Origin of the sequence: Streptomyces sp. LX-29, from assembly GCF_029541745.1 — a bacterium.
GTDB lineage: Bacteria > Actinomycetota > Actinomycetes > Streptomycetales > Streptomycetaceae > Streptomyces.
In genome coordinates, this window is the sequence record NZ_CP089746.1 from 1 (window position 1) to 57,671 (window position 57,671).

Here is a 57,671-nt window from a genome sequence, read left to right on the forward strand (position 1 = left end):
CTAACAACCGCCCTACGGAAGAGGTGCTGCGGAGCATGGGCACCGGCCCGGTGCCCGTCGATCCCCAGTACACCGAGATGTATGTCAGCCGCTATGCGCGCGAACGGCTGGCCACCCTGGCCGGCCACACCGTCGCCGAGATGCAGGAGCGTCTGATCGGGCTGCGCGACGAATTCCTCATGCCCAAGAACGCCAAGGACGACTGGGAATGGCCCTGGGACGCGCGGGCCGGCTACATCGTGCAGGCCTGCTCCCTGTGTGCGGCGCGCCGCGGCACCCGCTCGCCCGCCTGGCTGATCCTTCCCGACCCTTGGCAGGTGTGCCTGCGCCACCAGCGCTGGACGGACAACTCCCGCAGCACCGACCCCCCCTACGTCGATCTGAGCGAGCTCGCGGAGGTCGTGCGCGCGCAGCAGCGCCTGAACCGGGTGCGCAAACGCCTGGGCCCTGCCGGACGGTGGGTGTTCGCGGACGCCTGTTCCATCCTCGTGCGCTCCGGGTATCTAGAGGACCCCGCGCAAACGAAGCAGTGGGGTGTCCTTGCGGCGCAGCTGGGCGAGCAGCGGGTGCGGCCCCTGGCGCAGTTCAGCCGGCTTTCGCTGCTGACCCGGGACCTGGCCTGGCTCGAGGTGCGCCGCCTGAACGGCGTACTGCGCAGCACCGAGTACCAGGACTGGCTGCCGCAGACAACGCACCGGCACGGCTACCGGTTTATCGAGCCACTGACCGTCTGGCACCGTCAGCACCGGCCTCTGCAGCGGGGCATTCCGCAGCTTTCCAGCGGGGAAGTGCCCGCAAGCGTCGACGTCCGAAGGGCGACAGGTCATGCCCTGCCCTCCCCTTTGGCGCCGGTGGAGGAACTGACATGCTTGCCGTGGGTGCGCATGCCCAACTCGATGGACCGGCTGTTTCTGTAGTCGTCCGCGCCGCGTACGCCTGCTGTGGCATTGCCTGATCAGCGCCCAGCGGCTATCCAGCAGCAGGCAAACGCCGTCAAGGAAGCAAGGGCATCTGCATCCTTTCGGGTGAACCACTGCGGCTGTGTCCCACGAGGCCGCAGGAGGCCCGGAGCCTGGTGGACATCTGCCGCGCAGCACGGCACGGCGCGGCAGGAGGGGAGCAGCTCGTGGACTTACAGGTGCGCTACCGCGACGACATGGGCCGCGAGCGCCTCGGCACTCCACGGGCGCTGCGCGGACTTCCGGTGGAGGAATGGCCGGTGCTGCACGAGCAGCGCGCCTACCGGGGACGGAAGTCGAAGGTGCGCCAATGGTGGTCGTCCACCACAAAGAAGGACGTCAGTTGCCGGTCCCGGGAACACGCGTATGCGGCCATGTTCCTCGACCGCGATCCGTGCGTCGTCTACCTGGCTGCACCGTCGCTGCAGGTCGAATGGCGCGAGGGTGAGCGTGCGGGGGTGGTGAACCCGGCGTTCATGGCACGCACCGTCGAGGGGCAGCAGATCATCTATCTGCACTCCCCCGACGGGAGGGAGCCGGACGATCAGGAATGGTCGGTGGCCCAGGCAGCCGCCGCGCAGGCGGGATGGCAGGTGGATGTCGCCCGCGCCCCGGGCGGCCAGCTGCGCCGCAATGTGTACATCGTCTCGCAGTTCCGTCACGACGAGTTCGCCGACGCCAGCGCCAGGGCCGTCCTGCTGGAGGCATTCGCCCGCCCTCTGCCGCTGAGCAGGGGCGCCGACGCGGTGGATCTTCCTCCGGGACAGGACCGTGCCAGCAGCTGAAACTTGCTGTGGACGCAGAACCTGACGACGCACTGGGATGAGCCCCTGACCCCCGACAGCCTGGTGTGGGCGGCCGGAGCGGCAGCATGAGCGCCGTCCTTTCCCTGCCGGTCGACGCCCCGGACGCGCCGGCCGGGACGCTCCGGCCGGGAATGACGGTCCAATGGAAGACAGGCCGCTATCTGGTGGGCGCCTTGCAGGGTTCCACCGTGCACCTGGCGGCGATGGACGACGGCGGCCAGGACGCGCTGGTGGTGGTCTGCGTCCTTGTATCCGCCCCGGACTTCGCCGTGTTGAAGGCCGATGGGATGGCGCAGGAGCCGGGAGCGGTGCCGGACCTGTCCGTACTGGAGCGGCTGGATGAAGAACAGCTGAAGGACGTGCGCCGCTGGGAGGAGCACGTCCGGGAGGTGCTGACCGGCCGCCCTGTCGGCGCCCGGGACGGCGCCTTCACTGCGCGGCGCGGCTACGATCTGGCGACCACCACCCGCACCGCCCGCTACGCCCGGAAGGCGGCCGAGCTGAAGGCGGCCGGCCTGACCGGGTCGGTCGCTACCGTGCAGCGCAAATGCCTGGCCTACGAAGCACACGGGCTGCTCGGTCTGGTCGACAAGCGGTGGCTGCGCACGAGCACCGTCCACGGCAACGTCGACGAGCGGGTGGTGGCGCTGATCCAGCAGGAGGACAAAGCCCAGCGCGGCGCGCCGGCGGGCACCTTCTCCCGGCTGTACAAACGGGTGCGCGCGGCGCTGCGACGCGCGCATCCGGATGAGTACCGCGACCTGATGCCGGCCCGTACCACCTTCTACGACCTGCTCAAGCGGCTGGGGATCTCGGCGGAGTCGCTGAAGGCGGCGCCTGGGCGGGGCAGTGATGCCACCGCCCCGCCCGAGCCTCCCTACCATCCGGCGCCGGTGTCGTTGCTGGGCGAGCGCGTGGAGATCGACGGCACCTGGCTGGACGTCCTGGCGCTCGGCGACGACGGGCGTCCCGTGGCAGTGGAGTTGACCTATGCCTTGGACGTTCTGAGCCGCAGCTTCATCGCCGGGATGATCGTTCCCAAGGCTTCGGGCCGGAAGAAGGGGCCGGGCAGCCGGCGCCGCGGCGGCCGCGGCACCAAGTCGCTGGATGCCGCGCTGCTGCTGAGTCAGGCGATGGCGCCGCTCGCGGCGCGCCCCGGCTGGTCGCCGCAGGCGCTGGCCGCCAACTCGGACCTGCCCTACGCCAAGATGCTGGCCGGCGATCCGCGGATGGCCGGCGCCGCGGCGCGGCCGGTGATCCGCCCGAAGACGGTGGTCGTCGACAACGCCAAGATCTTCAAGGCCCGGCACTTCAAGGACGTGTGCAGCATGCTGGGCATCGAGGTGGAGTCCGCCCGGGAGCGCACCCCCACCGACAAGGCGGTCATCGAACGCACCAACGCCTCGGTCAAGAGCATGTTCTCCCAGTTCGTCGCCGGCTACACCGGCAACAGCCTGGCCACGCGCGGCGACGACGTCGACAAGGAGCGGTTGTGGACGCTGAACGAGCTGCAGGATTTGTGGCACGAGTGGGTGGTCACCGAATGGCAGCGGCGGCCGCACGAAGGACTGCGCTCCCCCTTCCTTCCTTCTTTGGTCCTCACCCCGAACCAGATGTATGCGGCGGCGGTCGCCGTGGAAGGCGCCGTGCCGCGGCCGGTCACACCGGATGAGAGCCGCAAGCTGCTCCTCCAGGCGAAGCGGACCGTGACCCGCGACGGCATCAAGATCGGCAACCGTACGTATGTCAGCCATCGCATCCGGGAGTTCAAGAACCGACACAACGGCATTAAGGGACAGGGCCGGCGCTGGCCGGTCTACTACAACCCCTACGAGCCCAGCCGGGTGTGGCTGTACGACCACACGGTCGAGAAGGACCCCGCCCGCAGTCCGTGGGTGCCCTTCGATTTCAAGTGCCAGCACCTGATCCGCGACTCGTGGACCCAGTACCTGTGGGAGAAGGCCGCCGACCTCGTCGCCGGCCTCGTCGGCCGGGAAGGCGGCGAGGAAGAAATCGCCCGGGCCGTGGACGATCTCCTGGCCCGCGCACGGCGCGGCCCCTCCCCCACCTCCACCTCCGTCAAGCCGGTGGCCGCGTTCGTTCCGCAGCCCCTGGAGATCGCCGAAACACCGGCCAACCCGTATGCAGGGATCACCCGGGCCGAACCTGGCAGCGTGACGCCCGCACCGTCCCTCAACGTCGATGCCAAGGACCTCTTCCCGGGCCGCCGTGCCGCGCTGCCGGCCGCTGTGCCCGAACCCGCCGCCCCGCCGACGTCGCCGGGCCGGCCCCGGCCCCCGCGGCGCCGTCCCGCTCCGGCGGGAGCGCACAGCCTGGGCGGATCAGCCGGCGACATCTTCCGGGAACTGGCAGCGGATCCGTCCGAGCGGCCTGCGCCGCGGCCCCATCAGGACCCGCCCCCACCCAGCCAAGACCCGCAGGAGACGTGATGGACGCTGCGCGCACCGCCCCGAAACCAGCCGCCCCCGCAGCTCTCACTGCACGGTGGTCGCCGCTGGATCCCGAACTGCTCACAGTGCGGGAGGGGTTCATGGACTTCGTGCACCGCAAACTCGAGCCGCCGGACTTGCAGGACTGCGCCCCCAAAGGCACGAAGGTCACCGACACCGACCCGCGGATGATCTACCACGGAGAGATGATCCCCGTCTCCACCCCCGATGTGACCCAGGGGCTGAAGGACGCGCGGCGCACCCTGCGCACCAACCGGTTCCGCCCCACCGGAAAACGCATGAGCATGATCATCGATGGATGTGCCGGCAAGACCACGCTGCTGCTCCAGATCGGACGCGCCTACCAGGGACTACTGGAAACCGAGCGCAGGCCGGACAGCGAGTGGACCCCCGTCGTCTACATCAACGTCCCTCCGCGCCATGAAAGCAACATGGACTGGTCCCTGCCGCTCGCGGACTTCTTCGGCATGGACCACACCGTCAACATCGACAAGCGGACCTATCGCAGCACCGACATGACCGAACCGGTCATCCACGCCATGCGCGAAAGCCGTACCTCCCTGCTCCTCATCGACGGAATCGACCGCATCCACGACAGCGACCTGGCCGGTGCCTTCGACTACTTCGACTGCCTCCAGGCCCGCCTGCGCCTCTCGGTCATCTACAGCGGTCGCGGCGCCACCGACATCGTCAACGAGGGCCTGCACAACCGCCGCCGCACCGAACGGCCCCGCACCTCCGAGCAGTTCCGCAGCAGCCTGCCTGTCATACGGATCAACCCCATCCCCTTCCACGCGGGGCAGGAGGAGGGATGGCGCACCGTGCTGCGGGCCTACGACTCCAACCTCCGGCTCTACGGCCACGAGCCCGGCTCGCTCCTGGACCTCGAGGAAGAACTCCACGAGCGCACCGGCGGCTATATGGACACCCTCGACCAGCTCATCTGCCAGACCGCCCAGCAAGCCATCGAAGACGAGACCGAAGCCATCACCAAAGAAGCCCTCGACGACATGTTCGTCGGCCGCAATGACCCCGACGACGACTGACACCGCGCCGGTAAGGCGCGCCGTCCTGTGCAGCGTGCACGACCGGCCCGGCTGCTGCGGGCAGCCTGTTGCTTCGGCGTCGAACCATCGGGGCGTTCGGCGGCCCCGCATCCGTGGCGCCGCCCGACGGCCGGGACGCCGATGGTGAGAGCCCTGCCGCAGAGGCAGCCGTCGCCTGAGAGCTCTACGGTGCGGCTGGCCAGCCACCGGTGAACGGTGACGTGCTCTGGCGCCCCCGTTCTGAGCACCCGAGCTTCTTTCGGCGTCTCATCCGACAGAGCGGGAGAGCTGCAGTTGCACCGGCTCGATGCGGCCGAGGCGGCATGCCCAGGCTGCGCCCTCCCAACGGCCTGCCCGGGGAGCGAAGATCACCGCAATGACGCTGTGGAAGCCCAGTTCCGGATCGTTGAGAAGTTTCCTGTAGGTGGCGGCGTCGCGAGCGCTGGGGATGGGGCGGCTGGCGGGGTGGGTGTGCCATTCGCCGACCCAGACGCTGCCGTCGCTCGTGAATGCCTCGTCGGCCAGTGCCTGGGCGTGTGCCAGGTCGCGGAGGAAGTAGGTAGGGGTGCGCACGGCGGCAGGTCCGGGGGTTCCGGCGTGGTGGACGGTGACGATGTCGTGGGTGTGGTGGCCCAGCAGGATGCCTCCGGTTTCCGTGGTGTGGTCGGCCGTGCGCAGTTCGGTGGTGACGATTCGTGTGGCCGGGGCGGTGAGGTGCACGGCGGTGACGGGCTGCTGGGTCATGGGGCTTCGCAGGTGGGGCAGCCGGATCTCGGTGGTGTGGCGGGAAGCCAGCGCAGCTCGGCGGTGTGGCCGAGGTCGAAGGGTGGGGCCCAGTCGGGTTGGCGACGCAGGCCGAGCAGGGCATGCTCTCCCGGCAGTCGCTGGTCGGGGTGTCCGGCACGTTGGAGGACGGTGGCGACGGCGGTTTTGGCTGCGAGCTGGGCCACCAGATGCAGGTCGGAGCCGACGGCGGTCATCGGCCGGTGGCGGGTGCCGGTGCCGTACCCGGCGTCCAGGGCGAGCTCGGGGTCGAGGCCGCCTGCCTCGGCGAGGGTCCGGCGTCTGCAGGTGAGGCAGCCGTGCTGGGGCCAGGGGCGCAGTCGCAGGATTTCGCCGAGGGCGCCGTCCTGCAGGACGCACGCGAGCACTGCGGTGAGGCCGGCGCGGCGGGCCAAGTGGCCGGTGACGCGGCGCGGGGCTACTCCGTCTGCCGTGCATACGACGAGGTGGGTGTCCGCGAGGAGGGCCCGGATGTGGTCGGCGTGCTCGATGACGTCGAGGGCCAGAGCGCTGACGGTGGTGTCGGGGCGCAGTGCGGCGAGTTCCTCGGCGAGGGCGGTGACTTTGTGCCGGCCGATGTGTCGGCGGGCGCTGGTGTGCCGGACGAGGTTGTGCCAGTCGAGGCGGTCGGGGTCGACGAGGGTGAGATGGCCGACGCCGTAGCCGGCCAGAGCGTGGGCGGTGGCCGAGCCGATGCTCCCCGCTCCGACCAGCATGATGCGGGTGTTCTGCAGTTCCTTTACGGGCCAGTGACCGCCGAGCTGCCGAATCCCGGTGGTTTCGGGCTCAGCTGACGCCTCGATGGGCTGGAAGCCCGCGCGGGTGACGTGCCAGGCGACGAGGTCGGGCAGACCGCTTTCGGGGAAGGCGTCCTTCACGCCGGGGGCGTGGGTGATGGCCACATAGCCGCCGTCGCCCGGCGTCTTGAAACCGCTGGGCACCGCGTCCTTGAACGCGTCCAGCTTCATGGATGTGCCCCGCCGTGCCCGCAGGAGGTACCAGAGCGCGTGCAGTTCACTGTTGGCCTGGTACCAGTAGCCGGTGGGACGGGAGTCGCAGCCAGCGAGCAGGCGAGGGGCAGGGGGCGGCGGGTCGACCGAGATGATGGAGCCGCCGCCCTCGGAGATGCCGCCCACCACCGCTAGGTCGTCCGGATGGCTGATACGCAACGACAGTCGGCCCCACGCGCCCGAGGCGCGGAATGTGGTCGCGGCGTCCTGTGGGATGAGGATCAGCACGAGGGACCGTCCTGTCCGCCGGTGTCCAGCTCAGGGTGGTCAGTGGTGTCCTCGGGTGACGGGGGCTGGGCCAGGAAGTGGTCGAGGCGATCGTCGGTGACGATGCCGCTGCCGGTCATCTGCTCGATCGTCTGGTGTTTCATCAACGCGTACTCGATCCGCCAGCCGGCGGCCTTCAGCAACAGATCGACAACCGACTCGCGGCCCGTCCATACATCGTCCCGCAGAAGGCACAGGCTGGCGTCACCGTTGACGTGCCAGCGGTGCTGGGTCCATTCAAACGGTTCGGGCAGTGGATCCACGGGAACGAGCCGGGGCGCCACCATGGGGTAGGCCTGGCTGTACTCCAGACACACAAGGAGCCCTTCCTCGCCGATCCAGGCGGTGAGATGCTCGGGCTCGGGCCTCTCGAAAGGCCAGCGGGGCAGCCTGCCCTCCCAACTCCCTGCTCCGGCCTCGTTCCAGACGAGGCCGGGGAACTGAGCGGTGATCTCCGCATGGTCACGGTGCAGTCGGCGCGGTTCGCACGTCCACCAGGTGTGGTGCGTGCGGCCGTTGGGCGTGTGTGCGGTCGTCATCCCTGGGGTGCGTCCTTGATGGGCCGCGGAGTGATGAGCGCGGGTGTCCCGGTGATCAGTGAGGCTGGCTTGGCCGGAGCGGCAGGGGCCGGGAAGTCGTCGCCGAAGATCTTCTGCCACAGCCGCAGCGCGTTGTCGGTGTCTCCCTCGGCAGCAGCAACGCAGGCCCGCTCCGCGAGGTCTGCTGCGTCGGCGAAGGCATCGGACAGACCTGCATGGTCCAGGTCCGGCTGGATCTGACCACACAGCCCCGCCGGGTCCCACACGCCCTCGTGGACGCGGACCGCAGCGGCGGTGAAGAACGTCTTCAGTGCCTGGGAGCGGTTGCCGGACCTGGGCATGCAGTTGAGGGCGAGGACCTCCATGACGAGAGACTTGATGCCTCCCTGGACCGGGGCGGTGAGCCGCCACTGTTTGAGGACCCTGACCAGAGGCCGGAAGTGCGGCCAGTCCCGCTGGTGATCGGCGACTTGGCCGATGAGGTATTCCGGGTTGGCCGGCACCCACCGGGTGTTCAGCTTTTCGGGGATGAGCAGCGAGCCGTCCTCCTGGCGCAGGGCGGCCATGACGTCGACGGTGAAGGCCTCCGGGTCCTCGGGGTCGTCCAGGAAGCACTTGACTGCGTGATTGCGCACGAGAGTGTGCCGAACCTCGTTGGCGTGGGTGCCGTTGGTCTGGCTCAGCAGCCGGTTGACCTGGGTGCGGACGTACTCGAGAGCGTCCTGGGCGCTCGGGCCGTCGTTCCCCCACTCGGGGTGCTCGTCGGGGTCGTAGACGATCACGACATCGACGTCGTGGATGGGCTTGAGCTGCGTGCTGCGGCTCAGAGAACCCGAGCCGAACGTCTCCACGACGTCCGGCTCGCTCAACAGCGCGGTTTTGAACAGGTCCCTGCGCTCGCGGGCCAGTCTGGTTTTGCCTATGTCTTCGTTGACGGTCTTCTGGAACGCGTCGAATGCGTCGTCGATCCCCATGCGGTGTGCCTCCTCGGGCGCGTCGTCCAGCCCGGGTGCACGCCGCGGCCGCCGACCCGGGCTGGGGCGCGGCGGCCACAAACAGGCATCTATGGCTGCTCGTTCACCACAGTAAGACCCACCACTGACAAACCCTCCTGCATCAGGACTAGTTGATCATTTACGGCAGCGGCCATCCGCATCGGAGCCGCGTGCTTGATGCAGGTCAGAGAGACCGTCTGAGCTGCTGCCTCGCATCGAGGACCCGCCGGGCCGGGCCCAGGACCGATGCAAACCTCGGCTAACGGCAGGGGGACGAGACAGCCGGCCAGGGAAGACACACTCCTCGCATCTCCGGCGGGCATACCCCGAAGGGACAGCCCGGGGAGCGGGCTCAGCGTCTGGGCGGGACCGCTGCGGTGGTGGGGCTGTTGTTCTTCCACGGCCCGCTGCCGGTCGCCGTCGCGCTGGGCTGGCTCACGGCCCGCGACCGCCTCGCCCGGCTCCACCATGACATGCGCTTGGCACGCGGCACCACGACGCCTCCGGCGGCGGGACCGTAGGGGCTTAGCGAGCCCTCATGCGTCGATGACGAAGGCCTTCTCATATACCTGCTGTGCGTTGACGTCCTCGTACACGGTGGTGGGGCGCAGCCGGTTCCACCGGTTGCCCAGCAGCAGGGCCAGGCCCATGGGGCCGGCCTGGAAGAGGTGGATCGCGGGATGTGCGCGGCAGGCACGGCGCAGCAGGTCCCGGATACCGATGGCCAACGCGCTGGCCATCGCGGCATCCGGGATGGAGTTGTCCTTCGCCCCTCCGGGCGGGCGCAAGACCAGCAGCCGGGAGACGGGCACCCGATGCTCGCGCAAAAAGTCCAGCACGTCCTGCGTGGGGTCCGTGGCGACCGCGACGGCCACGGCGAGATCCGTTCCAAGGTCAAGGGTGTGCTCATCGACGGCTGGCGTCAGCGGAGAGTCGTACGCTGCGGTGGATGACCACAGCTGTTCACGCTGAGCCACGGCAAGGTCGGAGCCGGCCACCATGCGGAAGGCGGCACCGACCACGAAAGCGGGTGCCAGACGCAGGCTGCCGGTGACAGCGACCGTGGTGGTGCCCGGCGGCATCCGGTACGGCGCGGCCTCAATGTCCGCCTGCAACTGCGCCCAGGTGGCCGGGGCCAGCGGACGCCGCTTCACATACGGTGAGGCTCCCTCGAAGCGATCCACCCAGTCCAATGCGTAATCGGCGTCCTCCGCCATGGGATCCGGCTTCAGGGTGGCGATGGACAGCACCGGACGCGATGAGCCGGCTTCCAGGCCCAGGGCCCGGATCGCCTCCCTGATATCCGCCAGGGACAGGCGGCGCTGCCCGTCGGCGACTTGACGGGCCACCCAGTCCGCGCCGGAGTGCATGGCCTCCTCGCTGAACCGCAGCCCTGCGGCGAACATCAGCATCTGCAAGTGCTCATGCAGGTGCATCACGTCTCGTGCCAGGTCGAAGCGCAGCACCTTCAGCAAGTCCAGCAGCCTGTCCTCACTCAGCCCGGCACCGTCGGCCCAACGCCTGTGTGCCTGACCCTTCTTGGAGCCCGTGCCCTGCTGCGCCGCCTTCGGAACCAGAAGCTGAGTGCGGGAGTCCCTCAGCGAGATCAGCGGGTCTTCCGCATCCGGGGACCGGTTGCTCAGCAACGCGAGATCGACCGGAGTGCCGCCCTCGGTGAGCTTCTCCCAGGCTTGCGCCATCTTCCGCAGGATCGACGGGCCGCCGCGATCGCTGAGCTTGAGCAGGTAGTCACCGTTGACCGGGGTAGAGCTGTCCGCGGCGTACTTGACCTGCATGTAGGTGTGCGGCGGCACCTGCCGGTACAAGACGACATCGTCCAAGTTCCCCGCGTCGTCGACCTCGACGCCCACCGCCACCACCGGGTTGGACGCACGCAGCGCCGCATCCCGGACAGCGGCGACACACCCCTGCCACGCAGCCAGCCACTGATAGCGGTCACCAGCAATACGGACACCCGTCGAGCTCGGGGCAGGCAGGTCTCGCACTGAAACGATCTCCCAGGCGTCGGGCCGCCGCGCTTACGGCCATCGGCATGCTCAGCCGAGCATCGCCGCAAGCAAGGCCAAGTGGGAAGCCCTCGCACCCACCGGCAGTCGGGCGGGGCCACAGACTCTCGCCCGCCCACCGGCATACCGCCCAGGACCCCGAAAGCCTTCTCGGTCGCTGCTTCATACCGCGTCCGAGAGCAGTTGATGTGTGTCCGGATCAAGTCGCGGCGTGCCAGGTCAGAGGACCTCGAATCAGAGAAGCAGCAGGTCAGACGTTTCAGAGAGTCGTCCGGCCCTAGTCGAGATCCTGCAGGCCAGAGGCTCTCAAGTCGTCGACGCAGGCCTCACCTCTGGCTGGTCGTGACAGCCCTGCGCAAGCAGAGGTGCTCCGGACACCCACTCCGCGACCATGACCGGGTTACGGTACGCCCCGCGAAGCGGGGGTGCTCCGCACTCCAGCGCGCTCACGGCGGCCGTGATCGTCTACGCCCTGCGCCAGCAGGGAGCTCCGCCGGCAGGCTCGACCACGGTCCTGTAGACCCCCCTCAGCCCCGCGCGCAGCGAGGGTTTCCACCCTCGCGGTCAAGACCTGCCTACGCGAACGCTCGGACCCGCGCCAGCGGGGGTCGACCGTGGTTGGTTCAGCTCCAGTCATCCTGAGCCGCGCGCTAGCGAGGGTGTTCCGTTCTCTTACATCCGGCGCGTCTTGATGCGGTCCTCAGCCCTGCGTCAGCGGGGGTCGACACGCGTGAGCTGGAAAGGGGCGTCACCGTCCCCGCCCTGCACAACAGGGGTGACTCGCGTCGGCTGGGTTTCACCCTCGTCCCGCTGGCCTGAACCCCGCGCAAGTAGGGGTGACTCCACCCTGGCGGTCAACAGCTGCCTCCGTGATCTCTTCCTTGCGCTAGCGAGGGTGACTCAAGGGGCACGATCCGAGCGATGCTGCCCGCCTTGCACTCCGACGGGCCGAACCACACGGCCCATGCGTGCGGGAGTGACCATGAGATCCTCGCCCTGTCAGGGCACGCACTCCAGGAAGGCCAAGCAGGCAAGGCGTGCCCCACCAGCGCAGGACGGATCGTGTGAGGACCCTGTCGCGCCTGGGAGGGAGCGGGGCATGGGTTCATTCGGCGCAACTGCGGTCTGAGGTCGGCTGGCGGCGGGCTGGGCTCAGGCAGCGCCTTCGTGCTGCTGTGCCCGGGCAAGCTCAAGTGCAGAGCGCGAAAGTTCAGTGCCGGGTTGGTGTGGGCGGTTGAGGAGCTTCGTCAGTCCTTTGGGGGCTTGGCTCCAGTGGTCGGCGAGCGATACCTCTGCGCTGAGGTCGTCCAGGAGCTGGGTGATGACCCAGGCGGCTTCTGTGGGGCGGTCACCGTAGCCGTGCCCCCACCACAGGTGATCGTGGGGGGCACACGGCGCCGGGTAGATCCTGCGATCCGTCGTGGTCACCCATACCTTGTCGTCCAGGATCAAGGACTTGAGTTGGGCCCCTCGGCCGGGGAGCTGGAGCGGGGCGAGGAAGATCCAGGCGCGCCTGCCCGTTGATCGGATTCGGACGGCTGGGGTGCCGGTGCTGACGTCCATATGGAAGGTGACGTCCTGGGCATCATCGGCGAGGACCGCGTGCAGTGCGGACGGAGCACATGGGCGCAGTTGTGTCGCCCACTGGCGAGCGGCGGGGCTATGGTCGCTCACTTCCATGCGGGCGCCGAACGGCAGGAGGGTAGGGTCTCGGCGCATCACGATGCTCAGGGGCTCATAGGCTTCGAAAAGCTGGCTGGACGCGAGAGCCTGCAGCCTCGGGTGAGCAGGTCGCGGTCATCCGTGCGAGGCAGGGGGTAGCCCTCGGTTGGATGGTGCGCTGCGATGAGGAGTGGTGCGCCGTCTGGGCTGGTGCCGTACTCGCCGAAGATACGAGTGTCGCTGTTGACGCTGTCGACGCGTTGATTGTGTAGTGAGTTGGCCAGGTCCGTGAGGGCTGTCTGTACCTCGGGGAAGCTGCGCCAGGGGCCAGCCGCTTCGCGCAGGGATGTCTCCTCCTCTTCGGGCAGGAGTTCGGCGATGGTGACCGGTGCTCCTGGCGACCATTGGCTGATTACGTCGGCGCGCCGTAGGAGGCCCGGCCACCAGGGCAAGCGTTGTCCGACGAGTTTTGTGACGGTACCCCACTGGGCCTCATATTCCAGTTGGGGCTGTGCGGTGTCGGCGGCGATCAGGGCTGGTCCGGTGGCTCCGATGTCGCCGAACAGGGAACACACCGTGACAACGCCCTGGGCGTCGGCGACCTCGGACAGCTCTTCGGCCATGGCCGCGGCTGCGGCTCTGCGGGTCGTATGAAGGATCCGTATGACGCCGAGGTCCGTCTCCCAGTCCGTCGCCGGCCCCTGGGAGGTTGGCTGGAATCCGATCCACTTGCCAGGGGCGAAAGTTCGCGCTTTCAGGGCGGGGTTGAGCAGCACAGCGCCGTGGTCGCAGAACCGGTGATGAGTGGCGGCCCAGACGTAGACTGCGCTCCCGTCCCACCGCCAGTGGGCCTTCTCCCCACGGGCTCGCTGGAACGCGTCGAGGTGCTCTCGTTCTCCTGGAGGGAAGTCGTCGGCTTCCTCCAGGAGGTGGTCCAGTTCGCCCTGGGCCAGATGAAGGAGTGCCTCCACCTCGTGCTTGCGCAAGTCCACTGAGTGCAGCACGCCCACTGCGCCGCCCTCCTCAGTGAAGTTTCCTGGTCCATGCCGTATGCGGGTCTGACCGGGTTGCACGATCAGGCCCTCGTCATGGCGGCAGCGTATAGCGGTGTGACCGGCGGCGTATGCCTGATCGCCTCCGTCGGGCCTGCCCGAGATGGTGAGCAGGGCTTCAGCGGGCGACATTGCGTCAACTTCTGCCGCATCGTGCGCTGCTGTGCCGCGGGACCTCCTACGATGCTGGCTCGACCCCTCGGCTGTCCACTGCGGCCGGTCAGCGGCGCGGTCCTTTCGGTTCCCGGGGGCAAGGGATCCTCGTTCGTCGTTTCCTGGGAAGGTATGGATGACCAGCGGAATCTGGCACCTGGAACCCCGGCAGGTCCGGCCCTGGTACGAGCGCGCCGTCGTGGCGTCGTTTCATCAGCCCGGGATCCGTGCGTACCTGGACCTGCAGCGCCCGCAGGTCACCAGAGAGCGGCTGCGGGAAGCTTTCGATCAGCCTCGCATCATCACTGAGGTGCTGCAGGCGAGCACGATGTATTTCAGCGTGCGGCGGAGAGCGGCCCGTGCGGACGCGCTGCGCGGCCGACTCGCGCAGGCGCGTGATCGATGCCGGGTGACGCTGTTCTTGCCGCTGATCCTGGTGAGCCTTCTGTCCTGGTGGGTCGCCTACGTCGCGATCGGGTTGCCCTGGTGGTTGGGGCTTGCCGCCCTCCTCGCGGCCGTGGGATGCGGTGGTGTCCGGGAGCTGCGGGACGCGGGAGGACGGGACAACCTCCTTGCCCAGGTCCAGACGGTCGTGCTGTTCGTGGAGTGGGCGGTGTGTGCGGTCGACGCAGAAGTGCGCCTTATGCGGTGGTCGACACGCCAACTGAGGCCGGTGATCGCTCCGGTCATGCAGCGTGAGATGACGAGGTTGCTCGGTCCTGATTACGAGTCGCTGTTCGTGGCCCGCAGCCACGAAGGTCTCGTTGATGCCGCCAATGCGCGCTACTGGATCTCGACACGCACCGAAGTGGCGCTCCAGCAGAAGCTGGACCAGATGAGCGGTGGAGCGATCGCGATCTGCGGTCCACGCGGTGCCGGCAAGAGCACCCTGCTGAAGAAGGCCTGCCAAGGCATCCTCAACGGGCGTCCCTATCCGCATTTCCACGTGATTGTCCAGACGCCGGCCAACTATCGGCCGGAGGAGTTCCTGCTATCCCTGTTCCAGTCCGTCTGCCGCAACTACCTTGCCTTGTACGGGCGCCGGCCGCGGGCACCGTTCCTGTTCCGTTCGCGGGCCCGAACCGTGTCGGCGACGCGTGAATCGTGACCCACATCCGACGGGTGAAAAGTGACCCCCCACTGCTCAGTTGATGTTGGTCATTCCCCGCTGTTGGCCGCGGGAACCCGTCCGAGGTCTCGGCCGCGCATGCGGTAGCTGTCGCCCTTCAGCGAGATCACTTCAGCGTGGTGGACGAGGCGGTCGATCATCGCGGCGGCGACGGTGTCGTCACCGAAGACCTCGCCCCAGCGTCCGAAGGGCTTGTTGCTGGTCACGATCACCGAGGCGCGTTCGTAGCGGCCCGAGATGAACTGGAAGAACAAGTTCGCTGCCTCGGGTTCGAAGGGGATGTAGCCCACTTCGTCGACCACGATCAGCGGGATCCGGCCCAGGCGGGTCAGCTCGTCGCTGAGCCGGCCTGCTTGGTGGGCTTCGGCGAGGCGGGTGACCCACTGGGCGGCGGTGGCGAAGGCGACCCGGTGGCCGGCCTGGCAGGCCCGGATGCCGAGGCCGGTGGCGAGGTGGGTCTTGCCGGTGCCAGGCGGCCCCAGGAAGATCACGTTCTCCTTCCCGACGACAAAGTCCAGCGTCCCCAGATGGGCGATGACCTCGCGTTTCACCGACCGCTGATGGTCGAAGTCGAAGTCCTCCAGCGACTTGCGAGAGGGGAAACGGGCCGCGCGGATGCGTCCCTCGGCGCCGTGGGAGTCGCGGGCGGCGACCTCCCGCTGCAGGCATGCGGCCAGATACTCCTCGTGGCTCCAGCTCTCGTCGCGGGCCCGTTCGGCGAGCCGTGCTGCCGCATCCCGCAGGGCCGGGGCTTTCAACGCCTTGGTCAGATAAATCAGTTCGGAGCCGACGTCGCGGCTGGTCCGGGCCTGGTTCGTGCCGTTCTTCGTGCTCATCACGCTGCCCCTTCGCCCGTGCTCAGCCCGCCGTCGATGACACCGAAGATCCGGTCGTAGGTCTCCAGCGACCGTTCCTCGACCTCCGTCACGTCCACTGGCGCCGCCTTCGTGCTGGCAGCCTTCTTCCGTGCGGCTGCGGCAGCGGCCGCGTGGTCCGGGTCGGTGATGGTCTGGTGGCGAGCCCAGCTGCGGGCATGCCGGGCGACCTCGACGCCGTCGCAGGTCACCAGGACCTGGTCCAGGTCCGCGGTGACTTCGATGCGGCGGCCGACGGCCAGTGGATGCACCGAGTAGTCGCAGGTGTCCAGGCGGACGTAGTGGTCCCGGGGCAGCCGCAGCGATGCCTTCCACCAGCCCGGCGGGGCGACCGGCGGCAGGGCCAGCATCCGGGAGCGGTCCGCTTCCAGCCGGTCCGCCGGACGAGCCTGCAGGCTGCGGTGAATGCGCCGGTTGGCCTTGGTCAGCCAGTCGGCGAGCTGAATGTTGAAATCGGCCGGCGAGGTGAACACCCGCCCGGGCAGGAACGACGTCTCCAGATAGCCGTTGGCCCGTTCGACCAGCCCCTTGGCCTCCGGATCCCGGGGCTTGCAGAGCAGGAACTTGATGCCCAGCAGCCCGGCGAACGCGGCAAACTCGTCGGTCAGTTGAGGTCCCCCGGACCGCCAGGAGCCCACAGCACCCTCGTTGTCCCAGACCAGCACCCGTGGGACGGCGCCCAGCTCGGTCAGCAGCCGCCAGTGCCCGGCGATCAAGTCGGCCGCCGACCTGGAGGGCAGCATCCGGGCGGTGATCCACCGCGAGTAGCCCGCGACCATGACCAGCACCGGCGGCCGCCCGACCTGCCCGAAGCCGAGCGGGATGTCGGCGGGCGGGAACCACAGGTCGCACTGGCCGATCTCGCCCGGCTCATAGACCGTCCGCGAGGCTGGATCCGCGGGCCGATAGGCCGGCCGCAGGTCTCGGACCCGGTCCTTGAGCACCGTCAGCCCGCGGTCCCAGCCGATCCGCTCGGCGATCACCGTCGCGGGCATCTCCGGCCACTGCTCGAGCAGTTCGCGGATCTGCGGCTCGACCGCGTCCACGATGGAGCCCTTCGGCGCCCGCTGGTACTTCGGCGGCGCGTCGTCCGCGATCGCCCTGCGGACGGTGTTCCTCGAGATCCCCAGCTTCCTTGCGATCGCCCGCACCGGCATCTGCTCGGCCCGGTGAAGCCGACGGATCTCCGCCCAGTCCTCCACGCTGATCACCACTCCTCCCGGCCTGGCTCAACGAGCCAGACCCCTGGAGGGGGTCAACTTTCAAGCGTCGCTACTGGTCCACTTTTCAGCCGTCGCCGACAGAACCGCACACTGGCCACGCCGTCTGTACTGGTCGGCTCGCCGATGGGTCCAGCTGGTGGCCGGGGTCGGTCTGGTGGTGCTGGCAATCCAGGACGCAGTCCGCGACCTTGCCGACGGCGCCTACCGGTCTGCTCGCCCTGCGGTGTCGGGCTGGGCAGCGAGCGTGTGGGAGTGGGCTGTGACTGCGTGGCACGACAGCCCTTCGCTCACCCGCATGGTGCTGTGTGCGGTGGGGCTGGCGTTGGTGTGGCGCGCGGACGTGAAGAGCTGGCTCAGCGGACGGCCGGTACGGCGCCTGGTCCACGACTGCCACAATTACCTCAACCTTCTGCAGCGCATCCAGACCGTCGGCACGTTAACGTCGCTGGGAGCGTCGGGCGGCGGCCTCACGTTGGGTTTCGGCCGCAACAGCGGCAGTACCTCGCGGACCTTCACCTACCCGGAGCTGGTCTGGGAGTTCCGCAGCCTGCTCACGCGCATTAGCGCCGTCGAGCGGCAGGACAACTGGAAGGTCTTCATCGGGATCGACGAACTCGACCGTCTCGGATCGACGGAGCAGGCACGCGCGTTCCTCGCCGAGATCAAGGCCATCTTCGACGTGCCACGCGTGTACTTCATCCTGTCGGTATCGGAGGACGTGGGCGCGGCCTTCATCCGGCGCGGCCTTCCCACACGCGACGTCATCGACAGTTCCCTTGAAGACGTCATGGTCATCGAGCCGCGGACACTGCCCGAGTCGGGCGTACTGCTGCAGACCCGGGTTCCTGGATTCACGGACCCGTTCGTGGCGCTCGTCCACGCACTGTCCGGAGGGATCCCACGCGACCTCATTCGCTACACCCGCAAAGTGACCGAGATCCACCGGAGGACCGGACAAGCCGGCCTGGCGGCCCTGGCACGCGAACTGCTGTGGGAAGAAGCCGCCCAGGCGCTGTCAGGGTTCCGCGTGCTGCTCGCCCACCAGGAGGGGTCCGCCCGCTCGGCGCAGACGGTGCACGACCTGCACACTCTGATCTCCCTGATCCGCAGCGCGGATCCCACCAGAGCGAACCCAGAAGTCGAGCAGCGCATCCTCCACCTGGCCCACATGGCACACCCGCCTCATGCAGACAGCGTGAACCCCGCCGACGAGCTCGCCCAACGCTGGGAAGAATTCTCCTGCTACCTCCACTTCATCGGCACCCTGCTCGAGGTCTTCGCACGCCGCAACTACGCCGCGCGCAAAGCCGCCTACACCGGCCCCACAAAGCCCCACGGCGACCCCCAGCGACTCGCCGAAGCACGCCTGGAAATGACCGTGTCCCCACACAGCGCCCGCAAGATCCTGGAACAGTTCCGAACGCGCTGGGCACTCCGCCCCGCCGCCATCCCACCGGCCACGCAGCGCTCCACTCCCCCGCTCTCCGGGCTTCGGCCCGAAAGTCACGTCACCCTCCCCGGCAGCAGGACACCATGACCGGCATCCTCTCCGCGTCAGAGCCCGGATAGGAGAGTGTGGCCCACGCTGACAGCCGGTAAGCACTCCGCCGGGGCAGGAACCTGATGAAAGCCCCGACGGAGTCGGTCCCGTGTCGGGCGTTGATGCCGTCGCCGGCATCCCAGTGCCAGTCAGGGTGTACCGCCGACACTCCGGCGGGCGACCGGGTCCCGTCTTGGCCCCGCGCAAGCTGGGATGTTCCGGCATGGATAAGGTGGTCGCACGACCACCGAAGATACGCCCTGCGTAGGCAGGGGTGTTCCGACCGTTGCCCACAGACCCGGGATCTCGGCCAGCTACGCCCTGCGCAAGCAGGGGTGCTCCGGCGCACGAGTGCTGGCACGACGGCGAGGCGTGCTACGCCCTGCGAAGCAGGGGTGTTCCGAGGGCCAGGACATCCAGGCGGGTGGTGTCGACCTCAACCCCGCGCAAGCAGGGGTGTTGACGTCCTGCGGGCCTCATCGACCACCGCAAAGTCCCTGCGCACCCTGCGTGAGCGGGGTGTTCCGCGACGGACCTGACGTCGAGCCAGCTCTCGCCCTGGTCCCCCGCACAGGGGCACGTCACGGTTGGCGCGTTAGCCCGCTTAGGGGATAACGCGGCACGAAAGCCCAGCTCACGGAGCATTTCGTATACCGAATCTCACTACAGTGAACAGGGCTTTCTCATGAGCCGGCCACATCAATTCTCACCTGATGTCTCACCTCATGCCTGCCATCGAACGGTGATTCACGCCAGGATCAGGTTCCTCACTCAGACATCTCACTGAGAATTTCTGTAGGCAACGGCGTGAGAGTCAGCACCCTGTGCACCCGCCACCACAGCCACGACGCCACCGACACCGCCTGGGCTCATCGGCCGCCGCACCGACTGGTGTGCCCACGCCACCACCAAGCCGCCCCCGACCCACGACTCACGACCACCGTCCGCACCTGGGCCGCGCCCGGACTCGCCACTGGCGCACCACGCACACCAGCGACTCCTACGGCACCCACGCGCCGCCACCGCCTGGACCACAGCGCGCGCCATCACCACCCGCTGATACGACCACCAGCAACACCTCACCCACCGCTGGCACACCCGCCTCAACCAGCTCTGCGCGACCAACCCCTACCTGACCACCACGGGCAGCGCCTCCCCCACACTCCTGGCGCGCGACCTGATCACCTACCCCGAAACCGTTGCTCTCGCCCGCGCACTCGCAGCCCTCCCGAACCGGCCGCATCGCACCACCGACGACGCCCTCAGCCTCATCGCCCAGCGACTCGGACTGCCCCGCCTGACCAGCAACGCGAACGATCCCCTCCGGGCCTTCCTCACCCACACACGCCGCTGACCAGCATCATCCAGAACCCCAAGCCCTCAGAGAGCACAACCGCCCATAGACGCACCACCACACCTACGAGAAAACCAAGATCAATCCCACATAACTACTGAACCGCAGACCAAGCCCCCGAACAACCAAACCGAACACAGCACCAGGCCACGCCCATCACGCCCGAACGCAGCCGCTCCAGCCGTCCCGATTCCCACCCCAAACACGGAACACCAGACCCGAACGACCAAGCCCCCTGAAAATCAATGCTCCGTCACAGACCAGCAGGAACGACTGTCCACGCTGGGCGTCAAGCCGCTTGAGGCGCCCCCGGCCCCGTTATCTTCTCCACGGCCCCGCAATGGGGCTCCCGGCCTCCGGGCTCGGCATGACTTCTCCCCCCCCTGTTGGAACCACATGATCCGGGGGGTGGTGTCACCGGTCCCGGAGGCACTGGTAGACCGCTGATAAGGGCAGGACCGCCGCAGTTTCGGCAGGCTCTTCATAACGTGGATGCCGGAGACCGGTGCCGCAGGTGAGGCCGGGTGGGCAAGACCTCTTCGTGGAGGATGCACGTGACCGAGCTCGACCAGGTGAACGTCTTCGTGGGCCTGGACGTCGGCAAGGGTGAACACCACGCCACCGCCCTGACGCCCGCCGGGAAGAAAGCGTTCGACAAGCGGCTGCCCAACAGCGAACCCAAGCACCGCGAGCTGTTCACCAAGCTCCAGGCCAAGCACGGGACCGTGCTCGTCGTGGTCGACCAGCCCGCTTCCATCGGGGCTCTGCCGCTGGCCGTGGCCCGCGAGACCGGATGCCGCGTCGCCTACCTGCCCGGCCTGACGATGCGGCGGATCGCCGACCTCTACCCCGGCGAGGCCAAGACCGACGCCCGCGACGCCGCGATCATCGCTGATGCCGCCCGCACCATGCCCCACACCCTGCGCGACCTCGCACCCACCGACGAGGCCCTCGCCGAACTGGAGATGATCGTTGGCTTCGACGACGACCTCGCAGGCGAGGCAACCCGCATCAGCAACCGGCTCCGCGGCCTTCTGACCCAGATCCACCCCTCACTGGAACGGGTCCTGGGCCCAAGGCTGGACCATCCCGCGGTCCTGACCATGCTGGAACGCTTCGGATCTCCAGCCGCGTTGCGCAAGGCCGGACGTCGCCAGCTGATCAGCCTCGCCCGCCCGAAGGCTCCGCGCATGGCCGAGCGACTGGTCGGCGACGTCTTCACCGCCCTGGACGAGCAGACCGTGATCGTTCCCGGCACCGACGCGGCCGCCCTGATCGTCCCCAGCCTGGCCGGCTCCCTGCGGGCCGTCCTCGACCAGCGCAAACTCATCGAGAAGCGGATCGAGGACCTGCTGGAGGCCCACCCTAATGGGCAGTGATGCGGGGCACCGCCAGGCCCACCCCGGCCCATCGAGGCCCTGAAAGAGACTGCGGGCCCCGCATCACTTTCTCGTGACGGTGGTCGGTTCCGGAGAAGCCGTACACACCCCCTGGGACTGGATCCCTTGGTCAAGAGCCGGCCTCCGGGACCGTCCACTGTCACGAGTTCACGCCTCCACCGCATCCGGTCCGATGATCGGATCGTTGAGGTTTGTGGTCCGAGCCGCCCACAGGGGTCACCTCTCATCACGCCTGGAGTCACCGAGCTCTGGAGCAGACCGAGGGCCCTGATGGCCGCTGGGGTCACGAACGGCTGATCGGATGCAGGGCCATCGAGCCCTTCCATTAGGGAGACGCGTGCCCCCGCACGGCTGCGACCAGCAGCACGCCCCCCGACCGAGAGGACGAACACGACACGATGACCGTCACCTGCGGAATCGACTGGGCCAGCGACCACCACGACGTCGCCCTGGTCGACCACGAGGGAACCCTGTTGGCAAGGGCCCGGATCACCGACGACTTCGACGGCCTGCACCAGCTCCTCGAACTCCTCACCACCCACGGCGACACCGCCAACGCCCCAGTCCCCGTCGCGATCGAGACCTCCCGCGGCCTCCTCGTCGCCTGCCTCCGCGCGACCGGCCGGCCCATCTACGCGATCAACCCGATGGCCGCCGCCCGCTACAGAGACCGCCATGCGGTCACCCGCAAGAAGTCCGACCACCTCGACGCCATGGTGCTCGGGAACATCCTGCGCACGGACAGGGCCGCCCACCGGCCTCTGCCCGACGACAGCGAGCTCGCCCAAGCGATCGCCGTCCTGGCCCGCGCCCAGCAGGACGCGGTCTGGGACCGCACCCAGGCGGGCAACAAACTTCGCTCCCACCTGCGTGAATACTTCCCCGGCTTCCTCGCGGCCTTCCAGCACAACCGCGAAGGGATCAGCAGCAGCGTCGCCCGCGCCGTGCTGGCCGCGGCCCCCACTCCCGACCAGGCAGCCAAGCTCACCCGCGCCCAGCTGCGCGCGCTGCTGAAGAAGGCCGGCCGCCAGCGCGGCATCGAGGCAGAAGCCGAACGACTGCGAGACGCCCTGCGCATCACGCAGATGCGCCAGCCCCACCAGGTCGAGCAAGCCATGGGACGCCAGGCCATCGCCCTGCTCAGACAGCTTGATGCCGCCTGCATCAGCGTCGACGACCTTGCCGAAGCGACGGTGGAGTCTTTTGATGCGCACCCGGACGCCGAGATCATCACCAGCTTTCCAGGGCTCGGGTCACTCACCGGCGCCCGGGTGCTCGCCGAGATCGGCGACGACCGATCCCGATTCACCGACGCGAAAGGCCTGAAAGCCTTCGCCGGAGCCGCACCGGTCACCCGGGCGTCCGGCAGAAGCCTCGCGGTCATGGCCCGCAGGGTCAAGAACCAGCGTCTGGCCTCGGTCGGCTACGTCTGGGCGTTCGCCAGCCTGACTGCCTCCCCAGGCGCCCGCGCCCACTACGACCGGCGACGAGCCGACGGAGACCGCCACACAGCCGCCCAGCGCAACCTCTTCAACCGCATGCTCGGCTGCCTCCACCACTGCCTCACCAAGCGCACCCCCTACGACGAACTCACCGCGTTCCCCACCCCGCCGACCCCACAACTCACCATCGCTGCTTGACAGATCAACTGCATCGGATGTCTCTTTCCAAGGTCCTGATCTCGATGCCCGGCATCGGGGTCAGGACCGGAGCCCGCATCCTGATCGACGTCGGCGACGGCAGCACCTTCCCCACCGCCGCCCACCTCGCCGCGGTCTCGCCCCGGTGACCAGGAGTTCCGGCTCCTCGATCCGTGGTGAACACCCGGCCCGGCGAGGCAACAAACAGCTCAAGAGAGCGTTCTTCCTCGCCGCGTTCGCGTCCCTGGCCGACCCCGCATCACGGGCCTACTACAACAAGAAAATCGCGCAGGGAAAGCACCACACCCAGGCCATCCTCTGCCTCGCCAGACGACGCGTCGACGTCCTCTTCGCCATGCTCAGAGACGGCACCTTCTACGAGTCACGACCAGCCATCCCGGCTTGACCAAACCCATAAGGGCACCCCCCCGGCGGCCGATCGTGCGGCGAAGGGCCCGGTCAAGGCGCAACAAGCGTTCCAGCGCGGCGAGGTGGCCCTCGCCCAGTGGGTCGAACGGGAAGGCCACCGGCCAGTGCCAAGGGGCCACGGCGAAACGATCACCATCGACGGGAAAATCGAACCTGCGTCCGCGCGTCTCGGGGTATGGGTCTCCAACACCCGCGCTAGACGCGACAAACTCACCGTGGAGCAGCGGGATACGCTCGCTGCGCTGGGGGTCGAGTGGTGATCGGGACCCGGCCCCTGCTGCAGGTGGCACCGCTTGCCCAGGAGACGGTGTCCTCGTTCCTCGGTCGGATAGCAGCCTCCCATGCGATTGACGCGGGCGAACTGCGCTCCTGCTGGCAATGGTCCAACCAGGCCCCACGCATCCCAGGAGTCGCCAGCCCCGCCCCGACGCCGAGATCCTCCTCAACCACGCCGGACGCCGCGTCCTGGCCGAACTGTGCCGCACCAACCCGCAGAACCTGGATCTTCGACCTCGGGCTGGCGGAGGCAGTGGAACGATCGATCCTCGCGGGCTTCGAGATCCGCGACCCGGACCCCATCCTCGGCCTGTCCGAAGTCGCCCTGCGCGGCCGGCGCCTCGCACTCCTCGCCATATTCTCAGAACTGACTGCACATCAGGGTCACTTATGGTGTCACCTTGAGATCGACAGGTCAGCGCCCTCACCGTTTCGGGTGAGGGCCAGTCATCCCACACGCGAGGGCGGGCCCGGCAACGCCGGGCCCGCCCTCGCGTGTGCGGCTGTGTAGTGGTCATCACTGGTGGGCAGACTGCTCGGTCTGCGTCTGCTTGGGGCTGTCCGAGAGCTTGAGCCAGACGACACCGCCGATGATCACGGTGAGCCAGAGGACCTTGACCGGGGTGAGGGTCTCATCGAAGAAGACCGGGCCGAGCAGTGCCGCTCCCACGGCGCCGATGCCGGCCCAGACGGCGTAGCCGATGCCTACGTCGATGGTGCGCAGGGCCAGGCTCAGGGAGAAGAGCGTCAGCAGGAAGAAGACGACCGCGATCAGTGACCAGGAGAGCACGGTGAAGCCCTGGCTGCCTCCCACGGCCAAGGCGTAGGCGATCTCGAAGGCTCCGGCGAGAAGGAGGACCGGCCATGCGCGGGCTCGGTCGCTGTGGGCTGTGACGTTCTCGGTGGCGGTGGCGGTGGCGGTGGCGGTGGGGGCGGCGGTGGTGGACATGTGAGTTCCTTCCTCAGGGACGATCTCGGCAGGGGGGGTGGGGTTGGATTCCGGAGGCGTCAGGCTGCTCCGCTGAGCTGGAGGCCGACGACTCCGGCGATGACGGCGGCAATGCCGAGGAACTTGCGCCAGTCCAGACGCTGCCCGAAGACGAGGGCTCCGAGCACGACGATTCCGACGCCGGAGACGGCGGTCCAGATCGCGTAGCCGACGCCGACCTCGAAGGTCAGCAGCGCCTGGCTGAGGAGGTAGGTGGCGATGCCACCGCTGACCAGCGTGGCGACGGTCCAGCCGGGCCGGGTGAAGCCCTGCGCCCTGCCGGCGGTGATGGCGACGGTGATCTCGAAGACGACGGCGAGGGCGAGGTAGAGCCAGTGCATGACGGGTGTCCTTACGTGGTGGTGGGTTACGAGTGGATGGTGAAGTCGTGGCGGTGCAGGTCGAGGTAGCGGATGAAGGGGGCCAGGCCCCGGTCCACGGCAAGGTGCCGGGCCGCTGCCGCCAGGGGCAGTCGATCGGTTGCGTCGGCGTCGTATCCGGCCCGGTAGTCGAAGCCCCACGCGGCGGCGGTGTCGCGATCGACGGCGAAGTGGACGGCGACGATGCCGTGAGCGGCGGCGACGCGGTAGCACAGGGCACACGGCTCTCCCGTCGCCAGCAGGGTGGCTCCTTGCAGAGCGGAGCGGCCGCGGGCCCGGACGGCCTGGCGCAAGGCGACGATCTCCGCGTGGGCGGTGGGGTCGCCGGTCTCGTGGACGAGGTTCACACCAGGGTCGGAGATCCACCCGTCGGCGGCGACGAGCAGTCCGACGAAGGGAACCCCGCCGGACTCGACCTGGCGGACGCAGGTCTCCACGGCGTCGGCCATCAAAGCGGTGAGCCGGGTCGTGTCGGCGGTCATGCGGCGGCCGCTTCCTGCAGCGCCCGGCGGATCACGCCTTCGGTGGCGACGCCGTCGATGCGCCGGGTGCCGATGATGACCGTGGGGACGACAGTGATGTTCATCCGCGCCGCCCCGGCCAGCGCCTGCCGGTGCCGCTCGGCGTACTCCTGCTCGTCGAGGGCTGCGGCGTAGGCGGCCGGGTCGAGTCCGACCTCCTCGGCCAGGCGGGCCAGGACCGCGCGGTCCCCGATGTCGAGGTCCTCGCGGAAGAAGGCCGTCATCACGCGACGGTGGTAGGCGTGGGCCCGCCCCTGCTCCGTGGCGTACTGGGCACCCAGGAACGCCAACTCGGTGTAGGGCTGCGGCGAGACGGTCGGCAACCGCATCGGCACCTGATGGTGGCGTGCCATCGGGTAGACGGCACGCTCCCATATATCGGGCAGGTACGGGTCCTCCGGTCGCAGCGTGGGTGTCGGATGGGGACGCAGCTCGTGAGCGTGGTGGACGACTTCGACATCGGGCCGGTCGGTGATCGCGCGCTCGATCATCTCGTCGGCGATCAGGCAGAACGGGCAGACGTAGTCCGACCACAGATGGATCTGAACAGTCACGGCGAGCTCCGGTTCCCCGAGACACCCCCGGTGGGTGCGACACCTAGATCGTGTAACTTCACACCGGCGTCAACTTCAAGGAACGGAAGTCGGCAAACGGTTCAGGAGGTCTCATGCGCATCGGTGAGTTGGCGGCTGCCAGCGGCGTCAGCACCCGAGCCCTGCGGTACTACGAGCAGCACGGGCTCATCCGATCCGAGCGCACCCCCGGCGGGTGGCGCGACTTCGACAGCTCCATGGTCGAGCGGGTCGTCATGATCCAGCACCTGTTCGCGGCCGGCCTGGGCAGCTCCACCATCGACGAAGTGCTCCCCTGCATGGAGGCCCCACTCGAAGAACGCAACGGCGCCATGGAGCAGCTGTTCGCCCAGGAGGCCGAGCGCCTGGAGGCCAAGCGACGCGACATCGACCGCGAACTCGACACCCTGCAAGCGCTCCGTGCCGAAACGGCCTTGCCCGGCCAAGCCCCGTGATCAACCCACGAGCCCGAGCAGCGCGTGCCCCTGCCAGCCGAGCGACGCTGCGAGGGCAGCCGTAGCCTGACCCGACCCTCTGAACCTACGCGGCCACAGCATTGGCTCTACTGACGGTCGGCTAGGTGTATTGCCCTGTGAGGTTGGGGACGCGGCTGGCGGGTGGTTGGCCTTTCAGCGCGGTGTGTCCGCGGTGGTGATTGTAGGTGTGTAGCCATTCGCCGAAGGCCGCGCGTCGTTCCCGCTCTGAGCGGTAAGTGCGGGCGTAGGCCCACTCCTCCAACAGGGTGCGGTTGAAGCGTTCGACCTTGCCGTTGGTCTGCGGCCGGTAGGGCCGGGTGCGCTTGTGGACGATCCCAGCCGTGGCCAGGGCAGCGCGCCAGTCGTGAGAGCGGTAGCAGGAGCCGTTGTCGGTCAGCACCCGCTCGACGGTGATCCCGGCCTGGGCGAAGAAGGCGTGGGCCCGCTGCCAGAAACTGGTGGCGGTCTCTTTCTTCTCGTCCGAGTGGATCTCGCTGTAGGCCAGGCGGGAGTGGTCGTCGACGGCTGTGTGCAGGTAGCTGTAGCCGAGGTTGGGGCGGCCGTGACGGGTGCGGGGCCGTGCGGGGTCGCGGTGTGCGGAGCTGTTGCGACCGCCCTGGGCTCTGCCGTGGACCTTGTGTCCGCCGCCGTCGGGGATGTTGCCCAGCTTCTTGATGTCGACGTGGACCAGTTCTCCAGGCCGGTCGCGCTCGTAGCGCCGCACCACGCGGCCCGTGGCCCGGTCCAGGTGGGCCAGGCGGGCCAGGTGATAGCGGGTGAGGACGCGGTGGACGGTGGAGGGCACCAGGTGCAGGAAGTGCGCGATGCGGGCCGGTCCCCACCGGCGCAGCAAACGGACCTTGATGATCCGTCGCTCGGTGCGGGTGGGAGTGCGGCGGGGGCTGTGGTGGGGCCGGCTGGAGCGGTCCGCCAGGCCGGCTTCGCCCAGTCGGCGGTAGCGGTCGGCCCACCGCTGGGCTGTGGTCGGCGAGACCTGGAAGCGCTCGGCGGCCCGTCGAAGCGGCCAGCCGTCCTCGACCACACAGCGGGCAAGACGCAGGCGTCCGGTCTCGGTCAGGGGTGCATTACGGTGGGGCACGAGGGCCTTTCGGTCGGTGTAGACGTCGCAATCCACACCGAACCCGGAAGGCCCTCACCCATTCAAGATCCCTCAGCCGAGACCTGGGTCACCTGTCCACAACCTCCCCGGACAGAACAGCTAGGTGACCTTGAAGGTCGAGGTGCCGGAACTGGTATACGGCTCCGACGCGGCGAAGCACTGTGTGTTGCTGGTGGGCGTCGACAAGGAAGCCCATGAGGTTGCGGGGTGTTTTGCGGCGGAGAGTCAGGTACCAGCATGTGATCGTCAGCCCTGGCGAAGCCGTATATCGGAAGGCCACCGCCAGGCCACCGTAGAAACTCATGCCAATCAGGCCCAACGTGGCCAGGGCCACTTCCGCCAGAGGCAGCTCGGCGTCAGCAGATGGTCCCTGCGTCACGAGCGCGAAGGTGAGCAGCCCGGCGATGCCGATGATGCTCAGGATCGGGGGGCCCATGATGATGGTGCGTGCCGTCTTGCGGTCGCGCTCCAGGAGAGAGAGGGGATCCATGGCTACGCGCGTGACTGCGTCCTGGGTCGCCCTCCGGCCGAACCCCACGAAAACGATCACTATGCTTATGGGAAGTGCCAGGATCCCGCTGCCCACGCCTTCCCTGTAGGCCACGAAACAGCTGATCCCGACCACCAGCGCGACGCTCAGCCAAGAGACACGGACCCGCGCGGCGGGCTCCGGATTGGGCTCTAGGAAAGCGTGAAGGATGCCCAGAACCCAACCAGCGGCCACGACTCCGACCATGGCTACCGGCCAGGGCGACGCGGATGAAGCGATGGCCATCGGTGCGGCTACTGCGATCGCCACCCAGACCGGCACCCCGATCATCAGGGTATGGACGATACGCGGCACGGCTCGATGCAGCTTCCACCATTCGATGTCGGTCGTGCCACCCACGTTGTTCTTCAGATGATCGGCCACGAATTGCAGGCCGCGCTCGGCCTCCTCGGCAGTCCACCGAGTCGCACCCGCGCGGTACGCGGCTGGTACAAAGCCAGCGAGAAGTTGGTTCTCGATCTCGGCGCGTGTACGAGGTGTGCCGGTATCCGGGTCGATGATGAGATCGACGGGGAGTGGGACCCTCGAAATGGGTTCACCGGGGCGGGGGGTGTAGATCTCGGCAGCCAATGAGGCCATGAGGGGAGTGCTGAGCGCGAGAGTGACGGGCCGGGTCACGTCGGACAGCTGTGCCGTGACCGGCTGCCAACGCTGTGCCAGGAAGTCGTCACTGGTGCCTTTGCACAGGCGGGCCCGCACGGTCTCCGCGTCGAGATCTTGCAGTTCGATACCAGCGGCCTCCTCCAACCATACCGGTCGGGCCCCTGCATCGCGCGGTTCGTTCACAACAGCGTTCCGGTAGTCCTCGGTACGGCAAGCAAGAACGATTCCTTGGCCGTCGACCAACCGCTCGTTGATTCTCCGCAGCGTCTCCATCCGAAATCCTTGTTTGATTTCATCGAAGCCGTCCAGCACAGGAAGAATCCGCTGACTTTCGAGCAGGGCCATCGCACGGCTAATCGAGCCGTTCGGTGCCGGAGCGGCCAGGCCCAGGAACGGATAGTCGATCGCCAGCCTGCGGTCCATCCAGGCAAACAGGTCACGTTCCTCCACTGGATTCCAGGACGCCACGGAGAGCAGAACCGGGACAGGCAGCTTGCTGTTCTCTCCACGCAGTGTGAGGAGCCCTCGCACCAGCTGGACGAGCAGCACCGACTTCCCCGCCCCCTTACGCCCCAAGACAATCAGACGGTGTGTGGGGACCCGATTGAAGAACACATCCGCGATCCGCTCGGCACCAGCTCTCCGAAGACCAGTGGGGTCAGCAGCCCACGCATCCGGGTTTGGCGCGCGGCCCGTAGACCAGTTCACGGCCGCCGCACGGACGTCCGCCCAAGGGGCGGTCAAATCCGCAGGTGCCTGTTGCCACGAGACGGTCAAGGCTCCAGGGACGTCCAGCTGCCGCGCTTTCGCCTCGCTTTGCCAGACCTTGCCGACCTCACACGCCAGGTCATCGGCGATGCTGGCCAGCTGCACGCTATCTGCCGCCCCCCGGCGGCTTATCTGGTAGTCCGCCCATGCCACGGCCAATGCGGCGATCCCGACCACCAGGCTCAGAAAGCTCACGCCGAAGCTCAAAACCCCAGCCAATCCAGAGGTATCGAGTCCGGCACTTCGCGCCGCCCGCACCGTCCACACCCCGGCAACTCCGGTCAGGACGAACAGAACGCCCACCCATAGCCAGCGACCCCGCCGACGCTTGCGTTGCGGCTGTGCTCCAAAGCCCCCCATGGAAGGGAGATGCCCGTCTCACAATCTGCCCATTCCTCCCAGACGACAGGGCATCAGCACACGCCGGCCTGCGCTGCGGCGCGACCCCTGCGCTCGCACATGCCCCGCCGTTGCGCTGCAACGGTGCTGCGTCCGCGTCGCGGGCGCCGGCAACACGCCCAACGCGACACTGGCCGGTCCGCCACCGGTGCGGCGCCCCGGTAGGGATGGCGGGTCATACCGGGTCAAGCCGTGCGTCGTCCGGCGATCTCCCTCCTGCTGGCTGCGATGCTGGGCACTGTGGCGCGGATAGGGCGTGGTGTCCTGCGGTGCCTTGACGGTTCGGGTGTTGGCAAGCGGACTCAAGGGAGTGGCTTTCGACGGCGAAGCGAGGACGTACGTCCCGGGGGCAGCGCGCTGCGGGCGAGGCCGCCCGGCGGGCCGCCGCGGCTCTTCGTCTCGTCCCGGCCCCGCCGCCGCGGCGCTGTGAGCCGAGCGATGCGGTCGTCCTTCCGGGGCCTGTGGGGCCGGTCGGGTGGGACCGAGTCGAGGGCGTTGCACAGGTGTCGGTGTGCTTCCGGGTGCCGGGTCTGTGCCGAGGCTGAGGAGCGGTTCAACGCCCTGTGTGCCGAGTCGGTCGTGCAGCGGCGCCGGTTCGACGAGCCTGACCGGTACCCGTATGCCGCCGGGAAGCACACGCTGCACCGCATCGCCTGCCGTCAGGTCGAGCCGTCCGTCGCTCTCGTGGGAGGCGATGACTGTGTGTGGTTGCAGGGCGCTCTGACCGACTTCGCGCACGAGGGCACCACCAACGGCGGGTGGGCGACACACATGCGTGTGATGGAGCCCGGCGAGGTCACCGCCTGGGTGAAGGAGCGCGTCAGTCCGCGCGGTGGCGCCCGCTACCGCCTGTGCCGCATGTGCACGCCCACGCCGCCCGCGGCCGAGTGACGAAGCGTGGAGGCTTGTGGGCCGGGGGCCGTTCGCCCGGCCCGTGTAGTGGTTCCGATGCACGGTGTTGGGGCTCGCTGGCAGCAGTACGCGTGGGAGGGTCAGGCGGCGCGGGGCGGGGGGCTGTGCCGTTTCCAGGGGCTGGTGTAGGCGGCGCCACATCCGGTGCAGTGGGCGAGGTAGAGAGCGGAGGCAGGGGTGTGCGCGGGCGCTGGCACGACCGGGTAGGTGGTGCCCTCGACCACGGTGGTCAGGGCAGGCCACGGGCGTCGGCAGGTGCAGCGCGGCGGGGGGCTGGGATGCTCGCTGGTCATGAGCGGTCCGCTCGGGCCGGGGGCCGGGCGCGGCGGCTGTCGGGGGCCCGGCCGATCTGTCGGGCTACGGCGTCGATCTCGTGGGGGGTGTAGGCGGTGCGGACGCCGGAGATGGACATACCGCTGGCTTCGGCGAGGGCGTCGAGTCCGTAGGCGCGGCGGCCGTGGAACTCCCGTCCGTAGGCGAGCAGGTGGCGGATCTCGCGGTCTGCGGCTTCACGGCGGGCGCGGGCGTTGCCCAGGGCAAGCAGGAGGGCGTCTTCCTCCAGGCCGTCGCACTGGGCCTCAAGGGCAGCCGCGTCCTCGGCGCGGGCTGCTTCGGCCTGTTCACGGGCGTCGTCGAAGCACTCTTCGGGCGTGACCTCACCGGGTCGTGGCAGAGGGGTGCGAATGGCTGCGATGTCGCCGATCACATCCATAATTGCGATGGTCGCAAAACTTTACGGAATGCGCAATCGGTTTGAGGGTGCTCCCTCCCGAACCACTCCCCCGTGAAGGACACTTGAGGATCGGGGAGTTGACCGTCCAGGAGGTGGCGTGCTGCGGGACCAGCGTCTGGTGCAGACGGCAGTGATCGGTCATACGGAGTCGGAGATACCCGTCGTCCTGCCCATGTGGACTGGCGAGGTGGCCGCCTTCCGCCGCGCGCACACGGCGGACACCTTCTGGTGCGGGCGATGGTTGGGCGGACGCGGGGGCCGTCTGACGGTCAAGAGCTATCAGGACCGGGTCTGCCACTTCGCGCATGTGCCCCATCCCGGGCGGGGGCCGTGCCGCCGGGCCGCGTTGGGCGTGGCCAGCGCCGACCACCTCTACATCAAGCAGCAGGTCCTTGCCTGGCTGGCCGGGCAGTCCGTCACCGCGCACGCCCGCCTCCCTGAGGACGTGGAACGGCTCGGCGCCGAGGTGCTCTTCGAGCCCGGCGGATACGGATGCCTCCGGGTTCTACTCGATCCGCACGCCCCACCGGCCTCGGCCACGCCCGGCACGCAGCTGATCCTCGGCCCGCACGTCGCGCACGATCCGCACCGGCTGACCGTCGACGGCTATGTGCTACGCATCCGCTGCGACACGAACGGCACCAGCCGCCGCGTCATGATCGGCACTCAGACACACGACGGCACCCAGTGGTTCGACCTCGACGAGTGCCACCTGAAGCCGTGGGGACTCTCCACCCCGACCACGGAGGAGGTACGGCGCCTGCGCGCCACCGTCCACCCCCTCGGCCCCGTCCCACCCCGCACCGCCTTGGCCGGGCCCTCGGCGCCAGCCCGGCCGGTGGCCGCTCCGCAGGCGCACGACGCCCGCGCGGCGGCGTTCGCCGCCCTGCAGCAAGCAGCCGAGCAAGACCGGTCAGTGCGCGAACTGCGCCACTGCCTCACCCACGCCGAGGCCGCCGAGGCCGGCGGCGCAAGCGCCGAAGAAGACGAACTGCTACGCCGCGCCACCGACCTGCTGCTACGCAAGGAACGCGGTGTGGGCGTCAGCCCGCCGCCCACACCAGCCCGGCGCCGCAGCCACCCGTCACGGCCCCAGCCCCGGCCGACCGGGAGCGGCTCCACAGCAGCCGGCGCAACGGGCCGCCGAGGCGGTAGCGGACCTGCTCGACGTCCTCGACCGGCGCCGCGGCCACTTCCTTCCCGGCGAGCAGCAGCACCTGATCGCCAAACTGGCGGCCACGGCACGCCCGGCCGAACCCTGGCTCACCGGCCGCCAGCGTAAGAAGATCACCCACTGGAAGAACCACACCCCGCAGGCCGCGACGGCACCCGGGAAGCCTCGCCACCGTGCGCCTGCAGGGCGCTGGGGCGCGCCGGATCCCCGCCGAGGCGGTCTCCGCCGGGCATGTGCAGGACTGAGGGACGAGTGGCTCGCTTCCTGAGATCCGTCGAGCGGGCTGGCCGGGCTCGACGTCTCGCTTGACGGCCTGGCGGCAATACGGGTTGCGCTGACCGGTGGCCGCGGCGGGAAGTACCGCGTACCTCACTCAGAACTGAGGCGCGGTCACCACTTCGGAGAATGCCACTACGCCAAACCCGCCACAGAGGCGGCGCTGCACCCGTTGCTCGAGGTGTTCGGCCAGATCTGCAAGAAGTGCACGATCGTCGAACCGGGCGCCGCCGATGCGCTGTGGCGGGCGGTGGCCTTCGCCGCAGGACGGCGGGACCTGCTGAACCATGCACTCAAGGGCACCGAGGGACACACGTGGCTCAGCTACGCGCGGCAGGCCGCACGGATGACCGCCGCCGATGACGCTGACGTCGACGAGCCGCCGGTCGGCCGGCTCGGAGGAGCGCCACGCCCTGGATCAGGCCACGGCCTGCGTCGACGCCCCGGCACGGGAACGCGATCGCCTCTACAGGCCGGAGCCGCCACTAGATCTGTGGCAGCTGGAGTCCGGGGTGTGGCTGGCAGCGCGCTCGCGAGGTGTGACCGCAGCGCGGTCGGTCGAGGCTGTGCAGCGCGCGGCCTGACGGGAGCTGCAGGGGGCACGCGTCGCCGACGTCGCCAGGCTGCCAGCGTCACGCCTGGACGGCGGCGACTTCTCCAGTCCCGCTGTGTGGCAGATGTGGAGCTGGCCCTGGGGCGGCCGTCCGCGGTCGCTGATGGCTGCGCCCGGTGGGAGGCCGAGTTCACCGCTGAGTCGCCCGACACCTCCGCGCGGCTGCTGCTGGACCACGACTGGCCGCTGACCGCCGCGCGGGATGCGGCGATCGCCTACCTGACCGCTTCCCCTGTGCTCGGGCCCGCGGTCCCATTCGGCTACCGCCAGGTGGGCGACTACATGTCGTCGAGCGGAGGGGACACCGCCGGGCCGTTCCTTCGCAGCGGTCATCGCCGCGCCGGGCCACATCGTTGGCAAGCTGGAGGCAGAGCAGGCCACCCAGCCGGCACACCACGCCCGCCGGTTCGTGTCCGGGGGTGAGCTGGTCGGCGGTACGGCCGCCCACGAGGCGGCCGAGGCGTTGCTGCGTACAGCCTCCCCCCGGACCTGCTGTTCGAGGTGAACGCCTGGACCGGCTTTCTGGACGCCTTCGTGCACTTCGGGGACGGCACGACCCGGATGAAGGACCTGTCCACCTCGGTGGTCGCGCTGCTGGTCTCGGAGGCGTGCAACATCGGCCTGGCCCGGTGGTGAACCGTGGCTACGAGGCCCTGACCCGGGCTCGGCTCGTGCACGTCGACCAGTACTGCCTGCGGGCCGACACCATCGCCGCGGCGAACGCGCGGCTGATCGCCGCCCAGGCCGCCGTGTCCATCGTCAAGTTCTGGGGCGACGGGCTGCTCGCTTCGGTGGACGGGCTGCGGTTCGTCGTCCCCGTCCGTACGGTCAGCGCGGCGCCTTCGCCGAAGTACTTCGGGTTCAAACGGGGCATCACCTGGCTCAATGCCGCCAGTAAACGACCAGGTCGCGGGCATCGGGCAGATGGTCGTCCCCGGCACCCCGCGCGACTCCCTGCGCATTCTGGACGCGCTGCTGAACCTGGACGGCGGCGTGAAGCCGGAGATGGTGGCGACCGACAACGCCTCGTACTCCGACATGGTGTTCGGCTGTTCAAGATCCTCGGCTACAACTTCATCCCGCGATTCCGCGACCTGGACGACCAGCGGTTCTGGCGGGCTATAATGCCCGGCGTCGAGACGGGCCGTACGGCGCGGTGGAGGACCTGGCCCGCAACCGCGTCAACCTGAACAAGGTGATCACGCACTGGCCGGACCTGCTGAAGGTCGCCGGTTCCCTGCTCGCCAACCAGGTTCGCGCCTACGACCTGCCTGCTGCGCATGCTCGGGCGCGACGGCCGCCCGACCCTGCTGAACGCCGCGTTCGCGGAGTACGGGCGAATCGCCAAGACCGAGCACCTGCTGCGGGTGGTCAACCCGGTGGACGACAGCTACCGGCGGCAGATGAACCGGCAGCTCACCGTCCAGGAGTCCCACCACAAGCTCGCCCGCGACGTGTGCCACGGCAAGCGCGGCACCATCCACCAGGCGTACCACGACGGCATGGAGGACCAGCTCGGCGCGCTCGGCCTGGTTCTCAACGCCATCGTGCTCTGGACCACCCGCTACCTGGATGCCGCCGTCGAGCAGCTCCAGGCCGAGGGACACGAGATCCGGGAGGAGGACATCGCCCGGCTCTCCCCGCTCAAGCACCGCAACCTGAACCTGCTCGGCCGCTACAGCTTCACCGCCTCCACTCCGGCCGCCGGGTCTCTGCGCCCGCTACGCGACCCGGACGCGGTGGAGTTGGACGAGGATGACGAGGGCGAGGCGGGAGCACGCTGATCTATACGGTGCCCTTGATCGTGGCCCGCAGTGCGCGGCAAGAGCGCGGGCTTCCATCGTCTGGACCGGGGCTGCGGAATCGGCCTTGGGGAACAGCGGTTGCCGCCAAGTCGATGATCATGGACTTGACGCCGGGCGTGGGGCCGGTTGTGCGGACAGTCGCTGGAGCCATTCCGTCAGAAGTTGCTGTTCGGCCTGGCTGAGGGCCTTCTGGCCGGGCAGCGCCGCGTGCAGGGCACGGGCAGCACCGCCCGGCCCTGGTTCCTCCACAGCCGGTTCCTGGGTGGTGATGGTGGTGATCATCGATTCGCGCAGGGCGACAAGGAGCGCGGGGTCTCGCTCAGGCTCGGGGATGGACTGCCAGGTCAGGACGGCGCCGCTGGCGGTGGCGTGGACGATCTGGGCCGCGAGTCCCTCTTCCACGCGCAGGAGCCCCGCGCCGGCGATGCGGCGAATGCGGTCCATGAGGTGTTCGAGGCCGATCCGGAACACGGTCGTGGACCGGGCGGGTTCGCCGTACATCAGTGCGTACAGCGCGGGGTTGGTCAGTCCGAACTCGACCACGGTGTCCCAGCCGTCGCGCAGTTCCTTGACCGGGTCCTGCGGTGTGCGTTCGATCTGCCGCTTGGCTGCCAGGAACCGGGTGAAGCCGTCCTCGGCCACCGCATCCAGCAGCCCCTTCTTGTCGCCGAACAGCCGGTAGAGAGCCGGCGGCTGCAGTCCGGCGGCGTCGGCGACCGCCCGGGTGGTGACCGCGTCGCGACCCCCGCTCTCCAGCAGGCCGGTCGCGGCCCCGATGATCCGGCGACGCGTCTGCTCCCGCGCGGCGGTGCCGGGGTCCGCGGCGCGCCGAGTGAGGGTCGGTTCAACAGGCATGGATCAACGATAGCGCCCTCGGGACAGCATTGATATCACCGTTATCCGCTTCACGTTGACATCGATAGTATCGGTGGTGCCGTTTTATGAGTTTCATTGGAAACATCAGGACGAGGAGAACCGCCATGTCCGACCGTTTGCGGATCATCGGGGTGGAAGAGACCGTCGTCGTACCGGCCGTCTACGAGGCGTACCAGCGGGCCGGATCGCCACAGATCTTCTCGCGTGGCTTCGGGGACAGCCCGATCGCGAAGAACCTGCACGAGGTCAGCGAGCAGCGGCTGGCCCACATGGACGACCAGGGCATCGACGTCGCCGTGCTGTCCCTGTCGTCTCCGGGCGTGCAGGACCTGCCCGAGGCCGACGCCGTGACGGTGGCGCGCGAGGCCAATGACCAGCTTGCCGAGATCGTTGCTTCCCGGCCCGCTCGCTTCCAGGCGTTCGCCGCGATTCCCACCCAGTCGCCGGCTGCGGCCGCGGCCGAGCTGGAGCGCGCGGTGGTCGAACTGGGCTTTCCCGGGGCCATGCTGTACGGGCGTACCGGAGACAAGCTGGCCGACCACCCGGACAACGACGAGCTGTACGCGATGGCCGAGCGCCTCGCCGTGCCGCTGCACTTCCACCCGCAGACACCGGTCCAGCCCGTCATCGACGCCTACTACTCCAACCTCCCCGAGCCCATGGGCCCCGTGCTGGCCGGCGCCGGGCTCGGCTGGTACTACGACCTCGGCGTCCAGTACCTGCGCATGATCTTCTCGGGGGTCTTCGACCGGTTCCCCGACCTGCAGGTGATCGCCGGGCACTGGGGCGAGGTCGTGATGTTCTACCTCGACCACACTGTCGTGTGAGGGCTCAGGACATGCCTGACGCTGTGTAATCAAGTCACTCTTGACAGTGACCGAGGTCGTCTCGACTCTGATGTCGTGGAGAAAGACGCGGTTGACCAGCGGCATCGTGACTGGCTGGTCGAACAGAGGTACCGGGCGGTTCTTGAGGTACTGAACGGGGCACCGGTCACCGAGGTTGCCGTCCGCTACGGGGTCTCGCGGCAGTCGATCTATACGTGGAAGGCCAAGCACGCCGCTGGCGGCTTCGCCGCTCTGAAGGAACTGTCCCGACGGCCACGGTCGAGCCCGACGCGACTGCCGGCCGAGGTCGAGGCACTGGCCTGTGAGATGCGCCGGGCCCATCCGCGGTGGGGAGCCCGCAGGATCGCCCACGAGCTCGCTCGCGCTGGCGTGCCCTCGCCGCCTTCGCGGGCGACCGTTCACCGGGTGCTGGTCCGCAACGGCCTGGTCCGACGTCAGAAACAGCAGCATCGGCGCAAGTACAAGCGGTGGCAGCGCGAGGCCCCGATGCATCTGTGGCAGCTCGACCTGGTCGGCGGGATCTTTCTGGCCGACGGCCGTGAATGCAAGATGCTCACCGGCATCGACGACCATTCCCGGTTCGTCGTCGTTGCCGAGGTCCTGGCCGTGCCCTCAGGGCGGGCCGTCGCGGACGCCTTCGTGCGGGCGATGCGGACCTACGGAGTGCCGGCCGAGGTCCTGACCGACAACGGCAAGCAGTTCACCGGTCGATTCACCCGGACCGGCCCGACGGAAGTCCTGTTCGAACGAGTCTGCCGGGAGAACGGCGTCACGTCGAAGCTGACCAAGCCGTACTCACCGACGACAACAGGGAAGATCGAACGGTGGCACCTGACCTTGAGGAGAGAACTCCTCGACGCCTCGGGCCCGTTCCTGGACCTGCCCACCGCGCAGAACGCCATCACTGAATGGGTGCACGCCTACAACCACTCCCGACCGCACCAGGCGCTGGAGATGGCGACGCCGGCGAGCCTGTTCCGGCCAGCCTCGCAGCCCGAGACGACCACCGTCATCCCGCGTCCGCGCCAGGCCGCGGCAAAGACGGCCTCGCCCACGGCGGATCCTGCGGAACCGCTTCTCATGCCGTCCGCCGGGGCGCTCGAGTTCGACACCGTCGTGGCCGCCAGCGGCCAACTCGCGGTCCTGCCGTCCGTCCAGCGAATCAAGATCGGCGCTGCCCATGGTGGCCAACGGGCACATGTCTGGGTGGACGAGTACAGCGTCCACGTCTTCGTCGCCGGACAGCTGGTCAAGACCGTTCCGTCGAACCTCGACGCGGACGACCTTCACACCCTGCGACTTCGAGGAGCACGGCCGGCCGGGCCGCCGCCGGCCACCGCGGCAGCGGAGGGACTGAAGGCACTGCCCGACTACGCGGCCGTCGACGTCGACCGCAGCCTCGACCATGAAGGCAAGACGACGCTGGGCGGACAGAAGATCAAGATCGGGGCAGAACTCGCCAAACAGCGGGTCACCCTGCGACTGGACGGACATCTCCTGCACGTCATCCACGAAGGGTTGCTGGCCAAGACACTGCCTTCCCCGCTCCCCGCCGACACGCGAAGGAAGCTCCACGGAGCCCGCGTCGCCGACACCGAACTTCCGGCGACCGCCCCCGGGCCGATCAGCGTCGAACGAAAGGTTCCGCGCGATGGCGTGGTGATGGTCGCCCGCCAGAGACTGCGCGTCGGGCGCACCTACGCGGGGAAGATCGTCACGATCTACGTCGAGGACACTCACTTCCGTGTCACCCTCGACGGGGCTGAGCTGGCGCTCCACCACCGCAAAGACCAGCACCCGGTCACCCGCTGGAAAGCGAAGATCCACGCCCCCAAGACCTGATCCCTGTCCAGCAACTCCTGGAACTATCAACCATGTCCTGAGACAGTCACGAATGTCTTGGGACGGAAGCGTCCAAGATCTTCTGAGACCTCACACCACAACCACACCGGCTTCTTCGGTGAGGCAGGCGGTCTGCTGTCCTGTGACAGTTGATCTTCCTCTTTGTCACTGAATCTTGCTCAAGCTCGGCTTGTTGCCACTACGGTTTACTCGATTGGGGCGGGGTGACCGGGTGAGCACTGCGGGTGCGTTAGGCAGTTTCGTTTGGATCAGCCGGTCGTTGGTCTGGGTGTGCCGTTGACTGACGCGCAGTGGGCGCGGATCGAGCCGTTGCTCCCGGACCGGACGCCGAGGCGCGGTGGTCGGTGGCGGGACCATCGGGAGGTGATCGACGCGATCGCCTTCAAGTTCCAGACCGGAACCCAGTGGGTGCACCTTCCGGAGAAGTACGGCAACTGGCGAGGCGTCTACAACCGGCTGCGTATGTGGGCCGTCGACGGCACCTGGGAGCGAGTGTTCACCGCTCTCATAGCCCAGGCCGACGCGGACGAGGACCTGAACTGGGCCGTCTCTGTGGACTCCACGATCGTGCGAGCACACCAGCACGCTGCCGGGGCCCGCAAAAGGGGGCCCCGGCTGGAGAACCGGCCGACCACGCCATCGGCCGGTCCCGCGGCGGGCTGACCACGAAGATCCACCTCGCGGCCGACGGCGACTGCCGGCCCCTGGCCTTCGTCCTCACGGCCGGCCAGGCCGGCGATGCACCCGCCTTCGGCGAGGTCATGGCCCGTCTGCGCGTTCCCCGCCGACGTGGACGACCTCGCACCAGGCCGGACGTCGTCCTGGCCGACAAGGCGTACTCCTCACGTGCGATCCGCGAGCATCTACGCCAGCGCGGCATCCGGGCAGTGATCCCCACCCGGGCGGATCAGCGCGGCCACCGGCTGCGTCGCGGCAGACACGGTGGGAGGCCACCCGCTTTCGACCGTGACGCGTACAAGCAGCGCAATACCGTCGAGCGGTGCATCAACCGCCTGAAGCAGTGGCGAGGGATCGCCACCCGCTACGAGAAGACAGCGGTCATCTACCTGGCCGGACTCCACATCGCGGGCATCTTCCTCTGGTCCGCTCGGTGATCCAAACGAAACCGCCTAGAGCGTGACACCGCCGGAGGCGGATTCACGCTCCGGTTCGGCGGCACTGGAGGCCACGAGCGGGTTGTTCCGTTGGGTCAGTGCCGTGGGCTGGCGTGGGAGGAGGCAGCTCCGGTACGGACGTTCCGCTGGTCGCGCGGACTCGGGCATTTCCCAGGCTGGTGGTGGGCCGCATCGACTGGACGTCATGTGGGGTTCGAGTCGTGGCTGGAACAGGACCGGCTGATCCTGTTGGACTTCGATCCGGATGTCGTGGGGATCGCTTCGCAGCCGTTCTGGCTGCACTGGCACGACGGGAAAGAGAAGCGGCGCCACGCCCCGGACTACTTCGTACGGCTCGCCGACGGCCGTGCTCGCGTGGTCGATGTCCGTGCCGAGGACCAGGTCGACGAGCGGACAGCTGAGGCGTTCGCAGCCACCGAGCGGGCCTGTTCGGCGGTCGGCTGGGAGTTCAGGCACGTCGGTGTCCCGGACCCTGCGCTGATGGCAAATCTGCGGTGGCTTGCCCGCTATCGGCATCCGCGCTGCGCCGGCAGACGTGAGATCGCAGCCCGGCTACAGGAGACCTTCGCAGCACCGACGCCGTTGCTGACGGGAGCCGAGGACGTCGGGGACCGGCTGGCGGTGTTGCCCGCGCTGTTTCATCTGATGTGGAGGCAGGAATTGGTGGCCGATCTCGCGCATGAGCGACTGGGCCCCACCACACTGGTGAGGGCCGCTGGCTCAGCGGGGGGCTCGTCGTGAACGCGGGGCGTCGGCCGCGGCGGCCTGTGGGGGTGTCGATCGGTGATCGAGTGCGAGTGGCCGGGGTTCTGCACACGGTGATCGCGGTGTCCGGCACGACCGTGCGTCTGGCGGACACGGATGGTGCGGTCACCGATATCGGCCTGATCGAGTTGTCGGCGGCCGACGATTTCGAGGTGGTACGCGCGTCGTCGCGGACACCGGTTCCGCCGGCGACGCCGTTGGAGGGGCTGCCGGAGGCAGTGGCGGCGGAGGCGTTGTGGTGGGAACAGCACATCGTGGAGGTGATGCGCGGGGTTCCGCCGCAGGCGCCTGCCGGCACGAGGCCGAAGCCGGAGTACGACCCGGCAGTGGTGTCGCTGACCCGCCGCGAGCAGGCCAAGGCAGCGGAACTGACTGCTGCGGGGCGGCCGGTGACGCCAAGCGCGATCGCCAAGCGACGCCGCCGCTATGAGGCCCACGGAGTGGTCGGGATGGCCGACCACCGGTCCGCCAAGCCCGTCAGCGCGCACGGCCGGGTGGACCCGCTGGTGGTGGAGGCGATGCAGAAGGCGATCGCCGAGGCCGCCCGGGATTCCACCCGGACGGCGACCTACCTGTTCTGGAGGACCGGTCAGATCCTCGACGAGGATCACGGCCGGGGCTCGGTGGAGCTGCCGTCCCAGCGCAGTCTCTACCGGCTGCTGGAGAAACTGTCGGCGGGCAAGCACACCACCGGATCGGCCCGCACCCGCCGGTCGCTGGCGGACCGTCCCCACGGGCCGTTCGGCGAAAGAAGTGCGACGGCACCGGGCGAGCTCATGCAGATGGACTCCACCCCGCTGGACGTGCTGGTCCGCCTGGACGACGGGGTCCCCGCCCGAGTGGACCTGACCGGCATGATCGATGTCGCGACCAGAAGCCTCACCGCGGCGGTGCTGCGGCCGACAACCAAGTCCGTGGACGCCAGCGTGTTGCTGGCCCGCACCGTCACTCCCGAGCCGATGAGGCCCGGCTGGGCCCAGGCGCTGGCGATGTCACGCTCGGCGTTACCGTTCAGGCGGCTGCTGGACATTGACGCTCGAATGGAGCACGCCGCCGCCCGGCCAGTCATCGTCCCCGAGACCATCGTGGTCGACCAGGGGAAGGTGTTCATCTCCCGCAACTTCCGGGCCTCCTGCAACTTTTTGGGCATCAACTTCCAGCCAGTTCACGACGCCTCGGGCTGGGAGAAGGGCCATATCGAGCGGATGCTGGGGTCCGTCGGAACTCTGTTCGCCCAGTTCCTGGCCGGATACACCGGCTTCAACGCCGAACGCCGCGGCCGGCACGTCGAACAACAGCCGCTCTGGCCCTTGCTGGAGCTGCAGGAACTCCTGGACGAGTGGATCGTGGTCTGGCAGAGCCGGCCCCACGACGGACTGCGCGATCCCCTTCACCCCGGGCGGATGTTCAGCCCGAACGAGAAGTACGCCGCTCTCGTCGAGACGGCCGGCTATGTCCCGGTCGCGTTGTCGGCTGATGACTACATCGAGCTGCTGCCCGCGACCTGGCGGGCGATCAACGCCTACGGCGTGAAGATCAAGCACCGGACTTACGACGACCAGGCCCTCAACCCGCTGCGGCAGCAGCGGTCAGGCGTCAAGGACCGCAAGGATCTCTGGGAGATCCACTACGACCCCTACGACGTGTCCCGCATCTGGGTCCGTGACCACTGGAACGGCGGCTGGATCACCCTTTTCTGGAAACAACTGCACCGCGTTGCCGCCCCGTTCGGCGAACTGGCCTGGGACCACACCCGCCGCACCCTGCCCGGAGCGAGTGAGGAGCAACTCGCCGATGCCGTCGCCGACCTGCTGCGACGCGCCCATCAGGGATCCGCTGACCGTGGTGACCCAGGCACCAGGGCCAGGCTCAGCCGCCGGGACCGGCGCGTCGCAGCCCGCACCAAATCCAGTCCGCCCTCCACCCCAATCGCGCCCGAGGCTCCCCCTGCCGACCGCGTTGCTGACGGGGAAGCGGGCCAGGCCGACGACGCTCCCGAGGAGAACATCGCCAAGGTGATACCGATGCCGATCTTCGACCCGTTCACCGAAGCGGACAAGCGGTGGTGAGCCAGGAGCCAGGGCAGGGTGGGAATCCCACAGATGGGTACGGGCATCTGCAGCTGACCACCCTGCCGGGCTGGCGCGGGTTCGCCACCGAGATACCCGCAATGCCGGAGCTGCTGCCCGAGGCGATCTGGTCGGGTCTCGCGGACGACAAACGAGCCTGCTACGACGATGACCGCATCGACCACCACTCACGGTTGCTGGTGGTCCAGACTCCCACGATCCGCCAGGTCATCACCTCGGGCCGCCGCCTGATCCAAATGAACAAGAACGCCCACTACGGACGATGCGGCCTGATGGTCTCAGGCCCTGCCAGAACCGGCAAAACCACCGCGCTGACCCAGCTCGGCAAGACCGTCGAGGTGATCCACCGAAGGCGTCACCCGAACTCCTCCAGCGACATCCCGGTCATCTACATCACCGTCCCACCCGCCGCCACCCCCAAGATGATCGCGATGGAGTTCGCTCGGTTCTTCGACCTGCCGATCTCCACCAGGAGCAACATCACCGACATCGCCGACGCGGTCTGCGGCGTCAGTACGGACGCCCACGTGACCCTCGTCGCGGTCGACGAACTCCACAACCTCAACACCGCCACACGCGCCGGCGCCGAAGCCTCCGACACCCTGAAGTACTTCTCCGAACGCATCCCGGCCACCTTCGTCTATGCCGGAATCAGCCTGGAACGCACCGGACTGCTCTCCGGCCCTCGCGGAGAACAGATCGCCGGCCGGTTCGGCATGGTCCGCACCGGACCGTTCGGCCAGGACCAGCAGTGGACCGCGCTGATCGCAGCCCTGGAGGACAGCCTGAGGCTCCACCGCCACCGGCCCGGTGCCCTCACCCGACTCGACCGCTACCTGCACCAGCGCACCCACGGGATGATCGGAAGCCTGCTCTGGCTAATCCGCGGCGCCGCCATCAATGCCGTCCTGGACGGCACCGAGAAGATCACCAAGAAGAGCCTCGACACCGTCGACGCCGACTTCACTTCCCAATCCCCACGGCCACCCGCCACGTGATCAATACCCATGCTGCCCCGAGAACGAGCCGAGAGGATCCTCACCCTGCACGCGGCCGGATGGCCGGTGCAGGCCATCGCCGACCACATCGGCCACAGCCACCAAACCGTCCGCGACTACATCAACGGCCGGAGAACGCCAGGGACTCGGGCCCCACGGCCAAGCCTGCTCGCCGAACCCCTCGCCAGCTACTGCCGTCAGCGGCTCGCCGAAGATCCGCACCTGCGGACCAGCGTTCTGTTCAAAGAAGTAGCCGACCTCGGCTTCCAGGGAAGCCGAGCAACCTTCTATCGCGAACTGAAGCGCCGACACCGCCTGCTGGTCCCGGCGGACCGCCAGGAAACCAACTCGCAGGAGGAGCCTCCCCGGGCCCCATCCGGGATGTCCCGCACACTCACTCGCAGGCACGAGCGGACACCGGTGCTGCCACAGCGAGTCCCTCCGATCGCAGGAGAAACCCTCAACTCCTACCTGGCCCGCATCGCCCAGGCCAACCACCTCACCGCCATCGAGGTACTGGCAGTACTGCCCACCTGGTTCTCCACGAAGACCAACAACATCGACGACCGAGCCCAGCACCACATGCTCGCCCCCGCAGCCACCCACGCCCTGCACGAACTCGCTCACCTCACCAGCACCACTCCCGTCGGCCTGGCTCGCGCACTCCCCGCCTTCGGCACCGACGAAAGCCCCGTCCGGGCCACGACCGCCTGCCACCGGTGCACTGCCCGCCTCGGCATCCACCAGCCCGTCCCCGTCCACCTCCCGATTCACCACAAGGTCTGCACACGGCACGGAATCTGGCTCAGCGATCTCGGAGAACCCCACCTCGACCTCTCCATATGCCTCGAGATCACCACCGCCCAACACCGGGCGAACCGCCTCCTCCGCCGCTTCACACCCCAGCAGCTCACCCTCGCCCACCAGAGCGCGGTCGAAGCCGTCCCATCCTGGCCGGCCTCCCCAGCCACCGTCCCGCACCACTGGAGATACCGGCTCCTCGCACTGCAGACCCACAATCACCAACGCGGCGTCCCGACCGACCTCGACGCCTACACGCACGCAGCGATCTACCCCGACGCCCTCGAACTCGCCGCATCAGTGCTCGCCAAGCATCCTCACGATCCAGCAAGATCCACTGGCGAGAGCTCTCCGCATCTCCGAACGACGGCACCCACGGTTCACGGCCACTTCGCCACTCAAGATTCCTCGTCGCAGGTCAGAGCGACCGCGTCAAGGACGACTCGGTGACACAGGACATCTGCGGCAGCCCCTGGCGGACTACTTCAAGCAGAACTTCTGGGTTGCCGGCAGTGGCACCAACAGCCCCCGTTACTTGCGCTGGACCGCCGAAGTGATGGGAACCGACCGGATGCTGTACTCCACCGACTACCCCTTCACCTTCGGCTTCCGCCCCGGCGGCTTCCCCTACGTCGACACCAGCAACGGCGAAGCCCGCTCCTTCCTGGAGAACTCGCCCTTCACCGACGAGCAGAAGGCCGACATCGGCCACCGCAACTGGGAACGCCTCACCGCCCGCGCCAAGCGCCTGACGGTCTGAAGCGCCACCTACAGTGGCCAGCCGGAGCACCACCGCGCGCTCTGGCCGGCCCTCACGGCCCCACCGAGGCGGACCTCGGCCCACGCCGGATCCGGGGCGAACGCGGTCGTCACCATCCCCGCCTGGCGGCTTCCTGCGCTCTGGGGCAGGCCCCCGCCTGTCGTCAAACGATCGAATGACGACAGATCGCGCTCTGGTCTGCGGCGGGGGCGGCACCGCGGACCGCACTCCGGCAGGGGAAGGGGAACGGCCGTGCCGTCGGCTGCCGCCGCCCAGCTGATCAGCGGTTGTTGCTCGGGCGGTAGACGCTGAGGTCACCGTAGGCCGACAGAACTCCGGCCAGGTCACCGGGTTTGTGCCGCAGGGTGGTGTCCAGGAAGGCGAGAGTGGTTGCGGCGACGACGCGGGGCTCTCGGTGCGGCCCAGGGAGCCGACTATCGAGGGCACCGGCGGCAGGTACAGGGGGCCGTCCATGAAGGTGAGGTGTGCGGCGCGGGGGATGGTGAGCCGGTAGCTCGTCGCGGTGCTGAGCTCGAGGGCCTCGGTGAGGCGGGGTATGTACTGCGGGTCGGCTGCGGGGGTGATGGCCTGGGTGAGCGCGAGCGTCGGCTGGTGGAGGGAGGGGGAGGTGGGGCCGTGGGGGTAGCCGTCCAGATCGATGACGGCGTCGAACCGATGGTCCTGCCGGGCTGCCTGCAGGGCGGCGGCACCACCCATGGAGTGGCCGGTGACCGCGACCCGGCCAGTGTCCAGGCGTCCGGTCAGCGGGCCGGCGATGTCACCTCGGCCCAGACGGCCCAGCTGAGCGAGGACGAAGCTGAGGTCGGCGGCCCGAACAGCCGTCCAGTCGGCCGCCAGCTTGTTGTCCTTGTCCCGGTCGCCGGTGGAGGTGGTCTTGGTGTGAATCGTTCGGCCGTCGGTGAGGACGACGGCGGCGGAGTCGTACGGGTGGTCGAGGGCGGCGACCACATAGCCGTTGCTGGCCAGTTCCTCCGCCCAGGCGGTGTTCTGGGTGCGCACTCCGCCCGATCCCGGAGAGAACAGAACGACCGGGAACCGTCCACCCCTGTCGGCCACCGGGGCGTTGAAGACCGAATGACTGTGGGCACGTGGGACGCCGTCGAACAGGAAGCCAGGCACGCCGACCACGCGGGCGAGGGCATCGGAAACGGTGCGCGCCTCGTGCTCCGTGCGGCCGAGGTACTGGGCCCGCTGCGCGCCTGCGGGGCTCTTCTGCGCGGGATACCAGAGCTGGACCACGACCGTGCGCCGGTCGTGCGGATCGGCGGTGAAGGTCTCGGAGCGGCGTGGGTCGGTCCACTGCACCACGCGGGTGCCGACCGCGAAACGGCCCGAGGGCTCGGGGAACACCGGTATGGGAAAGGCCCAAGCGGCCACCGGGCCCGTGGCGATCAGGCCGACGCAGGCCACCGACCCGGGCAGGGCCAGCCACCATCGGGCCCGCCACGCCGGCCGGCCGGTTCGTCGTCGCAGCAGAGGCACGACGGCGAACGGCAACGCGACGGCAGCGCCTGCCAGTACTGGCAGCATCTGCCAGCGGATCCCCACCACGCTCAGCACGATCGCGGACAGCACGAAAACCGATCCCGCCGCGATCGTGACGCGTGGGCGGACGGCAGGCGGAAGCCAGCGCGCCACCACCAGCGCGACGGCGCCCAGCAAGACAAGGACTTCCAGAAGGGACATTTACAGTCCCATGATGATCTCGGTCACCCGGCCATGCTCGGCGCCGGGTCCGCGCCGCCACATCGCCCTTGGGTCGCCATCGTGTACGACCGGAGTCGCAGTCCGAGGCACGCCCATGTGAGCGGCCTTGCGACCGTGGGGGGTGGCCGGGCTCCTCCTGCGGCCGTACTTCCGTACGATTCCTGCAGACGGTGGACTCATACGTTTCCGCTGGATCGCGGCCTACCGTGACAGGGCCGCGGTACGTGCGGGCAGCGCGGGTCTTACGCTCCCGTACCCGACCCGGCTCCAGCTCTGTACGCGGTGGCGGCCCCGGCTGGGGCCACTATGACGCTGAATCGACAGGGACGTGTGTCGCCCGCATCCTCGTGCCCGTCTTCCTCCAGCCCGGCGAGGCCCCCACCGACATGGTCGCCTCCGCCAGCTTCCGCCCCTTGTGGCCGTGCTCCAGGGCCTGCGCTCGCACTGATCCGCATCGCGGGAAGCCGCTGGGCTGTCGGGGAATGCTTCCAGACTGCGAAGCCTCGCCGAGATCCGACGCCTGATCACCCGCCTCACAAACCGCCGGCCGACACCGGTCGACCACATCCCGCACTGGTCGACCTGGCGACGACGACGCCAGCACCAAGCCCGCAACAGCCACTACAAACGACGCGGACACAGCCCCTGAAAACTACCCAGCAATCAGAACGAACACCGTTGTAGTACCAACCCACGCCTCCCCCGCAGTGCTGACCGCCCGCCGCTCGAAGAGGCGGTGACAGGCACTCATCCACCCTTGCACGGATACCGTGCAGCCACACCGGAAGGGTCACCACCCACCATGACCACCCAGCCCCCGGCCAGACCCCCCGAGCCCACACCGGAACCGGAGCAGCGGCGCTCTCTGTCGATCGGGCACAGGCCTTGCAACGCATCGATCCTCGGTGGAACGCTCCCTGGCCGGTCTCCCGGCGACGGACGTATCACCGCGCCCTGGTACACGTTCGGCAGCATGGTCCCGTCAACGCTCGGCAGGATGTCCTGGCACCGGTCTCGCCTTGGGCGAGTGGCTCCATGAGCAGTGTTCCCGGTTCGACGAACTCCACATAGGCCGGCAGCGTCTGCTTGCGGATCTCGGGATCCGGCCCGCGCACGCCCGCTCGGCACGCACCCGCCGCAGGAACCTTGCTCAGGCTTTCCAGGGTTCGGCTTCGTCGGGGTCGCAAAGGAGCGGTGGCGCCGGCCAGTTGGTGGAGAGTGCGGTGTTGGTACGGTACTTCCTGTGATCCGCACCGACCGACGTCCCGGCCGCTGATGGGTGGAGGCGATCTGCGCGCGGCGATCGTCCGCGCGTGCCTCCGCGGGGGCAGCGGCGGCAGCCCCACCGCGGTGCTGGACGATGCTCCGTTGAGCGACGGAGAGTGCCGTCGGGTGCCGGTGCTGCTGGGCACGTCGCACGCCGTCTTCGTCTCCGTGAACGCATCTCACCCCGGCGGCGGTCCCGGCGTTTCCCTTCGCTTCTTCACCGCCGAGGGGGAACTGCCCGCGTGCGGCCATGGGACGGTCGCCGCCCTGGCCTTCCTGGCCGGGCGCGCCGGGGGCGAGGAGTACCGGGCCACCCTCCGTGCGTCGGGGCGTACCTTCGCCGGCTGGTCCGTACGGGAGGGGGCGCAGGTCCACGCCCGGTTCGAGGCCGGCCCCGTCGATCTGCGCGAGCCCACGGGGACCGAGTGCGACCTCGTCCTGCCCGCACTCGGTGTCACCCCGGACACGCTCGCTCCAGGCATCCGCGTCGCCTCGGTGGGGCGGTTGCGGCTGCTGGTCCCCTTGAGTTCGCCCGCCACTCTAGCCGCGCTCGCCCCGGACCTCGAACGACTCCGTGCCGCCTGTGACCGCCTCGGCTTCCTGGGTTGCTACGTCTACTCCGTACCGACGTCCACGGGCCGCGTCGCGGCCCGGATGTTCGCCCCGTCGATCGGCGTCCCGGAGGACATCGCCAACGCCAACAGCACCGCCTGTCTCGCCGCGCACCTGGCCGGTCGGGGCTTCACCGACATCGCCGTCGACATGGGCGACGCGCTCGGCAGCCCCTCCACGATCACCGCCACCGCACGGTGGAGCCCGTCAGGCCCGCTGGTGCGGCTGGGCGGCGCCGCGGAGGTCACCCGGGTCGTCCGCCTGCCGTAGGCGCCCCGCAGGCCGGTGCCCGCCGAGGCTCAGATCCACTTCCACACCGTAGTGGTCCGACGGGTACAGCCCCTCCGGCGTGGGCGCGTTCCCCCGCAGCGCCGCCCGGGTCGCGCGGCACCCGTCCGTGCCGTCCGCACCCGCACGCAGCAGCACCCGGTCCAGCCGCGCGGCCCGGCCCGAGGGCGCGGAGGCCGCGGCCAGCGGGTTGACGCGGGGGTCGAGCGTCGGCGTCCGGTCGCGCGGTCCGTGCACCTCGGTCCAGGCGTCCCACAGTCCGAGCGCTGCGGCCGGCCCGGCCGCGCCGTCGCCACCGACGTTGAAGTCACCGAGCAGGATCAGATCACCCTCGACACCGGCCAACCCCTCGGCGAGCTGGGTCAGTTCGGCCAGCCGCCGGTCCGGCCCGTCGTCGGAGCGGTCGCCGGTCAGGAGCGTGGTGGCCACCACGAGCGGGCCGGTGAGGGTGTCCACGGCGATGGCGACCACGGCCCTGTGCGGGTTGAGCAGGTGCCACCCCGCCTCCCGCACGGGCAGCCGGCTGAGCAACAACAGCCCGCTGTCGGCGATGTCCCGGCCGACCGGGTCGGTGCTCAGGGTGTAGCCGACGCGTACCCACCGGGTCCGCAACACCATGGCGAGCAACTCGGGCTCCACGTCCTGGAGCGCGATGACGTCGACGTCGGCGTCGTCCAGGATCGTCAGCAGGAGCCGGCGGCGCCGGGCGAGGTCGATGCGCGCGCCGTCGTACCGGTCCCCCAGCGTGTCCCACGTCAGCACGCGCAGACCGGCGGCCGGTGACGCCGCCCCGGCCGCGCGGTCGGCAGGACCCCACCCTGCCGCCGCGTCCCATGCGTAGGGCGTCCTGGCCGCGAAGAACGGCGCTCGCAGGCGGCGCGTGTCCCGCACCCGCCCGGCGTCCGACGCGTCGATGCGGTCCGTACCCGTGGTGCGGTCCCACACCACCTCACCGTCCGCTTCGATGAAGAGCACGCGGTGCCACGGGATCTCGCCTCCGGGCACGAAGTCGGGCAGCGGGATCCGCACGGGTTCGGCCCGGCGCTCGGCGATCCCCAGCGCGAACCGGGTGGGATCGAACCGTGGGTCCCAGCAGACCCGGTGGTAGATCTCCTCGCTGGTGCGCATCACACCTCCTCCTCGCCCCGGCAAGGGTCCGCCCCGCCAGGCGCCGGCCGGGCCCGGCCGCACCGGACCCCTGTGACACCACCGGGGGCAGCCTCGGCCGGCTTCGACCGCCGGCGTGCCGGGCCCCTTTCCACAGTGCCACGCCAGATGGCGATCTCCGCCGCCTTCACGGGTGTCATCCATCGCCCCTGGCCCCTCCCCCGAACTCCGCCGTCCGTCGCCCGCACTCGTTCATGCAGCCGCCAGGCGATCGCACACCGTGACCGGACCTCTCCACGACGGCGTGATCATCCACCGCCCCGGGCCGCTCCCCCCGCACACCCGTGCCCTGTGACCTAACGCGCTGCCGCCGCCACCGGGCGGCGGCGCAGCGCCCACGCGGCGGCCAGTGCCGCGGAGGGTGCCGCGATCAGCACACACGCCCCTGTCACCAGGCCGAGCGGGCGCCAGGGCACGACCAGTGGCGCACCCGCCCCGAGCAGCGCCAAACCGGCGTGCATGGTCCCCAGTTGGACGGCGGCCACGGCGCAGCCCAGCGCCGACCCGACCGCCACCACCAGCACCGACTCGGTGGTCACCAGCCGTATCACCTGAGCCCGGGTGGCGCCGGCCAGGCGCAGCAGGGCCAGTTCACGGCGCCGGTCGGCGGTCGCCATCACCAGGGTGTTGGCGAGCGCGATGCCGGTGTAGGTCAGGGCGAGGCCCAGGACGAGGACGGTCCGCAGCCAGGCGACCCGGCTCGCGGCGGGGGCGGTGGCGGCCAGCCACTCCTCCCGGGTGGCGACCGTGACGCCGAACCGGTGTGCGGCGGCGCGGAGCAGGTCGGGGGTGGTGGCGTCGGCCGTGGCGGTGAGTCTGATCTCGATGCGGTCGACGCGAGCGCCCGGGGCGTTGCGGGCGGTGACGTACAGCCCGTTGTCCCCCAGACCGTCGCGCAGGACGGCGGCCACCCGCAGGGTCGCCCGGCTGCCGTCCGCGCGCACCACCCGTACCGGGGCGCCGATGGTGGTCTGACCCCACTCCTCGGGCAGCACGATGCCGTCGTCGTCCAGTGCGGACACCGAGCCCTTGAGCACGGGCAGTCGGGCGGTGGTCGCCAGGGTGGCCGGATCGGCCGTCCGGGCCTCTGACCTGACCACGGTGCCGTCCGATTCGACCAGCGAGAGCTCGGTGGGGGCGGAGGGGGAGACGGTGACGCCCGGGACGGCACGCAGCGCGGCGGCGAGGGCATCGGGGGAGGCGGTGTGCGGTACGACGACGAAGTCGGCGGCGGTCCGCGAGCGGGCCTCGGCCGTGCGGGCGGCGCTCACCGTGTCCAGGGCCCCGGCCAGCGAGCCCGTCAGCGCCACCGACACCAGCACGGGCGCGGCGACGGCGCCCGTGCGGCGCAGCGCCGTCGAGGCGTTCTCCCGCACCAGCCGGCCGGCGTACGAGGTCCAGCGGGCCGGCAGCCAGGTGAAGGCGCGCAGCAGCGGGCGTGCCAGGACCGGGGCGAGCAGGCCGCACGCGGAGATCAGCACCATCGGCTGCACGGTGTACGTCTTGCGGTGGAGCAGGTCGGCGGGGTCGGTGACCAGGGCGTTGCCGGTCAGGGCGGCGGCGGTGAGGAGCAGCCCCAGGCCCCAGAACCAGCGGCCGGCGGTCATCACCCCGGTGTCGAGGTCCGCGGTGCGCAGCGCGTCCAGCGGCCCGAGCCGGCCGGCGCGCCGGGCGGCCACCGCGACCCCGGCCAGGGCCACCAGCAGGCCCGTCCAGAACGCGGCGTGCAGGGGCCAGCTCCGCTGCCCGAGGGTGAGGTCGGGCGGTGCCATGCCGACGTCCGCGAGCCAGCGCACCATCCCGGGGGCCGCGAGCCGGCCCAGTACGCAGCCGACGGCGGAGGCCACGACGCCGAGGACGAGGGCCTCGGCGAGGACGGTGCGTCGCACCTGGGCGCGGGTGGCGCCGGCCAGGCGCAGCAGGCCGAGCTCGCGCCGCCGCTGGGCCACCGCGTACGAGAAGGTGGAGGCGACGACGAACGCCGACACGAAGGCGCTCACCCCGCCCGCCGTGCCGAGCGCCGCCACCAGCGACACCACGGCCTCGTCGCTGGGCAGCGCCATGGCGGTGGCCAGCCCGAGCAGCATGACCGTCATCATCGCGACGCCGAGCGCGAGGGCGGTGAACGCTCCGATGAGCGAGACCCAGCGGGCCCGGAGGGACTTCAGTGCAATCGGCAACATCCTCATGCCGCAAGCCAACCGGTCGCGGGTGGGGTGGATCAGTGGGGCGGGGGCCACTGTGGAAGGTAGGGCCCGCTCTACCGTGCGCGGCGTGGGGCGGTGCCTAGGGTGGGCTCGGAAGATCGGGAGAGGGGGGCGGATGGGCGAGAACGGCGTCTGGCAAGAGATGAAGCGCCCGGGTTTCGTGCGGTCGGCGACACCGTGGCGGGCGGCCGGGTACCTGCTTCTGAGCGGGGCGGCCGGGGTGTTGCTCTGCGTGGGCTTGCTGGTGGCGGTCCTTGTTGCCGGGGTGCTGGCGGTGGTGCTGGTGGGGCTGCCGCTGTTGGCGGGGCTGGCCCTGGTGGGGGTGCCGTACGCGGCGTGGGAGCGGCGGCTGTTGCGGCTGCTGGACGGCGCGCCGGCGGCGGATCCGCATCGGCTGCCGACCCGTCCCGGGCTGTCGGCCTGGCTGCGGCTGCGCTACCGGGAGCAGGCGACCTGGCGGGAGTTGGGCTTCACCGTGCTGGCGGCGTTCGTGCTGTGGCCGGTGGACCTGGTCGTGGCGGGCTGTGCGCTGGTGGTGCCGGTGTACCTGCTGGCGGCCCTGCCCCTGCTGCTGGCCGACGGCGAGCAGGTGAACGTCCTGAAGCTGTGGGAGGTCCATTCGCCGTTCGTCGCGGGTGTGTTGGGGATCGCCGGCCTGCTGGCGTCGGCGCTGTTCGCCTATCCGCTGACGGCGGTGGCGGCGGGCCGGGCCGCGCTGGTGCGGCTGATGCTGTCGCCGGGAGGGCAGGAGCGGCGGATCGGTGAGCTGGTCAGCTCCCGGGCCAGGCTGGTGGACGCCTTCGAGGCGGAGCGCCGCCGGATCGAGCGCGATCTGCACGACGGCGCCCAACAGCGGCTGGTGGCCCTTTCGATGACGCTGGGGCTGGCCCGGTTGGACGCTCCGCCGGGCAGTGCGCTGGCCGCCCAGCTGGCCGCCGCGCACCGGGAGGCGGGCGAAGCGCTCTCCGGGCTGAGAGAACTGATCAACGGCATCCACCCCCAGGTGCTCACGGACCGCGGCCTGCCGGACGCCTGCGCGGATGCCGCCGACCGCTCGCCCGTACCCGTCGAGGTCCGCTTCGACCTGCCCGGACGACTGCCCCCGGCGGTCGAGTCGGCCGGCTACTTCGCGGTGTCCGAGGCGCTGGCCAACATCGCCAAGCACAGCGGTGCCGAGGCCGCCCGGATCGAGGGGCGCTACGCTGACGGACTGTTGACGATCGACGTGTCGGACGACGGGGGCGGCGGCGCCGACCCGGCAGGCGGTACCGGGCTCACCGGGCTGGCCGACCGGGTCTCGGTGGTGGACGGTTCGCTGACGGTGAGCAGCCCGCCCGGCGGACCGACCCTGCTGTGCGTGGAGATCCCTTGCACCCCACTGAACCCGACCCGCTCCGCGTAGTCCTGGCCGAGGACGGTGTGCTGCTGCGCGAGGGGCTGATCGGTCTGCTCGCCCGCTTCGGCCACCGGGTGGTGGCCGCGGTGGGTGATGCCGAGGCCCTGCACGCCGCCGTCGCCGAGCACGGGCCGGACATCGTGATCACCGATGTGCGGATGCCGCCGGGCCAGACCGACGAGGGGCTACGCGCCGCCGTCGCCCTGCGCCAGCAGCGGCCGGGGCTGCCGGTACTGGTCCTCAGCCAGTACGTCCAACACTCCTACGCAGCCGACCTGTTGGACTCCGGGAGCGGCTCGGCCGTCGGCTATCTCCTCAAAGACCGGATCGGCCAGGTCGAGGACTTCCTCTCGGCGGTCGACACGGTGGCGACCGGCGGCACCGTGGTCGACCCGGAGGTCGTGCGCCAGTTGCTGCGCCGACGCCGCGACCCGCTGGAGCGGCTGACCCCACGCGAGCGCGAGGTGCTGGCGCTCATGGCCGAAGGCCGATCCAACACGGCGATCTGCCGCGAGCTGGTGGTGTCGGACGCCGCGGTGAGCAAGCACATCGGCAACATCCTGATGAAGCTGGACCTGCCCCCGGCCGAGGAGACCCACCGCCGCGTGCTGGCGGTGCTGGAGTTCCTACGGGCCTGAGCGGGACCGACAACGCCCTCCTCGTCCGATGCCGGCAAGGCCCTCCCCGTCCGATGAACGTCGCTGTCGGGAAGCAGACCAGACCCATCACCACGACCTCCCGGCTGGCCGGTGGCGGGTGTTCGGCGCACGGCTGGGCGCGCTGGACCGCTCGCCCGCTGCGGTGCGGCGGGCGCGGGTTTACGAGGCCTGGCACCTGGGCGCGATCCGCCTTGAGCGGCAGCGGCTGGCCAAGGCGGACGCGGTCCGCAGCAGACGGGCGCTGTGCAGGAGACTGGCACCGCTGCGGGCGGTGTCGTCCAGCAGGACCGTCCGCCGGCCTTCCAGGTCGGCGCCCTCGATCTGCTGCCACCTGCCGTGTTCCTTGTGCGCTGGGCACAGGAAGGCAGCGGGTAGACCGGTGTGTGTCGAGCAGTTGGACTCTTCCGATACCCCAGAAGCCCGCGCAGCAGGCTCAGAGGGCGCGGCCGCCGCCGACGACGAGCACGTAGGTGACTGACCAGCCGCCCCACGTCGCGGAGCCGGCCCGGAAGGTCGCCAGCGTGCTGGAGGAGCCGCAGCCGGCCACGGCGTGACGGCGAGGGCCGCAGCGTCATTGGGACGGTGCGGCCCTCGAGCCGGGCCCCGGGCACGTCATGGGGGCCGCCGTGGCGGTGGCCCAGGCGGCGGCTTCGGTGTCGGTCATGAGCAGTACCTGTGTGGGGCGGGCGGTGGAACCCTGCACGACGTGGACGCGGCAGGGGTGCGTGTTGTCCTTCGGGGCGGTGCCGATGTGCGGGGTACAGCGGCTCAGGACCATGATCGATCTCGGCTCGCGACGGGCGGGCCGGGTCAACAGGATCATCAGACGAGCCCTTCTGAGCATGTGTCACGGTCAAGAGCTCAGGCCCCTGGCCCAGGACACACCAGCCCGGCAGCCTTCCGTGTCGATGGGGCTCCAAACACCGGCGGCATGCGGCTGCCCTCCAACGACCTTTTGCCGGCATCGCATGGGCAGCCCGCCGGTTCATTCACCCAAAGTGACGCACGGCGTCAAACGGGCGGCAAGGGCCAGTGGTGCGCCATCACCCGAACAGCCCAGCGCGATACGTCGACGCCGCGCGCTCTTCCCCGGGCACGCATGGATCAGGCACAGGCAATTTCACAGCGCTACAGGTCCGTTCGCCGTGGCGATACGAGGGAAGGGCCTCCTCATTTCCGCAAGCGCGGAGCGTGACGGCCGTTGCCCCCTGCTCCTCCACATGGTCATGTCGTCACACCGGATGATCAGAGCTGTGGACTATGCTGTGGGGATGACTACCGGGACGGCATTGCGCCACACACGGATTGGTGACCCGGTGCTCTTCTGAGCGCCGTACGGGCCAGTGTGGGCCCGCTACTCGATCGAGGATCTTGCGTTGCTGCGCGGGCTCCGCCTCCGTCGTGTTGATCACAGGCTCGACACATCAACCACGACAGGAGAATTCATGCCCACCAAGACGCTGCAGATTCCCACCGCGGACGGCCAGGCCGATGCATTCGCCGCCTTCCCCGACCGCGGCGAGCACCACCCAGGGGTGCTGATGTACGCGGACGGCTTCGGCATCCGGCCCGTGCTGCGGGAGATGGCCCGCGAACTGGCCGGGCACGGGTACTACGTGCTCGTCCCCAACCTCTTCTACCGGCACGGCCCGGCACCGGTGATCGAACTTCCCGAGCACATCGGAGAGGAGGCCCGACCCGCGATCTTCGCCCAGCTGATGCCGCTGATCGAGGCGCACACCACCGAACGTGTTCTGAGCGACGCTGACGCCTACCTCAGGTTCCTCACCACCCAGCCCGAGGTCAGCGCCGGACCGGTCGCGGTGACCGGCTACTGCATAGGCGGCCTCCTGGCGATGCGCACCGCCGCGGCCCACCCCGACCAAGTGGCCGCCATCGCCGCATTCCACGGCCCCGTGGGCGCCGATGGGCCCGAACTCTTCTCCAAGCTCACCGCCCACGTCCACCTTGGCCACGCCGAAGGCGACATCACACGCGAGGCCCTCAGCGAGCTCAACCAAGCCCTGGATACCGCAGGTGTCAACTACACCTCCGAGATCTACCCCGGCACCATCCACGGCTTCACCATGTCCGACACCGACGCTTTCAGCGCCTCCGGGCTGAAGCGCCACTGGGACCACCTGCTCCCTCTCTTGGACCGCACCCTGGGCAACAGCTGAGGCTCCAGCTCCGAATCAAACCTGACGTACACGGCTCTGCGCCCGCTGGCCAATGCCGCCTGGAGTCGCGCCCGCATCGAGAACGACCGGTGGCCCACCGTAGCCACAGGGCCGCCCCGGCTACTGAGGTTTTCGGCCTAGGCAGTTTCGTTTGGATCAGCCGGTCGTTGGTCTGGGTGTGCCGTTGACTGACGCGCAGTGGGCGCGGATCGAGCCGTTGCTCCCGGACCGGACGCCGAGGCGCGGTGGTCGGTGGCGGGACCATCGGGAGGTGATCGACGCGATCGCCTTCAAGTTCCAGACCGGAACCCAGTGGGTGCACCTTCCGGAGAAGTACGGCAACTGGCGAGGCGTCTACAACCGGCTGCGTATGTGGGCCGTCGACGGCACCTGGGAGCGAGTGTTCACCGCTCTCATAGCCCAGGCCGACGCGGACGAGGACCTGAACTGGGCCGTCTCTGTGGACTCCACGATCGTGCGAGCACACCAGCACGCTGCCGGGGCC

45 protein-coding genes and 6 pseudogenes (1 of these 51 running past the window's edge) are annotated in these 57,671 nt (G+C 69.2%); 28 read left to right on the top strand and 23 right to left on the bottom strand.

The window, feature by feature from the left end:
* The 4 genes from LRS74_RS00005 to LRS74_RS00020 form a co-directional block, all read left to right on the top strand.
* Positions 1-917 (top strand): hypothetical protein (locus LRS74_RS00005; protein ID WP_277738963.1); only part of this gene is annotated, 917 nt, incomplete at its 5' end.
* Positions 918-1,126: 209 nt separating this feature from the next.
* Positions 1,127-1,744, top strand: a complete 618-nt coding sequence (locus tag LRS74_RS00010) for a hypothetical protein (RefSeq protein WP_277738964.1) — start codon at positions 1,127-1,129, stop codon at positions 1,742-1,744.
* Between the two features lie 86 nt (positions 1,745-1,830).
* A complete protein-coding gene (locus LRS74_RS00015) occupies positions 1,831-4,215 on the top strand; it encodes a Mu transposase C-terminal domain-containing protein (protein ID WP_277738965.1) in 2,385 nt (794 codons plus the stop codon).
* A gap of 101 nt (positions 4,216-4,316) precedes the next feature.
* Positions 4,317-5,282 (top strand): ATP-binding protein, encoded by a 966-nt coding sequence (locus LRS74_RS00020; protein ID WP_277738966.1) that lies wholly within the window; start codon positions 4,317-4,319, stop codon positions 5,280-5,282.
* A 267-nt stretch (positions 5,283-5,549) separates the two neighbouring features.
* Here LRS74_RS00020 and LRS74_RS00025 read toward each other — a convergent pair whose 3' ends face one another.
* Genes LRS74_RS00025 through LRS74_RS00040 form a run of 4 tightly spaced genes read right to left on the bottom strand, consistent with a single transcriptional unit; the run spans position 5,550 to position 8,855 of the window.
* A complete protein-coding gene (locus LRS74_RS00025) occupies positions 5,550-6,026 on the bottom strand; it encodes a Mov34/MPN/PAD-1 family protein (RefSeq protein WP_277738967.1) in 477 nt (158 codons plus the stop codon).
* Entirely contained in the window at positions 6,023-7,303 is a 1,281-nt protein-coding gene (locus LRS74_RS00030) for a ThiF family adenylyltransferase (protein ID WP_277738968.1), read from the bottom strand. Before LRS74_RS00030 ends, LRS74_RS00025 begins: the two co-directional genes overlap by 4 nt.
* Positions 7,297-7,881 (bottom strand): hypothetical protein, encoded by a 585-nt coding sequence (locus LRS74_RS00035; RefSeq protein WP_277738969.1) that lies wholly within the window; start codon positions 7,879-7,881, stop codon positions 7,297-7,299. The genes LRS74_RS00030 and LRS74_RS00035 overlap by 7 nt, the downstream gene beginning before the upstream one ends.
* Complete coding sequence (locus LRS74_RS00040; RefSeq protein WP_277738970.1) at positions 7,878-8,855, bottom strand: hypothetical protein; 978 nt, start codon at positions 8,853-8,855, stop codon at positions 7,878-7,880. The genes LRS74_RS00035 and LRS74_RS00040 overlap by 4 nt, the downstream gene beginning before the upstream one ends.
* A 398-nt stretch (positions 8,856-9,253) precedes the next feature.
* Here LRS74_RS00040 and LRS74_RS00045 point away from each other — a divergent pair, with 398 nt between their 5' ends.
* Positions 9,254-9,397, top strand: coding sequence for a hypothetical protein (locus tag LRS74_RS00045; RefSeq protein ID WP_277738971.1), 144 nt, complete (start codon positions 9,254-9,256; stop codon positions 9,395-9,397).
* Between the two features lie 15 nt (positions 9,398-9,412).
* On the opposite strand, the gene LRS74_RS00050 is transcribed toward LRS74_RS00045, so the two are convergent.
* The 3 genes from LRS74_RS00050 to LRS74_RS00060 form a co-directional block, all read right to left on the bottom strand.
* Positions 9,413-10,882: an SAVED domain-containing protein gene (locus tag LRS74_RS00050; RefSeq protein WP_277738972.1), complete on the bottom strand. Its 1,470-nt coding sequence runs from the start codon at positions 10,880-10,882 to the stop codon at positions 9,413-9,415.
* 1,173 nt (positions 10,883-12,055) lie between these two features.
* Entirely contained in the window at positions 12,056-12,355 is a 300-nt protein-coding gene (locus LRS74_RS00055) for a hypothetical protein (protein ID WP_277738973.1), read from the bottom strand.
* A gap of 275 nt (positions 12,356-12,630) precedes the next feature.
* Positions 12,631-13,575, bottom strand: coding sequence for a hypothetical protein (locus LRS74_RS00060; RefSeq protein WP_277738974.1), 945 nt, complete (start codon positions 13,573-13,575; stop codon positions 12,631-12,633).
* Positions 13,576-13,906: 331 nt separating this feature from the next.
* Here LRS74_RS00060 and LRS74_RS00065 point away from each other — a divergent pair, with 331 nt between their 5' ends.
* Positions 13,907-14,878 (top strand): ATP-binding protein, encoded by a 972-nt coding sequence (locus tag LRS74_RS00065; RefSeq protein WP_277738975.1) that lies wholly within the window; start codon positions 13,907-13,909, stop codon positions 14,876-14,878.
* A gap of 50 nt (positions 14,879-14,928) precedes the next feature.
* Here LRS74_RS00065 and istB read toward each other — a convergent pair whose 3' ends face one another.
* Both istB and istA read right to left on the bottom strand, forming a co-directional pair.
* Entirely contained in the window at positions 14,929-15,735 is an 807-nt protein-coding gene (istB, locus tag LRS74_RS00070) for an IS21-like element helper ATPase IstB (protein ID WP_277738976.1), read from the bottom strand.
* The gene (gene istA, locus LRS74_RS00075; RefSeq protein ID WP_277738977.1) at positions 15,735-16,985 is read right to left on the bottom strand and encodes an IS21 family transposase; all 1,251 of its coding nucleotides are present in this window, start codon (positions 16,983-16,985) and stop codon (positions 15,735-15,737) included. The genes istB and istA overlap by 1 nt, the downstream gene beginning before the upstream one ends.
* A gap of 166 nt (positions 16,986-17,151) precedes the next feature.
* Between istA and LRS74_RS00080 the strand changes: the two genes are divergently transcribed.
* From LRS74_RS00080 to LRS74_RS00100, 5 genes and pseudogenes are all read left to right on the top strand, one after another.
* Positions 17,152-18,534: a P-loop NTPase fold protein gene (locus LRS74_RS00080; RefSeq protein WP_277738978.1), complete on the top strand. Its 1,383-nt coding sequence runs from the start codon at positions 17,152-17,154 to the stop codon at positions 18,532-18,534.
* Between the two features lie 1,905 nt (positions 18,535-20,439).
* Positions 20,440-21,258: pseudogene (locus LRS74_RS00085) on the top strand (IS110 family transposase); the annotation flags it as partial.
* Between the two features lie 431 nt (positions 21,259-21,689).
* A complete protein-coding gene (locus LRS74_RS00090; protein WP_277738979.1) occupies positions 21,690-22,931 on the top strand; it encodes an IS110 family transposase in 1,242 nt (413 codons plus the stop codon).
* 23 nt (positions 22,932-22,954) lie between these two features.
* Positions 22,955-23,337, top strand: a pseudogene (locus LRS74_RS00095) (transposase); the annotation flags it as partial.
* A gap of 22 nt (positions 23,338-23,359) precedes the next feature.
* Positions 23,360-23,620, top strand: a pseudogene (locus LRS74_RS00100) (helicase associated domain-containing protein); the annotation flags it as partial.
* Between the two features lie 533 nt (positions 23,621-24,153).
* Here LRS74_RS00100 and LRS74_RS00105 read toward each other — a convergent pair.
* The 4 genes from LRS74_RS00105 to LRS74_RS00120 are packed head-to-tail and all read right to left on the bottom strand — an operon-like array spanning position 24,154 to position 26,079.
* Positions 24,154-24,585 (bottom strand): multidrug efflux SMR transporter, encoded by a 432-nt coding sequence (locus LRS74_RS00105; protein WP_277738980.1) that lies wholly within the window; start codon positions 24,583-24,585, stop codon positions 24,154-24,156.
* Positions 24,586-24,644: 59 nt separating this feature from the next.
* Positions 24,645-24,965 (bottom strand): multidrug efflux SMR transporter, encoded by a 321-nt coding sequence (locus tag LRS74_RS00110; RefSeq protein WP_277738981.1) that lies wholly within the window; start codon positions 24,963-24,965, stop codon positions 24,645-24,647.
* A gap of 26 nt (positions 24,966-24,991) precedes the next feature.
* The gene (locus LRS74_RS00115; RefSeq protein WP_277738982.1) at positions 24,992-25,486 is read right to left on the bottom strand and encodes a deaminase; all 495 of its coding nucleotides are present in this window, start codon (positions 25,484-25,486) and stop codon (positions 24,992-24,994) included.
* Positions 25,483-26,079 (bottom strand): DsbA family protein, encoded by a 597-nt coding sequence (locus LRS74_RS00120; protein ID WP_277738983.1) that lies wholly within the window; start codon positions 26,077-26,079, stop codon positions 25,483-25,485. The genes LRS74_RS00115 and LRS74_RS00120 overlap by 4 nt, the downstream gene beginning before the upstream one ends.
* Positions 26,080-26,192: 113 nt before the next feature.
* Here LRS74_RS00120 and LRS74_RS00125 point away from each other — a divergent pair, with 113 nt between their 5' ends.
* Positions 26,193-26,552: a MerR family transcriptional regulator gene (locus LRS74_RS00125; RefSeq protein WP_277738984.1), complete on the top strand. Its 360-nt coding sequence runs from the start codon at positions 26,193-26,195 to the stop codon at positions 26,550-26,552.
* 121 nt (positions 26,553-26,673) lie between these two features.
* Here the strand turns inward: LRS74_RS00125 and LRS74_RS00130 are convergent, their stop codons facing one another.
* Together LRS74_RS00130 and LRS74_RS00135 are read right to left on the bottom strand one after the other, a co-directional pair.
* Positions 26,674-27,672: an IS481 family transposase gene (locus tag LRS74_RS00130; RefSeq protein WP_277738985.1), complete on the bottom strand. Its 999-nt coding sequence runs from the start codon at positions 27,670-27,672 to the stop codon at positions 26,674-26,676.
* An 88-nt stretch (positions 27,673-27,760) separates the two neighbouring features.
* Positions 27,761-29,917: an NACHT domain-containing protein gene (locus LRS74_RS00135; protein ID WP_277738986.1), complete on the bottom strand. Its 2,157-nt coding sequence runs from the start codon at positions 29,915-29,917 to the stop codon at positions 27,761-27,763.
* An 804-nt stretch (positions 29,918-30,721) separates the two neighbouring features.
* Here LRS74_RS00135 and LRS74_RS00140 point away from each other — a divergent pair.
* Complete coding sequence (locus LRS74_RS00140) at positions 30,722-30,904, top strand: hypothetical protein (protein ID WP_277738987.1); 183 nt, start codon at positions 30,722-30,724, stop codon at positions 30,902-30,904.
* 101 nt (positions 30,905-31,005) lie between these two features.
* On the opposite strand, the gene LRS74_RS00145 is transcribed toward LRS74_RS00140, so the two are convergent.
* Positions 31,006-31,218, bottom strand: coding sequence for a hypothetical protein (locus tag LRS74_RS00145; protein ID WP_277738988.1), 213 nt, complete (start codon positions 31,216-31,218; stop codon positions 31,006-31,008).
* Positions 31,215-31,637 carry a hypothetical protein gene (locus LRS74_RS00150; RefSeq protein ID WP_277738989.1) on the bottom strand — a complete coding sequence of 141 codons (423 nt, stop codon included), beginning with the start codon at positions 31,635-31,637 and terminating at the stop codon, positions 31,215-31,217. The genes LRS74_RS00145 and LRS74_RS00150 overlap by 4 nt, the downstream gene beginning before the upstream one ends.
* Positions 31,638-31,755: 118 nt before the next feature.
* Between LRS74_RS00150 and LRS74_RS00155 the strand changes: the two genes are divergently transcribed.
* Positions 31,756-32,940 carry a hypothetical protein gene (locus tag LRS74_RS00155; RefSeq protein WP_277738990.1) on the top strand — a complete coding sequence of 395 codons (1,185 nt, stop codon included), beginning with the start codon at positions 31,756-31,758 and terminating at the stop codon, positions 32,938-32,940.
* A 265-nt stretch (positions 32,941-33,205) separates the two neighbouring features.
* Here LRS74_RS00155 and LRS74_RS00160 read toward each other — a convergent pair whose 3' ends face one another.
* A complete protein-coding gene (locus tag LRS74_RS00160) occupies positions 33,206-33,397 on the bottom strand; it encodes a hypothetical protein (RefSeq protein WP_277738991.1) in 192 nt (63 codons plus the stop codon).
* An 807-nt stretch (positions 33,398-34,204) separates the two neighbouring features.
* Here LRS74_RS00160 and LRS74_RS00165 point away from each other — a divergent pair.
* A pseudogene (locus tag LRS74_RS00165) lies at positions 34,205-35,505 on the top strand (transposase); the annotation flags it as partial.
* Between the two features lie 117 nt (positions 35,506-35,622).
* On the opposite strand, the gene LRS74_RS00170 reads toward LRS74_RS00165, so the two are convergent.
* Positions 35,623-36,381: a TetR/AcrR family transcriptional regulator gene (locus LRS74_RS00170; RefSeq protein WP_277738992.1), complete on the bottom strand. Its 759-nt coding sequence runs from the start codon at positions 36,379-36,381 to the stop codon at positions 35,623-35,625.
* A gap of 125 nt (positions 36,382-36,506) precedes the next feature.
* Here LRS74_RS00170 and LRS74_RS00175 point away from each other — a divergent pair, with 125 nt between their 5' ends.
* The 6 genes from LRS74_RS00175 to LRS74_RS00200 all read left to right on the top strand — a co-directional run bounded on the left by LRS74_RS00175 (position 36,507) and on the right by LRS74_RS00200 (position 44,102).
* Positions 36,507-37,229, top strand: coding sequence for an amidohydrolase family protein (locus tag LRS74_RS00175; protein WP_277738993.1), 723 nt, complete (start codon positions 36,507-36,509; stop codon positions 37,227-37,229).
* A gap of 75 nt (positions 37,230-37,304) precedes the next feature.
* Positions 37,305-39,092: an IS481 family transposase gene (locus tag LRS74_RS00180; RefSeq protein WP_277738994.1), complete on the top strand. Its 1,788-nt coding sequence runs from the start codon at positions 37,305-37,307 to the stop codon at positions 39,090-39,092.
* Positions 39,093-39,356: 264 nt separating this feature from the next.
* Positions 39,357-40,228, top strand: a protein-coding gene (locus LRS74_RS00185; protein WP_277738995.1) for an IS5 family transposase whose coding sequence is annotated in 2 segments (ribosomal slippage) — positions 39,357-39,717 and positions 39,717-40,228 — 873 coding nt in all. Because the reading frame shifts where the segments join, the coding sequence is not laid out codon by codon here.
* Between the two features lie 108 nt (positions 40,229-40,336).
* On the top strand, positions 40,337-40,990 hold the full coding sequence (locus tag LRS74_RS00190) for a TnsA-like heteromeric transposase endonuclease subunit (RefSeq protein WP_277744546.1): 654 nt from the start codon (positions 40,337-40,339) through the stop codon (positions 40,988-40,990).
* Between the two features lie 542 nt (positions 40,991-41,532).
* On the top strand, positions 41,533-43,083 hold the full coding sequence (locus LRS74_RS00195; RefSeq protein ID WP_277744547.1) for a Mu transposase C-terminal domain-containing protein: 1,551 nt from the start codon (positions 41,533-41,535) through the stop codon (positions 43,081-43,083).
* Positions 43,080-44,102 (top strand): TniB family NTP-binding protein, encoded by a 1,023-nt coding sequence (locus LRS74_RS00200; RefSeq protein ID WP_277738996.1) that lies wholly within the window; start codon positions 43,080-43,082, stop codon positions 44,100-44,102. The genes LRS74_RS00195 and LRS74_RS00200 overlap by 4 nt, the downstream gene beginning before the upstream one ends.
* Here LRS74_RS00200 and LRS74_RS00205 read toward each other — a convergent pair whose 3' ends face one another.
* Complete coding sequence (locus LRS74_RS00205) at positions 44,103-44,414, bottom strand: hypothetical protein (protein ID WP_277738997.1); 312 nt, start codon at positions 44,412-44,414, stop codon at positions 44,103-44,105.
* A gap of 108 nt (positions 44,415-44,522) precedes the next feature.
* On the opposite strand from LRS74_RS00205, the gene LRS74_RS00210 reads away from it, so the two are divergent.
* Positions 44,523-45,353: a TniQ family protein gene (locus tag LRS74_RS00210; protein WP_277738998.1), complete on the top strand. Its 831-nt coding sequence runs from the start codon at positions 44,523-44,525 to the stop codon at positions 45,351-45,353.
* A gap of 121 nt (positions 45,354-45,474) precedes the next feature.
* The gene (locus tag LRS74_RS00215; protein ID WP_277738999.1) at positions 45,475-45,663 is read left to right on the top strand and encodes a hypothetical protein; all 189 of its coding nucleotides are present in this window, start codon (positions 45,475-45,477) and stop codon (positions 45,661-45,663) included.
* A gap of 280 nt (positions 45,664-45,943) precedes the next feature.
* Here LRS74_RS00215 and LRS74_RS00220 read toward each other — a convergent pair.
* Positions 45,944-47,370 (bottom strand): annotated as a pseudogene (locus LRS74_RS00220) (dienelactone hydrolase family protein).
* Between the two features lie 1,296 nt (positions 47,371-48,666).
* Here LRS74_RS00220 and LRS74_RS00225 point away from each other — a divergent pair.
* Complete coding sequence (locus LRS74_RS00225; protein WP_277739000.1) at positions 48,667-49,539, top strand: PhzF family phenazine biosynthesis isomerase; 873 nt, start codon at positions 48,667-48,669, stop codon at positions 49,537-49,539.
* Positions 49,540-49,569: 30 nt separating this feature from the next.
* On the opposite strand, the pseudogene LRS74_RS00230 reads toward LRS74_RS00225, so the two are convergent.
* Both LRS74_RS00230 and LRS74_RS00235 read right to left on the bottom strand, forming a co-directional pair.
* Positions 49,570-50,685 (bottom strand): annotated as a pseudogene (locus LRS74_RS00230) (RNA repair domain-containing protein); the annotation flags it as partial.
* Positions 50,686-51,020: 335 nt separating this feature from the next.
* Entirely contained in the window at positions 51,021-52,913 is a 1,893-nt protein-coding gene (locus LRS74_RS00235) for an FtsX-like permease family protein (protein WP_277739001.1), read from the bottom strand.
* Positions 52,914-53,046: 133 nt separating this feature from the next.
* On the opposite strand from LRS74_RS00235, the gene LRS74_RS00240 reads away from it, so the two are divergent.
* The 4 genes from LRS74_RS00240 to LRS74_RS00255 all read left to right on the top strand — a co-directional run.
* Positions 53,047-54,333 (top strand): sensor histidine kinase, encoded by a 1,287-nt coding sequence (locus LRS74_RS00240; protein ID WP_277739002.1) that lies wholly within the window; start codon positions 53,047-53,049, stop codon positions 54,331-54,333.
* Positions 54,300-54,965, top strand: coding sequence for a response regulator transcription factor (locus tag LRS74_RS00245; RefSeq protein ID WP_277739003.1), 666 nt, complete (start codon positions 54,300-54,302; stop codon positions 54,963-54,965). The genes LRS74_RS00240 and LRS74_RS00245 overlap by 34 nt, the downstream gene beginning before the upstream one ends.
* Positions 54,966-56,431: 1,466 nt before the next feature.
* The gene (locus tag LRS74_RS00250; protein ID WP_277739004.1) at positions 56,432-57,166 is read left to right on the top strand and encodes a dienelactone hydrolase family protein; all 735 of its coding nucleotides are present in this window, start codon (positions 56,432-56,434) and stop codon (positions 57,164-57,166) included.
* 151 nt (positions 57,167-57,317) lie between these two features.
* Positions 57,318-57,671, top strand: a protein-coding gene (locus tag LRS74_RS00255) for an IS5 family transposase (protein ID WP_277738995.1); it runs 518 nt beyond the window's last position. Within the gene, positions 57,318-57,671 belong to an annotated coding region that runs on past the window's edge; the region does not span the whole gene.

Coding starts and splice junctions, on each gene's coding strand:
- LRS74_RS00015 (WP_277738965.1), top strand. CDS start 1,831: ATGAGCGCCGTCCTTTCCCTGCCGGTCGACGCCCCGGACGCGCCGGCC.
- LRS74_RS00020 (WP_277738966.1), top strand. CDS start 4,317: ATGGACTTCGTGCACCGCAAACTCGAGCCGCCGGACTTGCAGGACTGC.
- LRS74_RS00025 (WP_277738967.1), bottom strand. CDS start 6,026: ATGACCCAGCAGCCCGTCACCGCCGTGCACCTCACCGCCCCGGCCACA.
- LRS74_RS00035 (WP_277738969.1), bottom strand. CDS start 7,881: ATGACGACCGCACACACGCCCAACGGCCGCACGCACCACACCTGGTGG.
- LRS74_RS00040 (WP_277738970.1), bottom strand. CDS start 8,855: ATGGGGATCGACGACGCATTCGACGCGTTCCAGAAGACCGTCAACGAA.
- LRS74_RS00065 (WP_277738975.1), top strand. CDS start 13,907: ATGACCAGCGGAATCTGGCACCTGGAACCCCGGCAGGTCCGGCCCTGG.
- istB (WP_277738976.1), bottom strand. CDS start 15,735: ATGAGCACGAAGAACGGCACGAACCAGGCCCGGACCAGCCGCGACGTC.
- LRS74_RS00090 (WP_277738979.1), top strand. CDS start 21,690: ATGACCGTCACCTGCGGAATCGACTGGGCCAGCGACCACCACGACGTC.
- LRS74_RS00105 (WP_277738980.1), bottom strand. CDS start 24,585: ATGTCCACCACCGCCGCCCCCACCGCCACCGCCACCGCCACCGCCACC.
- LRS74_RS00110 (WP_277738981.1), bottom strand. CDS start 24,965: ATGCACTGGCTCTACCTCGCCCTCGCCGTCGTCTTCGAGATCACCGTC.
- LRS74_RS00115 (WP_277738982.1), bottom strand. CDS start 25,486: ATGACCGCCGACACGACCCGGCTCACCGCTTTGATGGCCGACGCCGTG.
- LRS74_RS00125 (WP_277738984.1), top strand. CDS start 26,193: ATGCGCATCGGTGAGTTGGCGGCTGCCAGCGGCGTCAGCACCCGAGCC.
- LRS74_RS00145 (WP_277738988.1), bottom strand. CDS start 31,218: ATGACCAGCGAGCATCCCAGCCCCCCGCCGCGCTGCACCTGCCGACGC.
- LRS74_RS00150 (WP_277738989.1), bottom strand. CDS start 31,637: ATGGATGTGATCGGCGACATCGCAGCCATTCGCACCCCTCTGCCACGA.
- LRS74_RS00160 (WP_277738991.1), bottom strand. CDS start 33,397: ATGGTTCAGCAGGTCCCGCCGTCCTGCGGCGAAGGCCACCGCCCGCCA.
- LRS74_RS00170 (WP_277738992.1), bottom strand. CDS start 36,381: ATGCCTGTTGAACCGACCCTCACTCGGCGCGCCGCGGACCCCGGCACC.
- LRS74_RS00175 (WP_277738993.1), top strand. CDS start 36,507: ATGTCCGACCGTTTGCGGATCATCGGGGTGGAAGAGACCGTCGTCGTA.
- LRS74_RS00195 (WP_277744547.1), top strand. CDS start 41,533: ATGCAGAAGGCGATCGCCGAGGCCGCCCGGGATTCCACCCGGACGGCG.
- LRS74_RS00215 (WP_277738999.1), top strand. CDS start 45,475: ATGCTGTACTCCACCGACTACCCCTTCACCTTCGGCTTCCGCCCCGGC.
- LRS74_RS00225 (WP_277739000.1), top strand. CDS start 48,667: ATGGGTGGAGGCGATCTGCGCGCGGCGATCGTCCGCGCGTGCCTCCGC.
- LRS74_RS00235 (WP_277739001.1), bottom strand. CDS start 52,913: ATGAGGATGTTGCCGATTGCACTGAAGTCCCTCCGGGCCCGCTGGGTC.
- LRS74_RS00240 (WP_277739002.1), top strand. CDS start 53,047: ATGGGCGAGAACGGCGTCTGGCAAGAGATGAAGCGCCCGGGTTTCGTG.
- LRS74_RS00250 (WP_277739004.1), top strand. CDS start 56,432: ATGCCCACCAAGACGCTGCAGATTCCCACCGCGGACGGCCAGGCCGAT.